The organism is uncultured Campylobacter sp. (assembly GCF_937921625.1).
Lineage (GTDB): Bacteria > Campylobacterota > Campylobacteria > Campylobacterales > Campylobacteraceae > Campylobacter_B.
Window position 1 is genome coordinate 1 of the sequence record NZ_CAKZTI010000027.1, and the last position, 57671, is coordinate 57671.

The following is a 57671-nucleotide window of genomic DNA, read 5'->3' on the forward strand; positions in this document are numbered from 1 at the left end:
GCGTCACGGGATTTTGCCCTGCTTGCTACTTTTTAAACCGCTGTTCGCTAAAGCGTTAAATTTAGCCGCGGTATGCGGTTTGCTGCGCGCCGAGGCAAGAAGCGCGATAAATTTAGCGGCGAAGCGAGCTTCAAATTTTAAATTCTCCACGCCTTGCTGCGGAACGTTAAATTTAAACAAGCGCTTAAGGCTTAAAATTTTATCGCGCGATGCAAGGCGGTAAATTTAATGTGGTAAATTTAATCTCGTGCTGCCGTCAATCGGCATGTTGCTATCTGCGTAAAATTTTAGTGCGTGCCGCTTTCGACGCTCTTGTTATGGCTGGCTTGCGCTCCGCGTCAGCTATAGCCAAACTTTATGATTAATCGCACCTCGCCTCTTAAAATTCATCTTAAATTTGCTAAAATTGCAGCTAAATTTAAAATTTAAAGGAGCCAAAATGTCAAATATCTTAATCATAGGCGCGGGCGGCGTGAGCCAAGTCGCGACCGTAAAATGTGCGATGAACGCGGACGTTTTTACAAAAATCACCCTTGCAAGCCGCACCAAAAGCAAGTGCGACGCGATCGCTAAATTTATAAAAGACCGCCTAGGCGTGCAGATCGACACTGCCCAGATCGATGCGGACGACACTGATGCGGTCGTAAATTTAATCAAAAAAACGGGCGCCGAGCTACTGCTAAACGTCGCGCTGCCGTATCAGGACCTAACGCTCATGGATGCGTGCTCTCGCGCCGGCATACCTTACATCGACACCGCAAACTACGAGCACCCCGACACCGCAAAATTTGAATACAAGCTGCAGTGGGCAAAGGACGGCGAGTTTAAAGCCGCAAACACGATGGCGCTGCTGGGAAGCGGCTTTGACCCGGGCGTGACCAACGTATTTTGCGCCTACGCACAGCAAAATCTCTTTGACGAGATCCACGAGATCGACATTCTAGACTGCAACGCGGGCGATCACGGATATCCGTTTGCGACGAATTTCAACCCTGAAATCAACCTGCGCGAAGTAAGTGCAAAGGGTCGTTACTGGGAGCGCGGCGAGTGGAAAGAAACGGGGCCGATGCAGATCATGTTTAAATGGGACTACCCAAAAGTCGGCGTCAAAGATAGCTACTTGCTCTATCACGAGGAGTTGGAAAGCCTTGTTAAAAACATCAAAGGATTAAAGCGAATTCGCTTTTTCATGACATTTGGGCAGAGCTACCTCACTCACATGAAATGCCTAGAAAACGTCGGCATGCTGCGTATCGACGAGGTCGAGCACAATGGCGTAAAGATCGTGCCGATCCAGTTTCTAAAGACGCTTTTGCCTGATCCTGCGAGCCTCGGCCCGCGCACGAAGGGCAAAACTAATATCGGCTGCGTGATCCGAGGCTTAAAAGATAGCAAAGAGCGCCAAGTCTATATCTACAACGTCTGCGATCACGAGGATTGCTACGCCGAGACGGGCGCGCAGGCCGTGAGCTACACGACTGGCGTGCCTGCGATGATCGGCTCGATGATGGTTGCAAAGGGCATCTGGAGCGGCAAGGGCGTCTTTAATATGGAAAATTTCGATGCCAAGCCTTTTATGGACGAGCTAAATAAACAGGGCTTGCCGTGGGAGATAATCGAAATGAAGCCTGGCGAGAGGTATGAAGTTTAGCTAGCGGCTTGTCTTTTTCTACTTATACTTCGTTGGTTTTAAATTTTGCTCGGTCATTACCCACTCGGTAACTCCCATCACAAAATTTAAAACCGCCTCGTCTAAGCGAAAAAATACTGCGCCTTATTTTGGTGGGTATATTTAAATAGATTTGAAATTTTCGCTCTACGACATATTGTATGTCTAGTCTTGGGACGAAATTACTTCTTCTATTCAGCTACGAGCATAGCGACGTAGAAAACATTTAAATTCATCTCACGATCTTCGCCCTATCTTTAATCGCATTCAAATTTAATTCAGCTAAGCAGTTTAGCTGCCTAGCCTACTTTTAAAAATCAAATTTCATCTCAGCTAGGCAAAAAATACTGCGCCTTATTCTGCTGCGTTTAAATTCTAATTAAATTCGCTCAGTCATGTATTTCATATACGCTCTCGTCTTCAAATTTTAATTCGTCTCAATCGGGGACAATACCGTGCGTCGAATGCTGCTTTAAATTTAGCTATAATCGCATAAAATTTTATCGGAGTAGATATGAAACGAATTTTAAAAGCGCTGATTTTTAGCATGGCATTTTCATTTCTCATTGTGGGTTGTGCTAGTAAAACCGCGCCCGTAGAGCTTGAAGGCAAGGAGCAAATTCGCGCGATCCAAAAAGAGGCAAACCGTACGGTAATGATCGATGATGCTTACGACTACGAATTTGGCAGCGATTATCGCGCGGCAAAAGCGGAATTTGAGCACCTAAAATCGCTCTATTCACATGCAGTGGAGGTAAATAGAATTTCGATCGCTACGGATGCATTTAATGAACCTCACGCAAGCGCGCTACTTTTTGAGCTGTGGCTTGACCGCGAGAGCCTGCCGCTAGCAGATCAGCTTGTGCTTTACAAGCATCCAAATTTTACGGGCTTTAAAGATCGCGAAATTTTACAATTTAGCTTCAAAATTTTAGGCGTTTCTACGCGCGTAAAAGATCGCGATCGGATCCTAAAAAAATATGCGCTTGCTAAGCCGTTAAGTTTAAACGCGATAGTATTTGTTGATAGCGGCAGGCTGAGCGAGGAAAGTGTGCGTAAAAACGGTGAGACGCAAGACGCGGTTTTAACTATGTTTAGCCCCGTCTGGATGCCAGTCGCTGCCGTAATGCAAAGTCTCGGCGCGCTATTTGATAACGAGTAAATTCTGTCAGTAAAAATTTTGATGCTCACTTGCTCTTACGTTGCAATATGAGGGCTGCGTTTTGGGCGAGTATGCCGCGAGTGATGTCTTGGATCATAGCGCTGTTTGTTTGACTGAGCGCGCTCGCGGCGTATTTTAATAAGTAAATTTTAAATTGCGGCGAAATTTTATAATTTGCCATCGAGTCCGGCTCTGTTTTAAACAGACGGGCGATTTCTTAAATTTAAACTCTAGCTAAATTTAGACCGAAATTTTTAAGTAAACTTTGCTATAATCGCCGAAATTTTGAAAAAACCGAGGAGAAAATATGAAATTGATTTACGCTGCTTGCGTGCTGGTCGCGTTTGCTTCGGCTCAGACCGAAACTGTGCAGGTGCCGGACTTTGCCAAAAGCTCGATGAAGACGCATGAGCAGGCCGAGGAAAAACTAATCGCAAATGCCCTAAAAGGCGATCTAAGCCCGCTTGCAAGCGATCTGAAGATCGATAAAACGCTAAAAGACGGCGATTCGCTTATCATTAACGGTGCGCATTATAGGACCATCGAGGGCGACAGCACGCAGTGGAAAGAGGGCGATGCCGTGCGCCTACTAAGCGGCAACAAGGACGGCAGATGCCTAAGCTCGATCATGCTTAATCTGCGCACGAAAACCGTCTGTAAATTTATGTGTGACGCGTATTAAGACGCGTAAATTTCATACCTTATAGCGCGAGCGAGATGGATTAAATTTCGGTTTGCTCGCGCCATCCGCAGTAATTTGTCGTATAAATTTCTACATCTCGCATCGCAAATCAGGTAAATTCTGCTATAATAAACGGAAATTAAACAATGTCGTTAAAGACGTAGCGCGGGCGTGATAAAACGAGTAAAATTTGTAGAGGCAAATTTTGCCTGCCGCTCGGTACTTCAAACGGCAAATCAAGGAAAAAGATGCAAAAATTTAGAATTACAAACGGCGAATGCTCGTGCATGGATATTTTTTTGATCATGACGCTGGTTTATATATTCGGCGTGGCGTGCAGGTTTTTTTGGATATATTGGGCTAGCGGGATCGAGCAGTTTTCTTTCGATGGCGAGCTCATCATGACCACAAACGACGCCTTTGCGAATGCCGAGGGCGCGCGCGATATGATAGCGGGCTTTCACCAGCCGGGCGATCTTAGCCCGTACGGCGCGTCGATCCCAACTCTGGCATTTTTACTTAGCAAAATTTTACCCGTCAGCCTAAATAGCATTACGATCTATATGAGCGTGTTTTTAGCGCCGCTGGTGGCCGTGCCGATTATTTTGATAGCAAGAGAGTATAAGATCCTGAGCGCCGGCATCATCGCGGCGCTACTTGCCACCATATTGCCGGGATATTATATGAGGACTTTAGGCGGGTATTTTGATAGCGATATGTTAAATGTTACTCTGCCGCTGCTAACGCTATGGGCTTTGATCAGGCTCATAGGGCGAAGCGAGCAGAGTAGCTTTGCTTTGCCTGCCGTTTTTACGGTGATTTATGATTGGTGGTATCCTAGCTCGTATTCTTTAAATATGGCGATTATAGTGATATTTTTAATCTATACTTTGATTTTTAATAGACGCAATGAGGCAAATTACAAAGCGATTATTCTTATGGCTGCAGCGGTCATAAAATTTGGCGCGTATTACGAAGGTGAGACAATAATCGTAAACTATATTTTATTACTTAAGATTGCACTAATTGCGTTTTTGTATTTTTTAATGATTAAAATTCCAAGCCATAAAAGCAAAAAAGCTCTTTGGATTTTGGGTACGATCGCCGTAATTACGTTCGTCATATTCGGCGGACTTACGCCCATAGCAGTGCAGCTTAAAGCATACATCTTAAAGGATGTAAGCAAAGAAGAAATTTTCTACTTCTATGGCGTTAGAAGTACGGTTAATGAGGTAGAAAACGCTAATTTCATGAAATTTGTGCTTGAATCTAGTGGGCATCTATTTATATTTATATGCGCCGTAGGAGGGCTGGCTCTACTGCTGATAAAATTCCGTTCGTTTATATTAACCTTGCCGATGATAGCGCTTGGAGTTTTAGCACTTTTCGGCGGAACTCGCTTTACAATGTACGCTACGCCGATTATAGCGCTTGGATTTGCTTATTTTATATATTTCACGCTGAATTACTTTGAAATACGCACTTGGCTTAGAAGTACTTTGTTGGCTATTTTAACCTGTTTAGCGCTAATGCCTAGCATAGATTTTATTTATAAATTCCGAGTTGCGCCTACGCTTACGAAAGACTCCATAACGCCTCTTGCAGAGCTAAAAAATAAAGCTAACAGAGAGGATTATGTGCTATCGTGGTGGGATTACGGATATTTAATCAGATATTACTCAGATGTAAAAGTAGTAGCTGATCCTGGAGGTAGACAGGCGGGAGAATACACTTTTATGAGTGCGTTTTCCTTTAATAAAGATGAGGTAAGCTCTGCTAATATGGCAAGGCTTAATGTCGAATATATACAAAAGTTGCAAGGTAAAAAATTCGATCCTAAACTGGAAGATAAATTTAAACTAAATCTATATCAAATTCAAAAAGATTATGGTAAAGTCAATATCAATAAATTCTTAAGTTCTTTAAGCGATAAGAATTTCAAGCTTCCACAGAAAACTAGGGATATATATTATTATTTTGTACCGCACATGATAGATATATTGCCCAATATTTTAAAATTTTCTACTGTAGATATAGAAACAGGTAAAGAGTCTTGGACGCCATTTATTCATGTGGGTTATGATATTAGAATGGGTAAAGATGGAGAGAGCATCATAATAAATGATGAATGCACGCTGCCTAGCGTCGATCCTGAATACCTAATCTATGACGGTAAAAGAATGCCTATTAATTCATATTATCAAGTGGGCGAAGTAAACGGCAAACTCGTAAAATTATCTAAGCAGATAGATAAAAATTCCAATCTTTACGTGATATTTTTACCGGATTATCAAAGAATTTTAATCTTAGATAAAAAGGTCTTTGAATCAGCCTTTATCCAACTTTTTGTGCTGGAAAACTATGATAAAGATCTGTTTGAGCCCGTTTATTTAAGTAATTCTGCGCGGATTTACAAGTTATTAAGATAAATTTATATCCAGAGGAATACCGCGTAAATTCTTATTACGCTATACTTTTACAAAGCATATGTCACTAAGCGATAAAAAATTTATAATGTAAATTATATACTGAGATTTAGAATTTATACTAGTTATAAATAAATTACAAAAATACTTTAAAATTTTGTCACTAAAAATCGTAAATGTTATGTATTTACTTTAAATTTAGCCTAGGTTTCGAAGCGTGTCGCTATCATTAAGATGAAATTTCACCGAAAGGAGTAAAGATGAGAAATTTAGTTGCAAAAGTGGTGTTTCTTAGCTCTTTAGCTGCAGTAAGCGCGATGGCGGAGGGACTTTTCATAGGTGGCGAGGGCGGATACAATTTCAAAAACCAAGCTGCAGGTTTTGATGACGGACAGCCGCAAATCGGCGTTAAAGCCGGATATGACTTCGGCACGTTTAGAGCTTACGGCGGGTATTTTTACGGATTTAAGGGCGAGGATTCTAGCTCGAATGCTAATTCGAAAAGAAAGGTTAAATGGAGCACGCACGATTTCGTAGCCGGTGCGGATTTTACGCCGGAGCTTTTCGGTAGATTTAAGCTCGTCCTAGGCGCTTACGCTGGGCTTTCGGTGTTAGATACTGAAGTTAAAATAGACTATAGCAATGGCGGCTGGGTTAGAGCGGACGATACGCTGGGTGGCTTCATTTTGGGCGGCAAGATAGGTACTGCGTATGAGTTTGGCTCCAATAGCGAGATTGAAATGGGCTTTAAAGCAAGCAAGGCGTGGTATAAAGACGGCGATTATATCGAAGATAACGACGGTAAAAAATACGGCGTTTACGCAGGATATAATTATAAATTCTAAGAATTTTCATATTTGAGGCATTGCGTTGCTTTCATAGAGCCTTGATGCTCAGTGGCTTTGCGGTGTGTCAGGTAAGGCTAGCTTCGTCGCAAGGCTTTACTAAGTTTTAGTAGAATCTTGCGATGAGGTTTAAATTATGATGAATTTAACGTCTTCAAATTCCATCATCAAATTTTAACTCATAGAATTTCGTCGATAAAAATTCCATTTCAGATTTTATTGGCTAAATTCCACCCCTGCGCTTTTGGATAAAATTTCGTTCATTTTCGAGATTAGATTAAAATTTTAATGACGGCAAAAGAAATTTTAGATAAAATCAACACTTTCATACCAAAATTTTACTTAAAGGATAGAGATGAAGAGTTACGTTACGGGCTTTCCGCGTATCGGAGAGCAGCGCGAGCTAAAGAAGGCTTTGGAGAGCTATTGGGCGGGCAAGTGCGATTATGACGCGCTAGAGCGGGTTGCTGCAGAGCTAAAAGATCGTCACATCAAATATCAGCTGGATGCTTGGAGCGGCCTAATTAGCGTAAACGACTTTTCATACTACGATCTGATGCTCGATACCAGCGTGCTTTTCGGCGTGATCCCACAGCGCTTTGTGGCTCTTTCGGCGCATGAGCAGTATTTTGCGATGGCGCGCGGCAGTAAAGACGCAGTCGCGATGGAGATGACGAAGTGGTTTAACACAAACTACCACTATATCGTGCCCGAGATCTCTGCATATACGGAATTTAACCTAAATCCTAGTAAAATTTTAAGCGAGTACAAGGCCGCGAAAAATAATGATTTTAAGGATTCCTGCGCGCTAAAGATAAATTTAATCGGACCTATTACCTATCTTGCGCTTAGCAAATCAAGCGACAAAAGCTATCCACTCGCGCATTTAGATGCCCTTGCCGCGAAATACGAGGAGCTGCTAAAGCTTCTTAGCGAGCTTGATAGCGAGGTTATAGTTCAGATCGACGAGCCGATTTTCGTAACGGATCGCGCGGCTGAGCTAGCGCCAAAGATCGCGCCGATCTATCAGCGCCTAAGCAAGGTCGCAAGCAACGTAAAAATCATCTTTATGACCTATTTCGAGCATGCGACCGAGGCCGTACGCGAGATAGTAAAGACCGATGTTTGGGCGATCGGGCTTGATTTTGTTTACGCAAGCGAAGAGAATATCAAAAAAGAGCTTCAAGCTTTAAAAGACGCTAAGACCGTGCTTTTCGCAGGCGTGATCGATGGGCGTAATATCTGGAAGAGCGACATCGACAAAAAGCTCGCTCAGCTCAAAGCCATCGAAGCTTACGTGCCTAAGGAGCGCATCTATGTGGGCACCTCCTGCTCGCTTTTGCACGTGCCTTTCACGCTAAAATATGAGGACAAGCTAAGCGCTGAGATTAGATCCTGGCTAAGTTTCGCGGTCGAAAAACTAAGCGAAATTTCGATTTTAACCCATCTTTTCTTTGAAATTCCGATGTGCGAGCACGGCATGAAAGCTTACGAGGAAAATCAAAAATCCGCCAAAACTCGCGAGAGCTCGCCGCTCATCCACGACGAGAAGGTCTCTGCTCGCGTGAACTCGTTAAGTAAGCTTGAGCGCACCGATCGCTACGAGGATCGCATCAAGGTGCAGAAAAAAGAGCTTGGATATGGAATTTTACCTACCACTACGATCGGCTCCTTTCCGCAGACTGCTAAGCTTCGACAAGTCCGAAATGCCTATAAAAAGGGCTTAATTGGCCGCGAAGCCTACGAGCGTGACATCAAAGCCTATATCGACGATTGCGTCAAATTCCAAGATGAGATCGGCCTAGACGTGCTGGTTCACGGCGAGCCGGAGCGTAACGATATGGTCGAGTATTTCGGCGAGCAGATGAGCGGATACGCGTTTAGTGCCAACGGCTGGGTGCAGAGCTACGGCAGCCGTTGCGTGAAGCCGCCGCTACTTTTCGGCGATGTGAGCCGCCCGAATCCGATGACGGTAGAGTGGATCAAATACGCCCAAAGCCGCACTAAAAAGATTATGAAAGGTATGCTAACGGGACCTGTTACGATGATGAACTGGAGCTTCGTGCGCGACGATAAGCCTCGTGATCAGATAGTAAAACAGCTCGCACTTGCGATTTTTGATGAAATTTCGGATCTGCAAGACGCGGGTATCAAGATCGTTCAGGTGGATGAAGCTGCGTTTAAAGAGGGCTATCCGCTTAGATCCGAAAATATCCCTGCGTATGAAAAATTTGCCGTCAGCGCCTTTAAGCTCGCCGTCAGCGCCGCAAGCGCTCACACGCAGATCCATACACATATGTGCTATTCGGAGTTTAACGACATAATCAAAACGATAGAGGCGATGGATGCCGACGTCATAAGCATCGAGACCGCTCGCAGCGGCAACGAGCTGCTTCGAGTTTTCAAATCGGTCGGCTATAAGCAAGAGGTCGGTCCGGGCGTTTACGACATCCATAGCCCGCGAATTCCTAGTGTGCAGGAGCTCGTAAGCCAGATCCGCGCGCTGCTTGAGGTGCTTCCGAAAGAGCAGCTGTGGATCAACCCGGACTGCGGTCTAAAAACCCGCAAATGGGAGGAGGTCCGCCCTAGCCTAAAAAATATGGTTGAGGCGGTAAAAATTATCCGCACGGAAGCATAAATCTAGCGCAAAAAAGACTTTGTTGCCGGGTGAAATTCCACCCGACAGCCGTTTTGCGATAGAATTATGTGGAGCGTTTATTTCGAGTATGGACCGCCAAAACAGCTGCGTGAAATTTCGCTTCGAGCGAGTATTAAAAGGGTAGTATGAAATTTCACCGCGTCTGCTTGGCAAGCATATTTGATAGCTGCTAAGTAATACGGCGATGTGAAATTTTGCGCGAGATTTACGGATTTCTCAGTTGGGCATGCGCGGGATCTTTTTAAAATGCGACGTAAAATTTCATCTCGACTGCTAGCTTGGAATTTCATCGCAACTGCTTGCTTGAGACGCAGAGCGTAAATTTCATTGCAATTGCCCTGAAAGTAGGCTGGGGCAAGTGATAAATTTTAAAATTTTAGCAATCAGCTCTTGCGCGCACAAACCTCGCCAGCCGAATAAAAAACGCTGAAATTTGCAATTTTACGCGGCGTTTCATGAACTGTTCGCGCCGCTAAATTAGAATTTCAAAACGCGAGCCCAAGCCGGTATCTTTGCGCTAGAAATTTTAAATTGCAAATTAAAATTTACATTATCTCGTTAGAATGGCTGGATTGCGAAGCAAGATTCGGCTCTGCTAGGTTAAATTTCGGCTCAAACTCAAATCTATGTAGCCGTATTGAAATTTACGGCTAATTTTGCCTAACGAGCTCGAATTTACACTGCGCTAAAACCAAGTCTAGAGCCAAAATTTTACGATGCGAAGCTTATTGATTTTACTTGCGTTTTGCGTGAAAGAGCGAAGCTGGCGCAAGGCGCATTTACGCTGCCACAAAATTAAAAGGGACTTTATGGTAGCGTAAGTTTGCAATTTGCAGTAAAAATTTAAAGCCATGATTTTGGCTTATAAGGCGCAGGCGCAGCTTTTAGATGGTTTCTATCACGCCTTAAAGTGAGATTTTACTTAGTAATTTTGCGCGGCAGATTTTAACAGGCGGAATTTTATCATCGCTGCAAAATTTAGGTTTTTAGATTTTATTTTGTAGAATTTTAGCCTCATAATTACGATGAAGTGCGGCTCATTTTATTTTGTAGGATTTTAGCGGCGTCGCGCGCTTAATTCATATGGCATGATTCCAAGGCGCTTATTTTTAAACCCTGCGGGTAGAATCTGCGAGACTGCGTTTGCGAGCTTTTGTAAGAATTTGATGGCAAACCGCTCAGCGTGTTTAAAAATTTTATTCGTGCGTCGAGCCCTCATTTGCGTTTCAAATTTTGCCATTGTGGCGGAATTTTGCTCACGTGGCAAGAGCTTGCATGCAAGCTGTCCATGAAATCTAAGGATTTGGACGCTAAATTTATTGGCGTGTTTAGCGACGCAACGCCGTGACTACCGCCATGTCTGCGCATAAAATCTCGCGTTGCAAGCGATTTAAAAAAGCTTTTTCGCTTCGTATAAATCTCACGCCGCAAGCGTCTAAAAGCCCGCAAGAGCTTTAAAAATTTAAATTGGAAAGATTGAATGACATTTTTTTCGCCCGAGTTTGTCCTTGCTTTTTTAGCGTTTTTAATCGTTTATTGGACGCTCAAAAATCATATTTTCGCGCAAAAAATCCTGATCCTGTTAGCAAGCTACGGCTTTATGTGCTCCGTAAATCCGCGCTTTGCGCTAGTGCTTGCAGCCTATAGTGCTTTCGTATATTTTGCAGGTGCGTGTATTGCGCGCGCCAATCGCGTAGTCGCGAAAGCCATACCGCCCGCAAAGCAGTCCTCGCACAAGAAAAAGCTCTCGCGTAAAGCGGCAGCCAAGCAGATGAGCGCAGCAAAACAAGCTGGCATAGCAAAGCAGGTGCAAAAAGCGGGGTTAGCGAAGCAGATTCCGTTACCAACTGCGAAGGCGCGCGCAGTGATGCTTGCGGCAGTTGCTGGCGGCTTATTTTTTCTCGTATTTTTTAAATATTACGGCTACGTCAGGGAGTTTTTCAATGCCGCGCTTGCCGCGCTGCACTTAGGTGCCGTCGATAGCGTGGCGTTTCCGCTTGGAATTTCATATTATGTTTTTATGTCAATCACCTATTTCGTCTCGGTTTATAGGCGCGAATGCGGCGAGCAGGGCTTTTTGAGCCTGGCGTGCTTTTTGGCGTTTTTCCCTAGCGTCGTGATGGGTCCTATCGGGCGCGCTAGCGCTGCCAAGGGCGTAGAGCCAGTACTGCCGCAGTTTGATCGCTTCAAGCACTTTGGCAATGCCGATGAAATTTATGTGCTTATAATTTTTGCCTTAGTTAAGATGTTGCTTATTAGCGGCTATTTGGGCGCGTATTATAGCGATGTGATTTCAGGCGTTTACGGCGACGAGCCAGAGTCTTCCGCGGCGCAAATTCTAGCTGCACTGCTACTTTATGGCGTGGTGCTTTATACGAATTTTAGCGGTTTTATCGATATGGCGCGTGCGCTTGGGCTTGCGATGGGCTTTAAGCTGCCGCAGAATTTTAATATGCCCTATGCGGCTAAGAATTTAGGCGAGTTTTGGGATCGCTGGCATATCAGTTTATCCACGTTTATACGCGATTATATTTATATCCCGCTTGGTGGCTCGCGCAAGGGTTTTACGCGCACCTGCGTAAATTTACTAATCGCGTTTGCGCTCTCGGGCATTTGGCACGGTGCGGGATTAAATTTTTTGATTTGGGGGCTTTTGCACGGAGTGGCGCTTGTATTTTTAAAATGTCTTGCCAAAGTGGGCGTAAAGCCGCTAAATCCGCATTTGGCGCTTTTTTGTACCTATATTTTTGTAAGTTTCGCTTGGATTTTTTTCGCCAATTCCCTGCCGGATGCGGCGGCAATTTTGGGTGCTTTTGCCCGCGCACGAGCTTTCGGAGATATTAGCGAGCTAGCGGTGCTTGCGGTGATTTTAGCGGGGATTTTTGTTTATCCTAAAATCTCAGCTTTTAAGGATACTTTGATCGCGCTTTTTGCCGAGCTGCCGTTTTTGCCTAAAGCTCTTGCGCTCGGCGTGATTTTCACGCTGATTTTCGCGCTGATGCCAAGCGGAATTCCAAATTTCATCTACGCAGGATTTTAGATGCTTAGGTTTGTTTCGACTCTGCTTTTTGCGTTGCTTTTCTCAGCATTTTTTATGCAAGGCTCGCTGCTTTATTATTTGGAGCAGCGATTTCACGATGACTTTGGGCTAGAAGAATGGCTGCGCCGCTCGCCGTTTCGCGTAGGCGGAGAGATCTACGAAAAGATTGCAAATGGCGCAGATAAGCTTGAGCAGCGTATCAAAGGCGAGGATATTAGCAAGGATGAGGACGCAAGTCCGCATGGCGGAAGCGAAAATTTTAAAAAGTCTACGCAAGATCGCATGGCGGAAAATCAAGCTTTGCAAAGCACGAGGGTGCGAGATCACGATGCTTCGCAAAGCGTTAAGCCGCAAGGTAGCAAGCCGCAAGCCCATGCTGCAAAGAATTCAGCTTTAAATAATTCTACGCATCATTTAAAGACGCGCGATTCTGCGCAGGAGCCTTACGCACAAAATTTCATCCCTCAAAATTCTACTTCGCAAAATTCCGTGTCACAAAGCCAGACTACAACAAGCTCTGTGCCGCACAGCTCCTCTGCGTCGCAAAATCCCGTCACGGCAAGTGCAACCTTGCAAAGCGGCGAAAATTCCGATTCTCAACTCCCTGCTTCGCAGGCTTTGGAGCAGAATTTAACGACGCAAAGCTCCGTGGAGATTGATGCTAAAATTTCGCTTAGCGACGATGGCAAAATCCGCCTAAATGCAGGCGATGAGGTACTTTTTATGGGCGATAGTCTGATGCAATACGTGGGGATGAATGCTAAGAAATTTTTCCCGAAGCGAAGCCTGAGGGTGATCGATCTTAGCAAGCAATCGACGGGGCTTGCGAGCAAGAAATCTTTCGACTGGCAAAAGACGCTCGATACTGCGCTTAGAGATAATGGCGGCGTTAAGCTCGTAGTCGTGCTTCTGGGCGCCAACGACGTCTGGGAGTACCGCGCAGGGGGTAAAACTTATGGCATTAAAACGCCGCGCTGGCGAGAGTTTTACGCCTCAAGAGTGCGCGAGATCTACGATACGGCGCACTCGCACGGCGCGGGAGTGCTGTGGCTAGCGATGCCGTGTATGCAAAAGCCGGATTTTGAGGAGAAAACGCAGCTGCTAAATCAAATATATGCCGACGCTAGTATGGCGCTTGGCGGGTATTTTATGCAAACAACCCCGCTGGTGTGCGAAAAAGGCGTCTATAAAACCTATCTGCAAAGCGGCTCCAAGCTCGTGCGCGTGCGCCAAGACGACGGCATTCATATGAGCAAAGAGGGTTGCGAAGCGGTAGCGAAAGAAATTTTATCAAGGATTGAAGTTGAGTAAATTTATAGTGATTTTATTTGCTGCATTATTAGGCGGATGCGCGGCAAACGCAGGCGTTCGCGGCATAAATTCCGCAAACGTAAAAAGCTCTGCGGGCTTTGGAGTGAAATTTTTTGGCGATTCGCATTTAGGAAGCGACGCGCTGATAGATGCTTTCAGACATGGTTTTTTCGTGCAAAACAGCGTCGGCTTCGTGCCTGCAATGATGCCTAAATATCACAAAAGCGAAAATATAGAATTTAAGCAAAGTGGCTTTAATGTGATCTCGTCTCGCACCGAGCAAGACCCCGATTTTCCACTATGCGGAGTGATTGCTACCGGCAAAAAGGGCGCTAATGTGCGACTGGAGCTAAAGCAGCTTAGCGGCGATTTTTACGTCGAAATTTTACATAAATCGGATCAGGGCGGCGAGATTTTTCGCGTGCGCGATGCAAGTGGGCTAAGCGCGTATATTTCGCAAGAAGTGCCGCAGAAATGGGAGTATTCTAAGCTGCGACTTAGATTTCCGATCGAAATTCGATCGCTGCGTGACGGAGCAGAGCTTGGAGGATATAAAATTTACCGTAAAAACGCGCGCTTTGCAGACTCTTGCGCGAGCAATGGCGCGTTTAGCAACCTCTACGAAAAATGGGGCGCAGATGCCTTTGGTAGGGATTTTTCAGGACTTAGATACAATCTCGTAGTCATCGCTTACGGCACAAACGACGCGATGGATCCGAAATTTGACGAGCAAAAATTCTACCAAAGCGTCCGTGGGCTGCTTCGCTCCGTTCGCTCCGCAGCTCCCGGTGCGAAAATCCTGCTCGTAGCGCCGCCGCGAAGCCCTAAAGTGCCAAACGCCTCACGCGCTGCGGAGGCGCTAGCGCATCTAGCGCGAGATGAAGGGGCGATGTTTTACGACATAGCCGGTCTTATGGATGAGGATGGCGGCTGGCGCGGCTGGCGCGAGCGTGGGCTGATCCGCCCTGACGAAATCCACTTGCAAAAAGAGGGCTACGAAAAAATCGGCGCAGCGCTGGCGACGAAATTGCGCGGCAGGCTTTAAAATTAATCTTTAAATTTAGGCGGCTCGCCGTAAAATTTACAAAGTTCGTCGCTAAATTTAAAATTTAGCGGTAGTAAGCAAAGCTGCGCCTACTTGGATTTCGCCGCTTAAATCTGCGCCGCGGAATTTAAATCAGAAGCTGCGGCTTTAAATTTACGCGTCGATAGGCTTGATGCCTGTGCTTTTAAAATATGTCGCCCAAATTTACGCTTTTAATTTGGATTAAATTTATGTGGTTACGGCTAGGGGCGAAAGGTCTGTGCGGTGTGCGCTGCGTAAAATTTAGCGCTTAAAATTTCATTCGCATGGGTTGCGACAAAGCGCGGCGAGCTAAATTTAAAGGGAAGCAAAAAAGGAAGCAGATGATATATCTTTGCGGCGATACGCACGGCATAAACGAGATCGGCAAAATCACGGGCAGAGCCTTTACTAGCGGGCTTAGCGCCGATGATTTCGTCATCGTGCTCGGAGATTTCGGGCTATTTTGGAGCGAGCGGATAGATGAGTTTATGGCGCGCAAAAATATAGAAAGATATTTCCCCGCTACGCTTCTTTTTATCGACGGCAATCACGAAAATTTCGATATGTTGGATCAGCTGCCACGCGAGCGAAAATTCGGCGGCACCGTGGGCGTGGGCGGCGAGAATATTTTTTGGCTACGGCGCGGCGAAATTTACGAGATTGCAGGGCGACATTTTTTGTGCTTCGGTGGCGCTTAGCGTTGATAAGGTGCATCGGATACCGGGGCTTAGCTGGTGGGCGCGCGAGATTCCGAGCGAGGAGGAGTTTGCTTGCGCGATGCAAAATGCGCGCGATTTCATCGCTGCGGGCGGACGGATCGATGCGGTGCTAAGCCACACGGCGCCGTGGTTTGCAATGAAATTTTTAAAAGAATACCTTTGGTGCGGCAAAAGCACTCCCGATAAAACGTCTGAGTATTTAGAGCGGATATTTGAGCTTGTAATGCCTGCACGGTGGTATTTCGGACACTTTCACGGCGATAAGAAATTCCATGCGCACGGCTGCGATTTTTATCTCTGCTACGATGAAATTTTAAAATTTAAGGACTAGCCTTGGGCTCACAGCAGCGAAATTTAGGGCTTTGCAAACGGCGAAATTTCGCCCAAAAATTTTAAATGCTGAGGCGCGCGAAATTGAGCCTTTATATTAAAATTTAAGCTAGATCTGCTACAATGTAGCACTTTTTTAGAAAGGAATAAAGATGAAGGTTGTAATTACTTATTGTAATTCTTGATCTTATAGACCGCAAGCTCTCCGTGTGAGAGATGAAATAACAGGCGTCTATAAGGATGCAGTTGTCGAGTTGGTCCCTGGTGGTAGCGGAGACTTTCTAGTAGAAGTTGACGGCAGAAAGCTTTTCTTTAATAAAGATTTTGCTAAGCCTCGTTTCCCAAGTGAAGGTGAAATTTTAAATCTAATTAAAGTTGCAGCCTAGCTCAAAGCCCGAAAGTGGGTCGCAAGATTTGCTTTCGGGCGTTTTTTATACTCAAATTTCATATCCGTAAATTTAATCGTAAAACCATTCTGAATTTTGCCAAAATCAGTGCTGCGTAAAGCTTAGACTAAATTATCCCGCATTTCAGTCAATTTGAAAAGTTATTTTAATCAAAATTTACGCGACGATCGCGGTTTAAATTTTAAAAGAAAGAGGAATTTTTGCGAAATCAAAATTTCGCAAAAACAGGGGGAGGATTATTTATTTGCGCGCTCGATATACTCGCCGCGGACGGTGTCAACGCGGATGACCTCACCTTCGAGCACGTGAAATGGGATCTGTACCACGGCGCCGGTCTCAAGCGTGGCGGGCTTTTTGTTGCTGCCCTGCGTATCGCCGCGGAAATTTGGCGCAGTTTCTACGATCTTAAGCTCCACCACCTGCGGAACCTCGACGCCGATCGCTTTGCCGTTGTAAAACATTATATTTACCATCATGCCATCTAGCATCCATTTTTTCGCCTCGCCCACGTCCTCGTCGCTGATCGCGATCTGTTCGTAGCTATCGGTATCCATGAACTGACACGCCTCGCCGTCGTCGTAGAGATACTGCATCTCTTTTTCCTCAAGATTCGGCGCTTCGCATTTATCGCCTGCGTGGAAGGTCTTTTCAAGCACTTTGCCGTCGATGAAAGATTTTATTTTAACGCGCACGAAAGCTGGCCCTTTGCCCGGTTTTACGTGTTGGTATTCTATGATTTTAAACGGAATTCCGTCCACCTCGATTTTTAGACCTTTTTTTAGATCGCCCATTGAATAAGCCATAAATTTCTCCTTAAATTGATAGGGCGCGATTATAACAAATTTTATTTTAAATTGATATAATTGGCGAAATTTTAAGGGGAGGGAAACTATGAAAAAAATCATCTACGTTTTGGCTGCATGTGCGGCTTTTGCGCTTGGCGCGAATGCGAACGAAGCGGAATTCGTGAAAAACCTAAAGCAAAGTCTAAATGATAAAAACGCTCAGCTCATCTCGATCGACAAACTAAACTCTCTAAACGGGCTAAATTTGCTGATCGTCCGCTCGGGCGACAAAAAAGAGGCATTTTTGGCTAGCGACGACGGCAAAAGCCTAGTGGCGGTAACGGAGGATCCTAAGCTTGCAGACGCGGCGGATGCGGCGCTGTTTAAGATGAGAACTCAAATTTTAAAGGACGCCAGGGACGCCGCCGCGCTTGAGCTGCTAAAGAGCATAGATCCCGCGAGATTTGCCTATATCGAGTCGTTTGATAAAAATAATCCCTACGTGACCTACATCGTGGGCGATCCGGAGTGTCCGTATTGCGCCGAGGAGATGAAAAGGATCACAAAGCACCTTCGCAATAGCAACGTAAAATTGATCTTTGCGCCGGTGCACGGCAAGAGCGCGTTTATCAAATCGGCGCTGATTTTAAAGCACCTGAAGGCCCTCTCGCCGAGCGATCAAAAGGGCGCGATCGACGTGATCGAGAAATACTATAACAAGGACGTGCAGGTAAGCGATGCAGACGTCTCAAAAGCCGAGCTTGACGCCGTATATGCGGACACCAAGACGCTCTTTTCCAAAGGCGTGATCAAATTGGTGCCATACGTGATCAAGGTGAAAAAATAGTCTAAATTTGAGGAATTTATGGCGCGGGGTTTGTGCGCGGACAGCGCGAGTTTGCTCGCGGTAGCGCAAGTCGCGCGCAGCACAGCCGCCCGCGCAAGCTGAAATTTCACAAAATTCCACCGCTTGAAATTTTAAAGCGGCGGAATTTTATATTGATTGTAGCCCGGCAATTCTAAATTTAAAACGATGCATCCTCTAAAAGCATGCCTAAGTGATTTGTTTGGGCTCATAATTATATGTGCTGCCATCGGGCTTTTTTTAACGCGCAATTCAAAGTAAAATTTTAAAATCCTCGAGCGAAAAGAGTAAAATTTTATCGCTTTTTAGGTTACGTAGTTCGCCGCTAAAGCCGCTTTTGGAAAACAGCGCGAGCAGATCGGGCGCGAGGTGCGCTTTTTCGCATTTGAGCATTAGCTCGTTTAGCACGTTTTTTGAAATTTTTCGCTCCTTGTATTTGCACTCGCCCGCGACGCAAAAGCTCTCAAATTTCGCGTAGATGTCGATCTCGACCTCTTTGTTCCAGAAGCTTGAAATTTGCGAAATCTCTAAATTTAGATACTTCGCGAGTAGCTCTTTGCTTAAAATTTCAAACTCGAGCCCCGCGTAGGCGTTGAAATCCGCTTTGATTAGGCTTAGCACGCGCTCTATCTCGCCGCGCCGCAGCGCGGGCAGGTTCGGCTCGATAAATCTAAACCAAAACCTCGCAAAGTTGCTGCTGAAATGGACTTTGTCGGTGATATGGTAGCGGCGCAGTGCGCGCGGGAGGCGGTCGTTTTTGCGCTCTTTTTGCGCCCTTTGCTCGCTTGATTTTTCGGTGATTAAAAACTTCGCGTTTATGAGATCTGCGGTGATTTTTTGTGCCGTAAACCGCGGTAAGATTTTTGAAATTCCGATCTTTTTGCGGTCGCTTCTAGCGAATTTCATCAGCGCCTTTTTGATCTGCTCTTCGCACTCGCCGCCGAATTTAAAACGCTCGCCGAGATGTTCAAAGCAGAGCAAAATTTCATTTTCGATCGCTTCGAAAACGTCCGCGTAGCCGCTTATACAGCCTATCTCGTCAAATACGAAATGAAACTGCAAAATCGCGTCGATACCAACATCGCCTAAATTTCGCGCAGTGTCTTTTAACTCGTAAATTTCGCCCTCCTTGCGGGCATAATTTTAGCGAGTTTGGATATAATTTGCAAAAATTTTGGAGTCGCGCTTTGGATTTTCAAACGATCAAAGAAAATATCATCTTAAAAGAGGGGGTTAAATACTTCGATTTCGCCGCCTCGGGGCTCGCGTATCGCCCTATAGAAGCGGAGATCGAGCGCGTGCTTGCAACATATGCCAACGTCCACTCCGCAGGCGGAGCCAACGCCGAGATTACGAGCGATTACTACGAAAATGCAAGAGCCAAAATCAAAAAGCTTCTGGGCTGCGAGGAGCGCTACTATCTTATCTCGTGCGGTTTTGGCGCAACTGTGGCGATTAAGAAGCTTTGGGAAATTCTAGGCATCTACCTGCCGCCCGCGACGCGAGATAGGCTTGGCTTACGGCGCGAGAGCCTAAAAGATCTGCCGCTTTTCATCATCTCGCCTTTTGAGCATCATTCCGTGGAGATCAGCCTAAGGCAGGGGCTTTGCGAGGTCGTGCGCGTGCCGCTGGATCCAAGTGGGCTGATGGATTTTGCGCGCTTGGGCGAAATCCTATCCGCGAACAAAGGGCGCGAAATTTACGGCGTGCTTACCGCGGCATCAAACGTGACGGGGCTTAAGCTTGATTACAAGCGCGCTTACTTGATGCTCAAGGCGCACGGCGGGCGGCTATTTGTGGACGCTAGCGCGCTCATCGCGCACGAAAACGTAGATACCAGCTTTTGCGACGGAGTGTTTTTCGGCGCGCACAAGCTTTTGGGCGGCGTGGGCGCCAGTGGGATTTTAGCGGTGCGAAAGGAGCTTTTGCGCGGCGAGGAGCCGACGTTCGCGGGAGGCGGCACAATCAAATACGCAGATGCCCTAACGCAGCGCTTTATAATCGATAAGGAGCGCTTGGAGGAGGCGGGCACGCCCGGCATCATCGCGCTGGTGCGGACCTATCTTGCCCTAAAGCTTCGCAAAAGCGCGGGGCTAGAGGCGATCAAGTCGCGCGAAGAGGCGATCTGCAGGCGCTTCATAAGCGAAATTTCAAAAATCCCCGAGATTGAAATTTACGGCAATCTGACCGCGCCGCGCGTGCCGATCTTTGCTTTTAATATGCGAGGACTCGGCGCAGACGCGCTAGCCGGGGTGCTCGGGCAGAAATTTGAGATCCAGACTCGCGCAGGATGCGACTGCGCCGCGCCTTACGGCTTTGATCTGCTCGGTTTGCAACCCGATACCGAAATGTCGCGCAAACCCGCTTGGGTGCGGGCTAGCTTCTCGTTCATCCACGACGAAAGCGACGTAGATTTCTTGGCGGAGGCGCTAAGACAGATCGCTCAAATCCGCGATAAAATCACCTTCGTAGCAGGCAAATACCGCTGCGGCAGCGTAAATTAAGCTCGTGAAATTTTATAGCAAGAGCCGCTTTTAAATTTCACGGCGCAGGATTTTGCGACATAAAATTTTGTCGGTGAAATTTCGTAGCGTAAAATTTTATGGCTTGGAATTTTAAAGCGTAGAATTTTATGTGCGGCTCGGGCAGCAGATACTCCGTGCCGATTGGGACGCGAAATTCTTCGGCATAAAATTTCGCGGCTTGGATTTTGAAATTTTAAATTGCGAGCTGAATTCTGGCGGTAAATTTTGTGCTGCGGAATTTTGCGCCGTGAAATTTGAGCGGTAAAATTCTGTGCTGCGCGAATAAATTTTTTGGCATCGCCAAATTTTAAAATTTTGGAATTTCAAAATTTTGAGCGGTAAAATTTGAAATTCCGCAAAACCGAATTTTGCTCGGCAGAATTTCACGGCGAGAAATTTTACCGCAGAGCCCGCGGCGGCAAAAATTGGCGCGGTCGCGCCCGTGCGAAAGCTAAATTAGAGCGCAAGCCGCTTGTAAATAAGAGCACAAATTTTAAGAAGCGAAATCTGCACTGCTAAAAGGCGCAAAATTTCACCGAATTTACTCGCCGAATTCCTTCTGCAGTTTATAAACCTTATCGTAATCGACCCCCTCGATGATGCGCGGACGCGAGGCGTTGAAATCCGCGTTTATCACCGAGCGAGCGGGGTCAAACTCGGGCAGCTCGGTCATCTCTAAAATTTCTGCGATCGCGTGGATGAGATCGTCGTTTAAAAACGGCCTGTCTTTGGCTGCCGCGATGCGCGCCCAAATATCAGCGTTTTGCTCTTTGAACTTATCCGACGCCATGAAAATCAGCGGGATTTCGAGCGTGAAGCGGTTGATGCCGCCGTGGATCAGCTTGCCGCGGTATTGATAAAGGCTCTGGGCGTGGTCGCTGAAATAGACTATCAGCGTGTTGTCGCTCGCAAAAATTTTATAAATTTCGCTTACTATAAAATCGTTGTAAGCCACGGTGTTTAGGTAGTGTGCGAGCTCTTTTTTCTGCCCTCCATCAAGCGGCTCGCGCGAGATATCCGCGGCGCTAAATTTAGCAAAGCTTTTCGGATAGCGAAACTCGTAGCTCGGGTGCGAGCCCATCAGATGAAGGATGAAAAATTTATCCTTCATCTGCGCGTTGCCCACCTCTGCGGCGGAGCTTTCGTCCTTGTGCGCAAGAGGCGATCTTTTCGCGCCCGATTTGAAATTTTTTATACTCGGAAGCATGACCTCGTCGAGCGAGTAGGCGTATTTGTAAACCGGGATTTGATTCGTAAAGTCCGAATGATCCGTCATCTGTGCACTCGCGCCGCTTGCTACCGCCCACTGCCCGTAGCGCTCCTGGTTGCTGATCCAAAAGGTCTCGTAGTTTGCCAGCCGTGCGAGATTTACGATGTCGAGGTTGGCGCTCCACGGGCGCTGCTTTTCGCTCTCGTAATTTCCGAAATTTAGCACGTATTTTAACACGTCGTTAGTCTTAGCTCCAGGCGAGACGACATCGCTAAAAGCGATTAAATTTCCGCTTTGCTCAAGCGCTTGCAGATTCGGCGTGGTGGGCAGATAGTAGCCGTATAGGCTCATAAAATTTCGCTGCAGGCTCTCTCCGATAATAAAAATGACGTTTGAGATGCGGTTTGGCGCGGTTTTATGCGAATGCGAGGCGTAAATGCTTTGGTATCCCGCTTGCAGCTCGCGCACGCTTTTAAAATCGGCGCCGAAATAATCCTTCGTAACGAAAGCAAAGTTGTAAATCGGAATTTTATTTAGCGCGATTATGATGCTGGCGCGCATTTTCGAGCTTTTGGCTACGTAGCTTTTAAACGCCGCATGCGCGATAAAAACAAGCAAGCTAAGCAAAAAGGCTAGCTTTATCGCGCGACATAGCTTCATCCGTGCTCGCTGGCTCACTCTAAGCCTAAGAGCGGCGAAGACGAAGATCAAAAGCGCCAAAAAAGCCGCGATAAGCTTAAAATTTAAAAACGCATGCGCGAACTCGAAGGCCTCCTTGGGCGTCGTTTGCACTAGCGCGTCCAGCGTGCCGTGCGAGTAGGTAAGCTCCAGGCTAAAGATCAAAAAAATCTGAGCGATCGCAAAGGCTACGTTTATCGCCAGAAGCGCAAAGGAGAGAATTTTATATAGCCTGGCGCTGTAAAAGCTGAGCACGTAAAGCGCGAAAAAAAGTATCGTCACGCCGCAGATCGCAGACGCCACGAAAAACAGCGCCTGAGAGGAGAACAGCTCGCCGCTGCGCGCGATAAGAAGCAGCCCGAGCGCTAAATTTAATACTAAAACTAGCGCGTATGTGTTTAGTACCGCGCCATCAAATACCGATAGGAGGCTAAATCTGTCTTTTAAAAATGCGCCGATATTTTTTGCTAGGCTCATGAAATTCCTTTGATGATTGCGTTTAAAAAACGAAGATAAAAAATACGACGCCGATTAGAATTCTATAAATTCCAAACGGGATGAAATCAAACTTCGAAACGAAGCTTAGAAATAGCTTGATCGCCGCAAGCGCCACGACGAACGCTACTGCGCCGCCTATGAGAAAGGTCGTGATGTTGTCAGAGTTTTGCGCGAAGGTGTCTAAATTTTTATAGGTGTCGTAAAAAGTCGCCGTAAACATCGTAGGGATCGCGAGTAGGAAGCTAAAGCGCGCGGCTAGGTTTCTGCTTAGCCCGCACAAAAGCCCTGCGATGATGGTAGCGCCGCTGCGCGAAGTGCCCGGCACCATCGCAAAACATTGCGAAAGCCCGATGATGAAGGCCTGAACGTATGAAATTTGATCCAGATGCTCTAGCTCGCTTTCTCTCGGGCGCGCCTTACGAAAGAGCTCGACCGCGATAAAAATAACGCCCCAGCCGATCAGCGCGTAGGCGACGGTCTGCGGCGCGAATAGAGATTTGATGCTTTTATAGAGCAAAAATCCGATCGTGGCGGTGGGGATGAAACCCACGACGAGCTTGCACCAGAGCTTAAAATCAACCAAAAGCCGCTTGTAAAACATCGCGACGACCGCTAAAATCGAGCCTAGCTGGATAACGACTTCGAAGCATTTAAGCGTATCGGTTTGCTGCAGGCCCATCAGTTTTGCAGCTAGGATCATGTGCCCGGTCGAGCTTACGGGTAGAAACTCAGTCAGCCCCTCGACGATGCCTAAAATCACGGCGTCAAATATATTCATCCATTTTTTCCTTTAAATTTGCTAAATTTTGCGTGATCGAAGCGGGCCTGTAGATCGCCTCTACCATCGCGATATAATCGGGCTTAAGAATTAAAATTTCATTTAAATTTTCTAAGCTTATGCCGCCGATTACGGCGATTGGGAGGTTTAAAGATTTTCGCGCCTCTTGCACAAGCGCATCGGGGCAAAGCGGCGCATCAGGCTTTGTCTTGCCGCGCCTGAGCGAGCCGAAGGCTACATAGCTAGCGCCCTGCGCCTCGGCCCTTTGCGCGCGAGCAAGATCAGCATAGCAGCTAACGCCGATGATCTTATCCGCGCCTAAAAACTCACGCACCTGCGCCGTCTCGCCGTCGTCCTTTCCGATATGCACGCCATGCGCACCAAGCTTTTTAGCAAGCGCTGCATCGTCGTTTATGATGAGTTTGGCGCCGTAATCCTCGCAAAGACCGATGAGAGAGCGGATTAAAGCTTCATTCCGCGCGGCGAGCTTGCTGCGATACTGCACGAGCTTTACGCCGCAGCGTAAAATTTCATCTATCTGCGAAAAGATAGTTTGCGGCGGCGTTAAGCTATCGTCGCTAAGTGCGTAAATTTCACTCATCTATCTTTTTCGGCATCGGCGCGCCGTTTAGAATGCAGTTGGTGACATCCCAAAATTTTTCAGAATACATTCCGCGCTTAGCCTCTTTGGCCTCCTCGGCGGCTTTTAAAAGAAGTTCGCTATCGTCGGTTATCGGCACGGCAAATCCCGCCGCTACCAGATCTAATCGCAGATTACTTTTAGGATCGCTTACGTCGCAAACATAGGCGTCATTGCCGCGATCGATTAAATTTACGTAGTAGCGCTTGCCGGGTTTTATCACAGACTCGAGAGCTTTTTTATATTCTTTGTCGAATTTCCTTAGCTCTTTGGCGTCCGTTATGCACCTAGAAGCGCCCGCGGCGATTATGTTTAAATTTTTTAAGTCGCAGGGAAAGAAACGATCTTTTTGAGCTTTTCTAAAGGTAAAAACGAAGGTTCTGCCGTCATCGCCAAGACCTGCAAATGCGGCGATGCCGTATCTGTCTTTTTGCTCCGCAAAGCTCTGCGTGCAGAGCAAAATCGCAAGTGCTAAAAATATCTTTTTCATAGGATTCCTCTTGGGCGGCGCAAATTCTGTGAGAGGAATTTGCGCCTAAATTTTGCGGATTATTTTAAATTATACTTTTCCAAAAGTTTTTCGTAGCTTCCGTCCTTTTTCATCTCCTCAAGCGCCGCATTAAATTTAGCGACCAGCTCGGGATACTTGCCCTTATCGAATGCGATCGAAAAGCCCTCGCTGCCGTCGGATTCTTTAAAAAATGCGGTTAGATCGTCATTTTTCTTAAGATACTCGTAGCCCACGGATGAATCCACGCAAAGCGCGTCGATCTTTTTGTTTTTAAGCGACATGACGGCTACAAAAACGTTTTCCGTAGCGCTAACTTCGGCGCCTTTGATATCTCTGATCGCAAGCTCCTGAATGGTGCCTAGCTGCGCGGCAAGACGCTTACCCTGTAGATCCGCCTTGGAATTTAACGAGCTATCGTCCTTACGCTTGACATATAAATTTTCGACCTTGTAGTAAGGATTTGTGAAATCGATAGCCTTTTTACGAGCCGGCGTCGCGCTCATGCCCGAGGCGATCATATCGATCTTGCCGCTTTTAATCGCAGGGATTAGCCCGTCAAAGCTCATATTTAAAATTTCATATTTAACCCCCGCGCGCTTGGCAAGCTCGGCTACCAGATCCATATCAAAGCCGGTAACCTTCGAGTTTTCATCCACGAACTCAAACGGCGGATACTCGGCGTTTGTACCTACGATGAGCGTATCTTTGGTGATGTCTTTAGCGATTAGCGAACCGCAAAGCAAAGCGCCCGCAACTAAAAATCTCATAAATTTTTTCATTTCCCTCTCCTTTAGTGGTTTAAAATTTTATTTAGAAATTCTTTCAATCTCGGATTTTGCGGATTTTCAAATACGTTTTTAGGCGTATCGTCCACAGCGATATTGCCGCCCTCCATAAAAAAAATCCTATTTGCGACATTGCGTGCAAAGCCCATCTCGTGCGTTACCACAAGCATCGTAATGCCCTCTTTGGCGACCTCTTTCATTATACCTAACACCTCGCCGATCATCTCGGGATCTAACGCCGAGGTAGGCTCGTCGAATAAAATCACATCCGGATTTACCGCCAAACTTCTAGCGATTGCGATGCGTTGCTTTTGTCCGCCGCTAAGCTTGTGCGGATAAGTATAGGCCTTATCGCTAAGACCGACCTTTTGTAGCAGCTCCTCGGCTTTTGCGTAGGCTTGTTCTTTAGTATAAATGCCCGCTTTTATGGGCGCTAGAGTTAAATTTTCCAGCACGTTTTTATTTGCAAAGAGGTTGAAATGCTGAAACACCATACTAACTTTGCGGCGAATTTTATTAATATCAGTGTGCTTATCAGTAATATCCTCGCCGTCTATTTTAATAGTGCCGCCGCTTGGAATTTCAAGCAGATTTAAGCAACGCAAAAAGGTCGATTTACCACCGCCGCTTGGACCGATAATAGCTACGATATCGCCTTTATTTATGGTCTTTGAAATTCCTTTTAGCACCGATAAATTGCCGTAGGATTTGGTTAAATTTGATATTTCAATCATTGCGGTTTAACCTACTTTCTAGCATTTTTACTAAAAACGAGAAAAATTTCACGCTTGCATAGTAAAGCACTGCGGCAAAAAGTATCGGCTGGACGGTATAAAGCGCAGCCTGCATGCTTTTTGAAAAAAACGTAAGGTCGGTAATTGCGACCAAACCTACGACCGAGGTCTCTTTAAATAGGCTAATAAACTCATTCGCAAGCGCAGGCAAAATGTTTTTTATCGCCTGCGGAAAGACGATCTCTTTCATCGCCGTGCCGTAGCCTAGCCCCATCGCGCGCGCAGCTTCCATCTGGCCGCGATCGACGCTATTTATGCCGCCGCGCACGATCTCCGCGACGTAAGCTGAGCTATTAAGCCCCAGCGCAAAGATCGCAGCTGCGATATTATTGCTCCACGTAGCAAAGACAATAAACACAAACACCATCAGCTGGATAACGATTGGAGTTCCGCGGATGATATCCACGTATTCGTCGATAATGAAGCTTAAAAATTTATTGTTTAGAAATTTTAAAAATGCCAGCATAAATCCTAATGCGATACCGATCACGATGCCGCCGGAGGTCAAAATAAGAGTGATGCCGTAGCTTTTGGCGTATGAAATTTTTTGCGCTTCGCTCAGTTCGGGATAGGTGAAATAAAGTCCCACGGCGATTACAGTCAAAACAAATACGACCTTTAAAATTTTTTCGTTCAACCAAGGCACCTTTTTCTTAAAATTTAAACGGCAAGAATACTAAAATTTCGTTAAAATCTGGCTAAATTCCGAAAGTAAAATTTTATTTGAAATAGAGTAAAATTAGCTTTTTTAAAAGGAGGCAACGATGAGCTTTTGGACCTATTGCGCAATCGCGATATATTTCGGCGCGCTTATTTTTATAGGTAGGTATTATTATGACAAGAATGCGAGCTTAAGTGAGTATCTGCTCGATAATCGCCGCCTGGGCCCATTCGTAACGGCACTTAGCGCGGGCGCTAGCGATATGAGCGGCTGGATGCTTTTGGGAGTGCCGGGCGCGATGTTCGCAACGGGGATTTGCAATATCTGGATAGCTCTAGGACTTTGCGTGGGCGCGTGGTGCAACTATAAATTTCTTGCAAAAAGGCTTAGAATTTACACCGAGGTAGCAAGCGACAGCGTCACGATCCCAGATTTTTTAGAAAACCGCTTTAAAGACCGCACCAAGACGCTTCGCATCATCTCAGGACTTTTGATCATCATATTTTTTACGCTCTATGTTAGCAGCGGCATAATCGCGGGCGGCAAGACCTTTGAGAGCTTTTTCGGGCTAAATTTTACATACGGCGCGGTCGCTACGATCTTAATCGTAGTGTTTTATACCTTTTTCGGCGGATTTAAGGCCGTCGCGATCACGGACGCGTTTCAGGGCGCGCTGATGTTTGCGGTGCTTATTTTGATCCCTCTGTTTTCTTATCGCGCGCTGCAGATCCCTGCGGACAGTTCCTTTTTGGCACAGGTGCGGCTCTACGGCGCGAGCCACCTAGATCTATTTTATAATCAAAGCTTCTTGGGCGTTTTAGGCTTGCTTGCTTGGGGGCTCGGATACTTCGGTCAGCCGCATATCATCGTGCGCTTTATGGCGATTAGAAGCTCGCGCGAGCTTGATAGCGCTCGCCGCATCGGAATTTCGTGGATGGTGCTAGGTCTAGTAGGCGCCATGCTTAGCGGCCTGATCGGCTTTGTCTATTTTTCGCAAAAGGGCCTTAGCATAGACGATCCCGAAAAAATTTTCCTTGAGCTCGGTAAAATTTTCTTTCATCCATTTATCTTAGGCGTGATAATCTCTGCTGTGCTGGCGGCGATTATGAGCACCATCTCAAGCCAGCTTTTGGTAAGCGCTAGCGCGGTTACGAAGGATTTTATCTTCGCGTTTTATAAAAAAGAGGTGAGCGAGCGCACGCAGACGCTAAGCAGCCGTATCGCCGTCGTGATCATCGCCGCAGTCGCCGCGATCTTGGCGTTTGGCTCAAACGATACGGTGCTAAACGTCGTCGGAAACGCTTGGGCGGGATTTGGCGCGAGTTTCGGCGCAGTGCTGCTTTTTAGCCTGTATTCTAAAAAGATGAGTGCGCTCTCGGCTTTGGTGGGTATGCTCGTAGGCGGTATCACGGTCATTTGCTGGATCTTATCGGGGCTTTCGGCGGTCGTTTATGAGCTGCTGCCGGGCTTTTGCTTTTCGGCGCTTGTGATACTGCTCGTAAATCGCTACAACTCCGTGCTCGATAAGATGGCGGATGAGCCTAATGCCGCGCAAATTTCGCAGGAATTCGAAAAGATGAAAGAGCAGAGTTTGGGAAGTAAAAATGGCTAACGTAAAGTGCCCGCACTGCGGCTCGCAGGTCGATATAGACGAGGCGCTGCAGCGCGATATCAAAGCTAAATTTGAAGATGAAATTTTGCAGCAGAAGCGAAAGTGGCAGCAGCAGCAAAACGAAGCCACGCTTAAATTTGAAGCCGAGATCGCCGCTAAGCGCGAGGAGTACGCGAAGCATCTGGCGCAACTGCAAGCGAAGGAAAACGCATTCGAGCAGCGCGTAAAAGCGGCGACCGATTCCGCGCTAAACAGCGAGCGGGAGAAAATTTTAGCTTTTGCAAAATCTCAGATCGAGAGCGAAACCGCGGCGAAATTTGAAATTTTACAAAAGGAGCTGCAAGAAAAATCGCAAAGAATTTCTGAGCTAAATTTAATAAAGGCCGAAATGGAAGCGCAAAAGCGTAAATTTAGCGAGCTTGAAGCCGAAAACAAAGCCAAATCCGAGATCGAGCTAACCAACCGCATGAACATGGAGCGTGAGCGGCTTTCGAAACAAATTTCGCAGGAAAACGAGCTGAAATTCCGCCAAAAAGATGAGCAGATCCAAAGCTTAATCGGCCAAATAAACGAGCTCAAGCGCCGCTCAGAGGTGGGCTCGCAGCAGCTTCAGGGCGAGGTGCAGGAGCTCGCGCTACAGGAGTATCTGCGGCTAAATTTTCCTTTGGACGAGATAGATGAGGTCAAAAAGGGCGCGCGCGGCGCAGACTGCGTGCAGATGGTGCATACGAGGGAGTTTGCTGGCTGCGGTAAAATTTTATATGAGAGCAAGCGCACGAAAAGCTTCGAGCCCAAATGGATCGACAAACTCAAAGATGATATGATAGGCGAGGGCGCGCAGATCGGCGTTATCGTCACCGAGCAGATGCCGCCTCACAGCCCTAGGCTGCACCAAGCGCCGAGCGATGCTAGCATCTGGATCTGCTCGTTTGAGGAATTTAAGGGGCTTTGCGCCGTCTTGCGCGAACATGTCGTGGCGCTTGCGTTTGCCAAAAGATCGGGTCAAAATCAAGATAGCAAAACGGCGATGCTCTACGACTATCTGACCTCGCCCGAGTTTGCAAACCAGATAAAGACGATCGTATCGGCATTCGTCGGCATGCAGGAGAGCCTAAACAAGGAGCGCAACGCGATGGAGCGTATTTGGAAACAGCGTGAAAAACAGATCGCCCGCGCGCGAGACGGCGCGATCGCGATGCACGCAAGTATCAGAAGTATCGCAGGAAGCGGCGTAGCGCAGCTGGAGGATGTCGATGAAATTTTAAGCCTCGAGGCGATTGCGGCGGAGGGCGAAGCGGAGGATTAGGCTAACATCGGCTCAGATAGGCTCGGCTCTGCGCGCTGCGAAGCTAGAATTTGCATAGTAGCATAACGCTCAGCTTGAGACGGCGTGAGATTAAAATTTTGTAAAATAATTCAGTATCTGTCTATGATAGAGCGGCACTAAAATTTTGTGAAATATCAAGTAACAGTTTTGGCGCTAAAAATTTTGTCTATAAATTTTACCCCGATAGCGGCATTGCTTACGTGGCGACGAAATTTTGTTTTGAAATTTCATCTCAGCAAATACACTTGCGGTGGCGCAAAAATCGTTTGCTAAATTTATATTTCGATAAAACTTAGTTACTGCCGCGATAAGAATGCTATTTGCGTAAAATTTATTGACTAGATATGCCCGAGGCCATAAAATTCGTTTAAAAATTTATGACGAGCGTTTTCGAAAATGTTCGCATCAAAGCTCTTGTAAGGTTCTTGCTAAAATTTGTCGCAAAGACTTTACACAAAAATCCTAGGCAAAGCATTATGCTGGATTTACATTAAATTCGCAGTAAGTCTGCGCGTCAAATTTGTATTAAAATCAGTGGCGAAAGTTTTTGCTAAAGCTCGCGCTAAAATTCGTGGCAGAATTTTAAAATTTCGCTTTACCGCGCCGTGAAAATTCTAAAATTTTGGTTCGCAAAATTCATAAAAATTTATAAAATTTTTCAAAATCCTAGCGTTAAAATTTTAAAATTCCTAACTTTTTCAAAATAAATTTTAAATTTCGCAAACTCCCTTGCCATAGCCATTTGCGTGGCAAAATTTTATCGCGCAAAAGCGCTTGTTACCAATCGTTAACCCCCCCCCCCCCCCCCCTATCATTCCGCAGTTGTTTTGCGTACGGTGGTTTGCATGCATAAGACTCGTTTTGTACGCCGTAGCCGCAGGCGTGGGCGCGTCGCACTAAAGGGGGTGCGCTTTAGTATCTCTTAGCGTTTCGGCACGTTTTAGCGTTTTGCTGCGCCATAGCGCTTCGGCGCGCCTTTTCGCGCGAGCTGCGAAAACACCCATAAAACGAATGAGAGGCTGTGCTAGCCGCTCGAGGCAGGCGGCTCGCTTGATTTGCATAATTTATAAAGAGGTAAAATATGCGTATCTTAGGTAACATTATTTGGTTTTTTATGGCTGGTTGGATCCTTGCTATCTTGACCTATTTGTCGGGTTTGATCCTTACCATTTTAGTCGGACTGCTCCCGCAGGATTAGGTCTTATGGAATACGGCAAATTTCTATCTTTGCCCTTCACCAACGACATGGCGCACAAAAATAAAAGCTCGCTTGCCGTCGCTGCAGTGCCGCTACAAAACTGTGAATATGACGTAACGCCCCAAAAAGTATCCGTAGCGACGATAATAGCTACAGTTTGTATCGTAGCGATTGCCTTGCCTGCAGTAGCGATTGCGGAACCGGGGCTGACTACTAGAGATGATGCGGAGATCTCTAAGTTGGCGACAAATTTAATGACCGTTAAATACGATCTGGACGCCTACTATATCTCTCAAGGCAAATTCGCATCCGATTTTTCGGTTATGACGAATGTTCCGTTAGAGCCTAACGGAGCGAATTCTGCTTATCTGAAAAGCTTGAAGGGAGATAAATGTTTCCTAATCAGCGTGGACGGCGAAAATAAAACGATCACCATCGCAAAAGGTCCCGATGCCGAAAATAATATCTGCCGGGGAGCGTATGAATTACCGGGCGTCCCTAAAATGCTATCGGAGCTTATTAGCGTAAAAAAGAGTTATTAATTCACGCGATTTAAGCGTAGATTAGATTTATCGCAGCGGATTTAAGAGCCCTGAAATTTTATATAAAATTTCGTCTTAAATTTTATGCCGCCTTATGCGCATGAAAGTGATCTACTCGAAAATCAGATAAAGTTGCGCGCTTTGGTGTGAAATTTAGCCACGATTTGAGTGAGCCTAAGTTCCATAAAATTACGCGGTTAGAATTTTAACGCCGTTTTAAGATTATTTTTGTAAAATCACATTTCTTTTTCACCGCTGGCGGGCTCATAGCTCAGTTGGTTAGAGCATCCGGCTCATAACCGGATGGTCCTAGGTTCAAGTCCTAGTGAGCCCACCACCACAAAATTTCGGCTTTTCACCACACCAAAATTCCATAAAATTTTATGCGTCGTTTTTCCTTTGAAATTCTGTTTCATAACTTCAAAAAACAAAGCCTGCCGCAGAATTTCAGCTTTAAAATGCGGCAAGCTCGCGATTGAATTTTCAAATTTAACTTTCATTTGGCGACCGATTAAATTTTATTTTATGGCAAGTTGCGGTAGAATTCCGTTAAAATTCTTAGTGCAGGGAGATGTCCATGTCAGAAAATCAAATGAAAAAAGGCGGAATTTTAGCCTTTTATTTTAACTCAAGCTTGCTTTGGCGCATCATTATCGCTTTAGTGTTGGGCTCTGCGATCGGTATGTTACTACCTAAAAATATGCCGGTGGGCGATACAACGTGGGTGGCGATTTTAACACCTTTGGGAGATCTTTTCGTGCGGCTTTTAAAGATGATCATGGTGCCGATCATCATCTGCTCGCTCATCGTGGGCACTAGCAGCATCTCGCCCGCGCACCTGGGTAAAGTAGGCGTTAAGGCGATCATATTTTACGCTATAACGACGCTTTTTGCGATCGTCATCGGCCTAGCGTGTGCGTTTGTATTTTCTCCGGGTAGCGGGCTTGATCTAAGCGATGCGTCCAAGGCTGTCGAAAAGGCAGCGAACGCGCCTAGTATGAGTAAAATTTTGCTTAATATAATTCCTACGAATCCTTTTGATTCCATAGCCAAGGGCGAAATTTTGCCGATAATCGCGTTTTGCTTATTTCTTGGCGTAGGGCTTGCGTTTTGTCGCGACAGTAGTGATGCTCGTATTAAAAGCTCCGCTGATACGGTTTATAATTTTTTCGACGGAATGAGCGAGATTATGTTTAAGGTCGTGCATTGGGTGATGCAATACGCACCAATCGGCGTTTTTGCGCTAATGTTTGTAGTGTTTAATAAAAGCGGTATCGAGGCTTTCAGCTCGCTATTAAATGTCACGATTACCCTATACGTGGGACTTGCAATTCAAGTATTTGCGGTTTATTGCGTTATTTGTATGCTTATCGGAGTTAGCCCGATTAAATTCCTTAAAAAAGTGCGTCCGCCGATGCTTACGGCTTTTGTTACCCGCAGCTCCAACGGCACGCTTCCGATTACGATGCAAACCGCCGAAGATATGGGAATTCCAAAGGCGATCTACGGCTTTGTTTTGCCCGTGGGTGCTACGGTGAATATGAACGGCACGACCGTGTATTTGGGCGTGTGCACGCTCTTTATCGCTAATGCTTGCGGTATCGATCTAAACAGCAGCCACTACCTCACGATCATCATCACTTCGATGCTTGCGGCGATCGGAACTGCTGGAGTTCCGGGAGCTGGTGCGCTGATGCTGCTTTTAGTGCTCGAATCTATCGGCGTCAAGGTAAGCGGTAATGTAGCGATCGCTTACGGAATGATTTTAGGCATTGATGCGATTTTGGATATGGGGCGAACCTCGATGAACGTAACGGGCGATGTTGTGGCGTCGATCTACGTCGCAAAGAGCGAAAACGAAATGGATATGAGTAAGTGGGAAAATTAGCCCAAGTAAAATTTAGAAAGGACGAGCTATGAAAAGAGTTGGAATTATCGGTGGAATGGGACCTTTGGCGAGTGCGGATCTGTATATGAAGATCATAGAAGAGACTGCGGCGAGCAGCGATCAAGAAAATATTCCGCTTGTAATCGATAGCTATCCGCAGATCGAAGATCGCACGGCGTTTATCTTAGGCAAAGGTGAAAATCCGCTTCCGCGCCTAAGCGAGAGCGCTGTTAGGCTCAAAAATGCAGGCTGCAAGGCGTTTGCGATGGCGTGCAACACGGCGCATTTTTTCGCAGACGATGTAGAAGCTGCGGCGGAAATCCCGCTAATTCATATCGCTGAGGTCACCGTAAAAGCGATCCGCAAAAATTATCCAAACGCCCATAAAATCGCTGTGCTAGCCACTATCGGTACAAAAAAAGCTAAAATTTACGACGATCCGCTCAAAGAAGCGGGGCTAATCAGCGTGGAGCTTGGTGAAGAAAATCAAGCGGTTTTGATGGATTGCATCTACAAAGGCGTTAAGGCGGGCAAGACTGCCGAATACGTGGGGGCTTTTGAGAATTTGCTAGGCAAAATCGATGCTGATATTTACGTCGTTGCCTGCACCGAGCTGCCGCTATTTTTGCCGTTAATCAAAAGCGATAAAATTTTCGTTGATCCTACTAGAGAGCTTGCCAAAGCGATCGTGGAATTCTCAAGATCGTAGAGCCGCAAGGCTTTGCAAGCGCGAATTTTAAACCGCAAAATTTTACGATGATTTAAGTCGTGAAATTTTACGGAACTATATTGAACCAAAATTCCATCGAGGCGGAATTTTACGATAGCAAAATTTCATCACAGTATTTTAAGCTTAAAATTTTGTCAAAATTTAATCCGCAAAACCCAGAATGTAAAACCTCCGAAATAAAATTCCGTAACAAAATTTGCTCGTAAAATTTCGCACCCAAATTTAAGCTAAAATTCCATTAAATTTGACCGTTTCTAAAGCCCGAATTTAATATAATCGCTTCAACCGAAAAAAGGATCAAAATGAGCGACTATACCCACCTGCACCTTCACACCGAGTATTCGCTGCTAGACGGCGCGAATAAAGTAAGCGAGCTCGCCGAGCTTTTACAGAGCCGCGGTACCAAGGCGTGCGCGATCACTGACCACGGCAATATGTTCGGCGCGATAGACTTTTATCAGACGATGAAAAAGCACGGTATCAAGCCGATCATCGGCATCGAGACCTACCTGCACAACCATGATGACATCGGCGATAAAAGCGACCGCCAGCGCTACCACTTGATACTGCTTGCCAAAAACGAGACGGGCTACAAAAATTTAATGTATCTTAGCTCGCGCGCGTTTCTGGACGGCTTCTATTACTACCCGAGGATCAACAAAAAAATTTTAAAAGAGCACAGCGAGGGGCTCATCTGCTCCTCGGCGTGCCTAGCGGGCGAGGTGGAATTTCATCTAAATAGAAGCGAGCGAAATTTAAAGCGCGGTGCGGGCGGCTACGAAGCGGCGAAAAAAGCGGCGCTTGAGTATAAGGAAATTTTCGGCGAGGATTTTTACCTCGAGATCATGCGACACGGCATCGGCGAGCAGTTAAACGTCGATAAAGACCTCATCCGCCTCTCGCGCGAAATCGGCGTCAAGATCATCGCTACCAACGACGCTCACTATGCGCGCAAGGACCGTGCCAAGGCCCACGACGTCTATCAGTGCATCTCGATGGGCAAGACGATCAACGACGGCGACCGCCTAAAACACGTCGTTTCGGAATTTTACGTAAAAAGCGACGAGGAGATGAGGCGGCTTTTCGCGGACATCCCCGAAGTGATCGAAAATACCGCCGAGATCGTAGATAAGTGCAATCTCAAATTTGCCTTCGACGAGAAGGACTATGCGCCCACACCGCCGAATTTTAAATTTACGATCGAATACGCCGATAGGCTCGGGCTTTCGCTGCCGCAGCCCTCGGAGCGCTATAGCTTTGCAAACGACGATTTTTTATTCGATCATCTCTGCCGCGAAGGGCTTAAAGAGCGTCTTAAATTTATCGATCCGCAGAATCATGAAATTTATCGCGAGCGCCTGGAAAAGGAGCTTGCCATTATCAAAAATATGCATTTTTCTGGCTATATGGTCATCGTGCAGGATTTCATCAACTGGGCGAAGGATCACGATATCCCCGTAGGCCCCGGTCGCGGCTCTGCGGCAGGCAGCATCTGCGCGTATGCACTTCGCATTACCGACCTCGATCCGATCCCGTACAATCTGCTTTTCGAGCGATTTTTAAATCCGTCGCGTATCTCGATGCCCGATATCGACGTGGATTTTTGCCAGGCGCGCAGAGGCGAGGTGATCGACTACGTCATCGATCAGTACGGCAAATTTAACGTCGCGCAGGTTGCGACCTTCGGTAAGCTGCTCGCGCGCGGCGTCATCCGCGACGTGGCTCGCGTCTGCGACATGCCGCTTTCACAAGCCGATAAGATGGCAAAGCTGATCCCCGATAAGCTCGGCATCACGCTCAAGCAGGCTTACGACGCCGAGCCGAAGCTGAAGGAATTTATCGACGCAGATCCGATCGCACAGCAGGTTTGGGAATTTGCGCTAGATCTCGAAGGGCTCAATCGCAACGCAGGCATGCATGCCGCGGGAGTGGTGATCTCAAATGAGCCGCTGTGGAACAAAGCGCCGCTATTTAAGCAGGATAAGGGCGAGGATGCGCGCCTAGTAACGCAATACACCAAAAACTATCTCGAGGACATCGATCTGATAAAATTTGACTTCCTTGGCCTTAAAAACCTCGATGTGATCGATAACGCCATCAAGCTCGTCAAGCGCCGCTATAATCGCGACATAGTTTGGGAGGAGATAGACTTTAACGATCCACGCACTTACAAAACGATTCAAAGCGGTAACACGCTAGGGATTTTCCAAATCGAGGGCGCGGGCATGCAGGATCTGGCGATGAACCTGCGCCCCGACCGCTTCGAGGATATCATCGCGATGATCTCACTCTACCGCCCGGGACCGATGGATCTAATCCCCGATTTTATCAGGATCAAACACGGCGAGCTAAAAGCTAGCTATATCTTCCCTGAGCTAAAAGAAATTTTAGAGCCAACATACGGCATCATCGTCTATCAAGAGCAGGTCATGCAGATCGTGCAGAAGGTGGGCGGCTTTAGCTTGGGCGATGCCGATCTGGTGCGCCGCGCGATGGGTAAAAAGGATGAAAAGAAGCTCGCTCACATGCGCGAGCAGTATCTAAGCGGCGCCAAAGAGCTGGGCTTTGACGTAGCTAAGGCGGATGAGTTATTTGATCTGATTATGAAATTTGCCTCCTACGGCTTTAACAAATCTCACGCCGCGGCGTATTCGATGATCACTTTTCAAACGGCCTATCTTAAGACCTACTATCCGGCGGAGTTTATGGCGGCGTTGCTTACTTCGGAGGAGGGCAACACCGATAAAATTTCAAAATATATCGACGAGGCGAGCCGCCTAGGTATCGGGCTTTTGCCGCCGTCGATCAATCAAAGTTTAAGAGGCTTTAGCGTCGTGGACGACGAAAATTCCAAATCGGGCACCTCGATCATCTACGGCCTAGGCGCGATCAAGGGGGTGGGCGGTGCCGCGATCGAGAATATCTTAGAGCTTCAAAGCGAGGCTAAATTTCAAAGCATCGACGATTTTGCTTCGCGCGTGGATAATTTCCGCGTCAATAAAAAGGTCATCGAGTCGCTGATCTATGCAGGCGCGATGGATTGTCTGGGTAAGAGTCGCCTGGCGATGATTCAAAATATGGAAAATATCCTAGACGTGATGAAAAAGATCACCGAGATTAAAAAGGACGCCGCAAGCTCGCTTTTTGGCGAGGATGAGGATATGACGAGCGGCATGAGCGTAAGCTTCGTAGATACCGATAAGGAATTTCCGCAGGGCGAAATTTTAAAATTTGAGCAGCAGACCGTGGGCGTGTATCTCTCGGGGCATCCGCTAGATGATTACAAAGGGGAGATGGAAGGCATCGACTACACGCTATCCTCGGCGTTTAGCGAGATTGAGGGCGATAGCGCCGAGGTACTTAGCGTGGGGCGGATCGAGGATCTGTCCACGCGCATGACGAAAACGGGCAAAAAAATGGGGATTTTAAACGTGCTTGATCTGCACGGCAGCTTCGAGCTCGCGGTGTTCGATAACGCGCTAAAGGCGATCGAAAACTTAAGCTCGCAGGAGCGGGAGCGCCCGTACGCCTTTATGATCAAAATTTCAAAAAGCGCAGTCGGCGGCGCGGCGTATCAGCTGTCGTTTCTTTCGATGATGAGCCTGCAAAACGCCCGCGATGCGAGCTTCCGTCCGCGCGCGGGAGTATTTTTGAGCGAGAATCCACTCAAGGCCTATGCCGCGCAGCTTGGAGCGATTACACATACTAAATCGAACGAATTCGACGAACTGGTGGGCGACGAGGATGCGAGCGTTAAAATTTTGTGCGTCGGCAAGATCGAAAACGTCTTTGCGCGCACGACTAAATCGGGCAAGCAGATGGCAAATCTCACGGTGCTTGATCTTGCGGGCAGCTTCGAGATGAGCGCATTCGGCGATATTTGTGATGCGGTCACTGCGCTAACGGACGCGGAGTTGGAGCGCCCGATGGCGTTTTGGGCGCGGCTTAGCAAAAATACATCCCCTTACGGCGGGAAATTTCAAATTTATCTGGATGAAATTTTAACTCTAGATGCCGCGCAAAACATCGACGGCTACGCGCCTAGCAAGGTACGAGGCTTTGGCGGTAGGGAGCGCGGAGGCTTTAACGGCAGTCATTCCGGCTCCGGCGGCGAACGAAGTGGCAGCTTTGGCGGAGGAAATTTCGCGGAGCGAAGGGGAGGGTTTGCTGCGGAGGACCCCGCCCTTAAGGCGCGCAAAGAGCGCGAGACGCAGCGCAAAAACGCGCAGGATTTCGAGTTTGAGCTAAGCTTAGGCGAGCTAAGTCGCGAGAAAATTTATAAAATTTACCATCTCGCCTTTTGCGATACGGCGCTAAAAAACACCAAGCGGCTGATTCTGCGGATCCGCAACGGTAGCGAGGTGCTAGTTTATCCGACCGAATACATCGTGAGCGATAGCTTTACCGAAAAGGTACGTGAAATCATAGCGGCGTAGGTGCGGCTCTTTCGTCGCGCCAGGTTGGTAAAATTTTATTCTTGTTCGCTTTGCACGTAAGTAGCTTTTGGCGTCGCAAACAGTCATGGTTTTTTGGCGCGACCGCGATAAGAGACGACAATATTTTCGGCTCAAAGCTTGCCACGCGCAAAATTTACGATGCGACACATAAGAATCGTAATTACGCAGATCATCCGTAATATCTAAATTTATTGTGTTTATCGCGGTGGAATTTTATCTGCCACAAATTTCATACACATAGACCGCTTCCTGCTTTATTGCGTCGGTAAGGCTTGGTAGCATGCCGTTTGAGTTGCCGCAATAACAGCTCGCCGTTCTCGGTAGAGTATGAATTTTGTATTGTTACGCTAGCCTACCTGTTGCATGATAAACGGCATGAGCGTTTTTAAATTTTGAGCTAAATTTTTGCGAAGCCTTACTTCGGCGAATCTCCGCGCAGCTTTAAAATTTTAAACTTTAGCGGATTTGAAATTTTAGGCATAGTTTTACTACGTAAAATTTTATCGCGGTAAAATTTCGCCGAGCAAATTTAGTAAAGCACACAAAAACTGACTTAAGACGCGCAGAAAAAATCCGAAACAAAGCTGGCGAGCAAACGGTGCCCGAAAAAATCAGGCTAGCGCGGACTGGGCTCGAGCCGAGCCAGGCGCCGGGATGCAACCTGTCTTAAATCCAAAATTTATCAAAATTGTTAAACGGCTGTATTTGAAATTTTTCGAGCTGTATATATTGCTCGCGCTAAGCGTGTTTGTCCTGCCCGAAAATATAGGTGATAATGCTGCTTGTGCGGGCTTTGTAAGCCTTATGAAGTAGTTTTTCAAATGTCGCTGCAGCCAGGGATCGTCTTGCACGCGGGGCTTGTGGAGTTCTACGTCGCTGCGATGCGGACGGCTAGCATCTTAATTTTTGCGCAAGCTGCTTCCTATGCTTAAAGAGTAGCGCCGATTAAATTTTGCACGATTTTGAGCGGTGAAATTTAGCGAGTTGAAATTCAGAAATTCTGCCGTTTCCAAGCCGCTGGAATTTGAGCTCAAATTTAGAGTTCGCGAGAATTTTAAATTTTACGACGTGAAATTGTGAAGCGGGATTTTAGAATTTTGAAATTCTGCGCCGTGGAGTTTTGTATTTTGAAATTTCGCGAGCTGTAAATTTAGGGCTAAATTTAGAATTTCATAGCGATAAATTTTAAAATTTCATGCTGTGCGGCTAGGCAAAATACCCTACCTCTTGATAAATCAAATTTACAAGCTCGTTTAAATTTAAGCGGTGTGGTTGCTGCCAAAAAATTCTATCTGCAACGGCAGTTTTTAAACGACAGCGCCGAAACGGGCAATAATGATTTGCGGGAGTGCGCCGCGCCTACCGTAAGCACTGCGTGGCGGGGCAAGCAAGCATTTACGCGATCGTGCGGGCTAGTTTATCTCTTAAATTTAAAATTTCATCGCGTTTTAGCACGAAACTGTTTTTGTTGGCGATAAGGTGCGCGGAGCTTTGCATTATGGTTTCTGCGGGCTGTAGCCCGTTTTGTTTCATCGTAGCGCCGGTCTCTACGACATCGACGATAGCGTCGGCAAGCCCTATGAGCGGGGCTAGCTCGATAGAGCCGTAGAGTTTGATGATATTTACGGCGACGGCCTTGGAGGCGAAGTACTCGCGAGTGATGTTAGGCATTTTCGTAGCGATTTTTAGGCTCGGAGCGCCGTAGTTTAGCTGGGTGCCCGCATGCACGCCCACACAGACGCGGCATTTTCCGATTTTAAGATCGAGCAGTGTAAGCACGTCCGGGCGATGCTCCTCAAGCACGTCAAGCCCCACTACGCCGATATCCGCCGCGCCTCCCATAACGTAAGTAGGGATATCTTGGTTGCGGACGTAGAGGAATTTAAAATCCCCCTCTTGCATTATGAGTTTGCGATCCTCGAAGGCAAAATCAAGCCCGAAGATGGTTTTGAAAATTTTGAGCGTATCGTCGGCTATGCGGCCTTTTGGTAGCGCTATGGTTATCATGCGAGCCCCTTTTTTGCGATCAGGCTTACCATCGATTTAAAGATCAGATCCTTTTCATAGATCGAGTTGCGAAAATACCGCATCAGATAGGCTCCGTCGCCGCCCGTGAAGTAAATTTTATTATTTCCCGCGATATTTTCGATCGCAAGCACTATCGGCTTTAAAATCCCGTAGTTTACGGCGCTTACGGTCTTTTGCGGCAGCGGATCCAGATCGATATTGGTTGAAAGCGTCACGTCCAGCACCGGCGCGATGCTTGCGAACGACTTTAAAAGCGTGCCGATACCAGGCATTATAAATCCGCCTAGGTGTGAGCTTCTAAACATCAAATCCACGGTGATCGCGCTGCCAGCGTCGACGACTACGCCCGTCGTCACCGCCGAGCACGCCGCTATGCGGTCGATCCCAAGCCCGCGGTAGGCGGTTTTTAGCTCAAAGTGCGGTGCCAGATCGACAAACAGAGGGTTTTTCAGCTTTTTTTTCACGCTATCATTGACGCTAATGAAAAAAATTCGCTCCTTGGGCTCGTACCTCATAAACTCCGCTACGGGCATACTTTGCGTTACGCCGCCTTTATAAAATTTAACCCTGGAATTTCCTACGTCACACAAAAGCATAGAGGCTAAATCCATTTTCTTTTAAAAATTTCGCGCTTTTGGAGCACATTTGCGAGTTGTAAAACAGCACGCGCTTTTTGACGACCTTGCCTAGGCTTGCGCTAATGTCGCTTGCGAGCGAGAGTAGAAATTCCGCGTCGCGCATCACAAAGCGGGATTTTGCGTCGCGCATAAATAAAAGCACGTTGTAGCTTTTTAGATCCACGCCGAAATACGCGCCGTATGAGCGCGAACGCGTGAAGCTAGCGATATCCAGCGTTTGAAATTTTTGAAGCAGAAGCCCTTCGCGAACGCAGAGTTTTGAAATTTTATCTAGCATCAAAATTTAAAATTTTATCGTCGTAGTAAAACGAGCTGCCTGCGATAAAAGACTTATCCTCGAACTCGCCATTTAGCTCGTAGATCGCCTGGCCTTCTAAATTTTCGTCGGTGCGGATCACGTAGCCGTTACGCTCGATGATATACAGATAACCGCCGCTAAGCAGCGCACCGCTAAACTGCGCGAAGGTAAATTTGCGCGATTTGAGTAAATTTAGCCCGCGATCCAGTAGCTCGACTTTGCCGTCTTTTAAGAAAAGATAAATTCTATCGCCGCTAAAAATCACGTCTTTGATGTCTACGTTATGATTTTTATTGCCCGCAGGACTTACCAGCATTAGCCTAGTGGCGGTCACAGCATAAAGGTTATCGCCCTTGTTTTCTAAGGCGATAATGTTGTTAAAAAACGGCTGATTGCTTACGACGAAATCACGTGCCGAGCGCCCGCCTACGTTTTCTGCGATGCTGACTAGTCCGTCTAACGCAGGATAAGCGATAAGTTGGTTGATAAATAGCGGTGACGCTACGCGCGAATCGATTGCGAATGCATCGCCTACTTTATGATCGAGTACCACTGCGCCCGAGCTTAGCTTGATAAGCATAATCGAATCATCACTCATCACTAAAGCCAAATCATCGCCGCGTATATTTGCACTGAGCGCTTGTCTGCCGAGGGCTTTTTCAAATTTTACGGCACCTGTGCTACCAACTACTTTAAGCGTGCCATTGATGTCGGTTACGACGAAATTTCCGTCATATTCGCCTAAAAATTTCTCACTTTTTAAGACTTTGAAATTTTTCACCAACCCGTTTTTAGAGATGACTTCGCCGTCTTTTAGCGTAGCACCATCTTTACTAACCGCTACGATTTCCGACGGCAGCGAGCCGTTAAATTTCATATCGCCTGTGATGTTTTCGTCGCTAGGTTCGAAATACTGGCGCTTCGTCGAGCAGCCTAAAAATAAAAACGATAGTAAAAGCGTAAATATCAGCGTTTTTTTCATTATTTATTGCCTCCATAGTGTTTCAAAGCAAGTGCGATTTGACGAACTGGCGAGTTGAGTGGAATTTTATCTAGCTCTGCGTGAGCTTGTTCGATTTTGCCCTCTTTTAGTAGGTCGTAGCCTTTGAGCAAAGAATCGTAATCGGTGAGTAGCACTCCGCCTTGCTTGCCGTTTTGTAGATTTATTATCTCTTTTAGCATAACATCGATGCCTTGGGCATTTTCTAGCGCCGCTCGCTCGTCTGCAGAGCCGTTTTGCAAAATATAAAGAGCGTATAGATTTATATCTTTTTGCTTAAGCTCGGCTAGCTTAGCGTCATCGCGCTTGTTAAGCAGCTCGTCATAGATCGCATTAGCACTTGCTATGCGGCGATCGCTTAGAAATTCATTTGCGTAATATCCGATAAATGCTACGATCAAAACCGCAGCCAAAAATATCAGCGGCTTTTTGTATTTTTTTACGAAAATTTCACTTTTTATGACGCTTTCTAGAAACTGCTCTTCTGTGCCGATCTCTTTTTTCACGCCTTCGATGTCGTCTTTTAAAGCCAAAATTCAGTCCTTTATTTGAGAAAATCGGCGTAATTGTAGCATAAAAAATTTTAAATACCGCCTAAGATAAAGAATTTTTATGATATAATGTCGCATTTATCAGAAAAAGGAAAGTTATGATAATAGACGACGTCTTGCTAAGTAAGCTGGAAAGGCTATCTGCTCTTAAAATTCCAGATGCTAAGCGAGAAGAATTTAAAGGGCAATTAAATAATATTGTAGATTTTGTAGAAATTCTAAATGAGCTGGATTTACAAAGTGGCGAGGCGGCTATCACTACGCTAAAAGGCGGTACTCCGTTTCGCAAAGATATCCCACGCAAAAGCGACGTCGCAGAAAGCGTCTTAAAGCATGCTCCGCAGTCCGAAGGCGGCTACTTCGTAGTACCGAAAATCATAGATTGAAAGGAATTTTATGGAAGAAGTTCAAAGAAATTTAGTAGATATCGAAACCCTACTAAAAACCGTCGTTTTTAACAAAGCGAGCGACCTTCACTTAGTTTCGCGCTCGGCGCCTCAAATACGTATCGACGGAACATTGCGCCCACTTGCCATGGATCCGCTTAAGGGCACGGATATCGAGTATATCTGCTACGCGCTCATTACCGATGCGCAAAAAAGTGCGCTCGAGGAAAATAAAGAGCTTGACTTTGCGATCGAGCTTCCTAATATCGGACGCTTCCGTGGTAATTACTACTACACTATGAACGGCGATTTGGCTGCCGCATTTCGTATTATTCCTATCGATATTCCTAGCCTGGACGATTTAAAAGCCCCTACGATTTTTAAAGAGGTAGTTAAGCACGAAAAAGGCATGATTTTGGTTACCGGACCTACGGGTAGCGGTAAATCAACTACTCTTGCCGCGATGCTAAACGAGATCAACGAAAAAGAGCGCAAGCACATCATCACCGTTGAAGATCCGGTCGAGTTCGTCCATACCAATAAAAAAGCGCTTTTCTCTCACAGAAATATCGGCACCGATACCCATTCCTACGCTAATGCGTTAAAATTTGCCTTGCGTGAGGACCCGGACATTATCCTAGTTGGTGAGATGCGCGATAGAGAGACTATCTCGATTGCCATTACCGCTGCAGAGACCGGTCACTTGGTATTTGGTACGCTACACACCAACTCCGCGATGCAGACGATCAACCGTATTATTGATAGCTTTGATGGCGGCGAGCAGCTCCAAGTGCGAAATATGCTCTCCGTATCACTTACCGCGGTCATTTCGCAATCGCTTTTGCCGAAGCTTGGCGGTGGACGTATCGCGATCCATGAAATTTTGCTAAATAACAATGCCGTAGCGAATCTAATCCGAGAAAACAAGGTACATCAGATTTACTCTCAAATGCAGCTAAATCAGCAATCTACCGGTATGATAACTCAAACTCAAGCGATGGTTAAAGCGATCCGTGCAAATCAAATTTCAAAAGACACGGCGTTTAGGTACTCGACTAACCTACAAGAGCTAATAGGTGTGGTGGGTGCTTGATGGAAGGTATTAATTGGTTCGACGTCGGCTGTTTAGTACTCGTAGTGCTCTTCGGATTGCGCGGCATCACTAATGGCATTGTAAAAGAAATTTTTGGAATTTTGGGTCTCATCGGCGGTCTTTTTGCCGCGATGCGTTATAAAACTATGGCAGGCGAGTGGATTGCAGCAAAAATTCCAGCTTTACAGAATGCAAACGGCGTGCTTTCAGGCGATACGACGCAGGTTCTCATCGGCTTTATCGCTGTGCTTTTTGGCGTATGGATCTCGTGTCTGATTATAGGCGAAATCATTTCAAAATTCTTTAAATGGAGCGGACTCGGATTTGTCGATAAGATCGGCGGGTTCGTGTTTAGCGTAAGTAAAATTTTCTTGATTTTTGCAGTTATCGTTACGCTTGCAAGCGGTCCTATGTCGATGAATGAACAGACCAAAAAGTATTTTGAAAGCAGCAAAACTGCGCCGATTTTTTTAAAAATAGGAAATTGGATTTTAAATCTCAAAGACGATCCGAAGATCAAACAAAGCTTGGATTCTATCGGTTCTAAGATGGATGATAAGCTCTTAAAAGATCAAAATTCTACTGCTCGTATGAACTCGGATCAAAATCAAAGCACTGAACCTAGCGATTTTAACGCCAGTTCAGAAGTAAATTCTACAGAAAGGACAAAATTATGAATGCAAAAATCGAAAATTTAGAGTTTGACGCTCTAATTGTTGAGTTTAAAAAGGCGCTTGCCGCTAGCGGTCTAAAATATACCAAGCAGCGCGAGGTTTTGCTCCGCACGCTTTATAACAATAACAAACACTTTACACCTGAGGCGCTTCACAACGAGATCAAAGCGAAATTTCCGGAACTAAACGTAGGCATAGCGACGGTGTATCGCACCTTAAATTTGCTTGAGGATTCGGGCATGGCGACGTCGATCTCATTTGGCGCACAGGGCAAGAAATTTGAGCTTGCCAACAAGCCTCACCACGACCATCTAATCTGCAAAAGCTGCAATAAGATCATAGAATTTCAAGACGCCACTATCGAGCGCAAACAGCTTGCCGTCGCTAAAGAGCACGGATTTACGCTTACGGGGCACATGATGCAGCTGTATGGAATTTGCCCTGAATGCGCGGCAAAAAGGAAGTAGATTGTTTGATAGCCAGTTAGAAATCCAAAGGATAGACAAGGCGTCGGAACTTCGGAATTTGGGGGCTAATCCCTATCCGCACTTTCTAAAAAAAGATATGAGCATAGCCGAGTTTAAAGAGAAATTCGGCTACATCAAAGATACCGAGGATAAAAAAGCGAGCGAGGAGGTAAGCCTCGCCGGGCGGCTAAAGCTAAAGCGCGTCGCGGGCAAATCCACCTTCGCAAACATAGAAGATCAAAGCGGCAATATTCAAATTTATTACTCTCGCGATAGCATCGGCGAGGAGGATTACGCTAAATTTAAGAAAAATCTCGAAGTAGGCGATATAATTTTGGTGCGCGGATATGCTTTCGTCACCCAAACGGGCGAGTTTTCGATCCATGCCAGCAAAATAATGCTCGCGTCTAAGGCGATTTCGCCGCTTCCGGAGAAATTTCACGGTCTTGTCGATATCGAGATGCGCTACCGCCAAAGATACCTCGATATGATAATGAACCCAGAGATTCGCGAGGATTTTATCAAGCGCTCGGTCGTCGTTAGCGAGATCCGCAGCTTTTTTGAAAAACACGGATTTTTAGAGGTCGAAACGCCGATGATGCACCCTATCGCGGGCGGCGCGAACGCTAAGCCCTTCATCACGCACCACAACGCCCTAGACGTCGATCGCTACTTGCGTATCGCGCCGGAGCTGTATCTCAAGCGCCTCGTAGTAGGTGGCATGGAGGCGGTCTTTGAGATCAATCGAAACTTCCGCAACGAAGGTATGGATCTGACGCACAATCCGGAATTTACTAGCATAGAATTCTACTGGGCGTGGCATGATTATAACGACGCGATGAACCTAACCGAGGAGCTATTTAAAGCGCTATTTAAGAGGCTCGGGCTGGGCGAAATTTTAACTTACGATGAGCGCGAGATCGATTTTTCAAAGCCTTTTGCGCGCATAAAGTATCTCGACGCGCTTACTCAGATAGGCGGCATCGAGCCTCAGATCGTAAATGATCGCGAAAAGATCATCGCCAAACTCAAAGCCGATAAATTTGAAGTCAATGAAAAGCTCGATCTAGGCCATCTGCAGAGCGAACTTTTTGATAATTACGTAGAAGCTAAGCTCATAAATCCGACCTTCATCGTGGATTTTCCGATCTCGATCAGCCCGCTTTCGCGCAGAAGCGACGAAAATCCGCAGATAGCCGAGAGATTTGAGCTCTATATCGCAGGTAAAGAGCTAGCCAATGCCTTTAATGAGCTGAACGATCCGCTCGATCAATACACCAGATTTAAGGCGCAAATCGACGCCAAAAACGCGGGCGACGACGAAGCTCACGAGATGGACGAGGATTACGTCCGCGCGCTTAGCTACGCGATGCCGCCGACTACCGGCTGGGGGCTTGGAATCGATCGCTTGGCGATGATTTTGCTGAATAAAAAATCGATCCGCGACGTGATTTTATTCCCCGCGATGAGGCCGCTAAATTTAGAGAAGGAGTGAACGTGTCAAATTTAGAAAAATTCGATAATGAAATTTTTAGTTTAACCAACAAAGAGCTTGCCCGTCAGTGCGATTATTTGGAGATGATCGCGAGCGAAAATTTTACCTATCCCGAGGTGATGGAGGCGATGGGCTCGGTGCTAACGAACAAATACGCCGAGGGCTATCCCGGCAAGCGCTACTACGGCGGCTGCGAGTTTGTAGATGAGATCGAGCAGATCGCGATCGATCGCTGCAAAAAGCTCTTCGGCTGTGAGTTTGCAAACGTCCAGCCAAACAGCGGCAGCCAAGCCAACCAAGGCGTCTATGCCGCATTTTTGAAACCTGGCGATAAAATTTTAGGTATGTCGCTTAGCCACGGCGGCCATTTGACGCACGGTGCGAAGGTCTCAAGCAGCGGAAAGATGTATGAGAGCTTCGAGTACGGCGTGGAGCTCGACGGCCGCATAAACTACGATAAGGTGCTTGAGATCGCTCAGATCGTAAAACCAAAGATGATCGTTTGCGGTGCGAGCGCCTATACGCGCGAGATAGATTTCGCCAAATTTAGGCAGATCGCTGATAGCGTGGGTGCGTTTCTTTTCGCCGACGTAGCGCATGTCGCTGGGCTCGTCGTTGCGGGCGAACATACTAATCCGTTTCCGCACTGCCACGTCGTAAGCTCGACAACGCATAAAACGCTTCGTGGTCCGCGCGGTGGCATTATAATGACCAACGACGAAGAATTTGCTAAAAAGATCAACTCAGCGATCTTCCCAGGTATTCAAGGTGGCCCGCTAATGCACGTCATCGCCGCTAAAGCGGTGGGCTTTAAACACAATCTAAGCCCCGAGTGGAAGCTCTATGCCAAGCAGGTCAAGGCAAACGCTAGAGTTTTGGGCGAAACGCTGGTTAAGCGCGGCTTTGATCTCGTTAGCGGCGGCACTGATAACCATCTGATTTTAATGAGCTTTTTAAATAGAGATTTTAGCGGCAAGGACGCTAGCGCCGCGCTTGAAAATGCAGGCATTACGACGAATAAAAATACCGTGCCGGGCGAGACGCGCAGCCCGTTCGTCACCAGCGGTATCCGCGTCGGCAGTCCCGCACTTACGGCACGTGGCATGAAGGAGAAAGAATTTGAGTTTATCGGAAATAAAATCGCCGACGTGCTAAGCGACATCTCAAATTCCAAGCTTCAGGCGCAAGTTAAGGAGGAAGTGCGGGATTTGGCGCACCGCTTTATCATCTACGATCGCGCGATGTATTAAATTTAATAAATTCGGGTAAGCTTACCCGAATTATTTATTTCGTAAATTTTGCGTGGTAGAATTTACAAAGTAAATAATAATCTTAGGAGAGAGTATGAACGACAAAAATTTCGATATGAGCAGCATAGACGATATAGTGATAAATAGCGGCAATGTCGATAAGAACGCAAATTTTAAAAAGGGTCTTACCGTTGCAGCCGGCGTCGTAGTTTTATTCTTAATCATTTTAATCATAATGAAGGCTATTAATAAAGACGATATTGACACCAATGCAGGTCTTACTATGCCTAGTGAAGAAGATCTTGCCAAAGCGGAGCAAAAGCCTGCCGTGCAAGTTCAAAAACCCGAGCCTTCGCAGCCTGAGCCTGTAGAAGTGAAATCAGAACCCAATGCAGCATCTGCAGCTCCAACCAAAGTAGAGATAAAAACCCAAGAGCCTAATTCCGAAAGTAAGGTTGTTGCAAGCGCTCAGCCTGAAGCACAGAAAGTAGAAATCCAAAAGCCCGAAATCAAAGAAGAGCCAAAAAAATCTGAAGTTAAAATAGAAAGTAAAAAGGTTGAGCCCAAAGACGAAGCTAAAAAACTTGAAAAAACGGACCTAAAAAAGCCAGAGCCTAAAAAAGAGCCTGCAAAAGACGAGGTGAAAAAAGAGCCTTCTAAAACCGAAATTAGAAAAGTCGAGCAAAAAGTAGAGCCTAAAAAAGAACCTGAAAAACAAGCAAAAATAGAAGTTAAAAAAGAGTCTTCAAAAACGGAAGCTAAAAAGGAACATGTTAAAGCTGAGACCAAGAAAGAGCCTGCTAAGTCCGAGCCTAAAAAAGAAGCTAGCAAGCCGGAGTCTAAAAGCGAGAGCGTAAAAGCCGGCGTTGCAGCAAAGAGCACCAGCACCAGCGTGGCAAACGGCAGTTATGTGCAGGTTTTCGCATCAAATGCCTACGATCCAAACGGGTCTGACACTAAAAAAATCACTAAAAAAGGCTATAATCCGATCGCTCTGCAAACTCACGTCGGCAGCAAGAGCGTAACTAAAATTTTAGTTGGACCTTTTGAGGGCGAGGCGCTACAAAAGGCACTTAGCGATATGCGCAGCATCAATAGCGGAGCGTATATCTACCGAGTGAAATAGTGGACAGATTTGCGGTTTTCGGTAACCCGATCGCCCACTCTCTCTCGCCGCTACTTCATAATTACGCCATAAAATTTTTGGAGCTGGACGCCTACTATGGGCGAGTTTTGCTGCGGCACGGCGAGGAGCTGCGAGCTAAATTTGAAGCTTTAAGGCTTACGGGTGCGAACGTAACCGTGCCTTTTAAGCTCGACGCGCTCAAAGCCTGCGACGTCCTAAGCGAGGCGGCGCAGAAGATCGGCTCGGTAAACACGCTGGTGCTAAAAGGCAGCGCACTGCACGGCTTTAACACCGATGCGCAAGGCTTTTTCTGCGCGATTTTGGGCTTTGGTGAGATTCGCAATGCGCTTATTTTAGGTGCGGGCGGCACGACGCGAGCGATCGGCTACGCGCTAGGCAAAAACGGCGTGAAATTTGACATCCTAAACCGCAGCGTAAAAGATTTTGACTTCGGCTGCGAGGAATTTTTTACCTATGAAAATTTCAAATTTAAAGATTACGATCTGATCGTCAATGCCACCGGCGCAGGTCTCAAAGATGACGCGCTACCAGCGCCCGAGGGGGTAATAGATGAAATTTTATCCCGCGCAAAATTCGCCTTTGATGCGATCTACGGCAAACAGACTCCGTTTTTACAAGCCGCGCGCGCAAAAAATTTGCCTGCAAAAGACGGCAAGGAGATGCTGATAAATCAGGGCGCGCTTGCTTTCAATCTCTTTTTCAGCGGCAAATTCGACTTAGCAGAGATTGTATCGCTGATGAGCCATGCTGCAAATTTACGCTAAATCGGCTCTTAGGCTTTTAATTATACGTCCAGTTTAACGAAATGCTTTAGATTTTGCGCCGAGTTAATTATACGTTCTTAAATTTTATATCGTGTAATTCGGGCGTTTAGCCTCAAAATTTTTACGTTTGCTTTCAGCCGAGCCTAATTTGTCTACAAAAAATTCTGTTTAAAATTGCTACGAATTAGGCATAAAGATGCTTGGTAAAGTCTCGCGCATTTTTCTGCTCGTTTCTTGGATGTTCTATTCTAAAATTTTACGACGAATCTAAACTAAAATTTTGTGCAGTTTAAGTAAAATGCGATCGGTTGCGAATTATGCGGTATAAACTTTATTTAAGTGTGGTGGCGCAAAAACTCATTTATTAAAAAGATAAAATTGCTACCAAAATTTCAAAATTTAAAGCTAAATTTTAATTAATTGTTATACAATAAAAAATATAAACTAATAATTGCTAAAGGTTAAAATTTGATGTTTTTCGGCAAAATTTTAAAATTTTACGCGCACGGATTTGCTTCGATGAAGCTTGGCAAAACGCTATGGGCGGTGATTTTGATCAAGCTATTTATAATTTTTGTGCTACTTAAATTTTTCATTTTCAACGAAAACTTGGATTCTAAATTTAAAACCGATCAAGAAAAAATCGATTTCATCTATAAAAATTTGACTAAGGAGTAGGAATGCAAGAGCTTGCTAGCGTGGATTGGTCGAGGGCGCAGTTCGCACTCACGGCACTTTATCACTTTCTTTTCGTGCCCCTAACGCTGGGGCTTAGCTTTATCGTGGCGTTTATGGAGAGCCTATATGTCGCGACCGGTAAGCAGGAGTGGCTCAAGATCACTAAATTTTGGCTGCGCCTTTTCGGTATAAATTTCGCCATCGGCGTCGCGACCGGCATCATAATGGAGTTTGAGTTCGGCACCAACTGGGCGAATTATAGCTGGTTCGTGGGCGACATCTTCGGCGCGCCGCTTGCGATCGAGGGCTTGCTGGCGTTTTTCTTGGAGGCTACCTTTTTTGCGGTAATGTTCTTCGGCTGGGACCGCGTAAGCAAGAAATTTCATCTTCTTTCAACCTGGCTCGTGGCGATCGGATCAAATTTAAGCGCGTATTGGATCTTAATCGCGAATGCTTGGATGCAAAACCCAGTGGGTACGAGCTTTAATCCTGATACGATGCGCAACGAGATGAGTAATTTTTTAGATATCGCGCTGTCTCACTTCGGAGTGGCTAAATTTTTGCATACCGTCGGCGGCGGCTATATTACCGCGGCGCTTTTCGTGCTTGGAATTTCGGCGTTTTATATGCTAAAAAACAAAGACTTCGCGATTGCTAAAAAAAGCTTCATCGTAGCGGCAAGCTTCGGTATGCTAAGCTCGCTTTTCGTGCTATTTAGCGGCGACGAGAGCGCCTATCAGGTCGCGCAAAAGCAGCCGATGAAGCTTGCGGCGATGGAGGGTCTGTATAAGGGCGAAGTAAATGCAGGCATCGTCGCGGCGGGAGTTTTAAATCCGAGCAAAACCGCGGGAGACGATAAGGAGCCGTTTTTGTTTGAGATTAAAGCACCTTACGCGCTAGGGCTGATGGCTACGAGAGGGCTTGATAATTTCACGCCGGGCATCGATGATTTGGTATTCGGAAATGAAAAAATCGGCATCGAAGGCGCGGATAAAAAGATAGAAAAAGGCAAAATCGCCCTGCAAGCGCTAAAGGATTACAAGCTCGCCAAAGACGCCAATGATACTGCGGCGATGCAGCAGGCGCGCGAAATTTTACTCGGCAACCAAAATATGCAAAATTTAGGCTACGGCTACTTTGACGACGCGAAGCAGATCGTCCCTCCCGTGACGCTTACCTTTTACAGCTTCCACGTGATGGTGGCTTTGGGAAGCTATTTTATCTTGCTATTTTTCGTGACGCTATTTTTGGCGATGCGAAAGAATCTCGCCGAATACAAGAAAATTCTATGGCTTTGCGTCTTTAGCATTCCTCTGGGATACGTCGCGTGCGAGGCGGGCTGGATCGTGGCCGAAGTAGGGCGCCAGCCGTGGGCGATACAAGATCTTATGCCGGTGGGCGTCGCGGCTACGAGCCTAGCGGGAACGAACATAATGATCTCGTTTGCGCTCTTTGCGGTTTTATTTACGGTTTTATTCATAGCCGAGATAAAGATCATGCTAAAACAGATAAAGATAGGATTTTAAGATGCACGAAATTTTTCAAATTTATTGGTGGTGCGTGGTTTCGCTTCTGGGCGGAATTTTGGTTTTTATGCTCTTCGTGCAGGGCGGTCAGACGCTGCTTTTTACGCTGGCAAAGAATGAGACCGAGAAGGATTTTATAATAAATTCCATCGGCAAGAAATGGGAGCTTACCTTTACTACGCTCGTGATGTTCGGCGGGGCGTGCTTTGCGGCGTTTCCTCTATTTTATGCGACCAGCTTCGGCGGAGCGTATTGGGCGTGGATGGCTCTGCTTTTTTGCTTCATAATCCAAGCCGTCGCTTACGAATACAGAAAAAAGCCCGATAATTTCTTGGGTGCTAAAACTTATGAAGCCTTTCTTTTCATAAACGGCTCTCTGGGCACGATCCTGCTTGGTATCATCGTCTCGACGCTTTTTAGCGGCAGCGAGTTTGCGCTGGGTGATAATAATTTCGTGCAGTGGAAAAACCCGGCTCGCGGACTTGAGGCGCTAGCAAATCCGTTTAATTACATCTTGGGAGTTGCATTATTTTTCTGCGCTAGGACGGGAGCGAGCTTATATTTGATGAATAATATCGCCGAGCCCGAAATGATCGCTAAGCTCAAAGCTTCGCTTAAATTTAACGCTAGCGCGTTTTTGGTTTTTTTCATCGCGTTTTTGGCGTGGGTCTTGCTAAAGCAGGGCTATGCAGTAGGCGCCGGCGGCGTCGTAAGTCTCGAGAGCTTTAAGTATCTGCACAATTACCTAAGCCTGCCTGCGGCACTAATCTTGCTGCTGCTGGGCGTAGTGCTGGTGCTGGTGGGGATATTCAAAGGCGCATTTACAAGCAGCGTGCGCGGAGTATTTTTCTACGGCGTGGGCGTCGTATGCGCGGTAACGAGCGTATTTTTGATCCTAGGACTAAATCAAACGGCGTTTTATCCGTCAAATTTTGATTTGCAAAGCTCTCTTACTTTGGCAAATGCAAGCTCAAGCCTCTATACGCTTAAGACGATGTTTTACGTGTCGTTTCTGGTGCCTTTCGTACTCAGTTATATAAGCTATGTTTGGCGCGCAATGGATGCTAAGAAGCTCGATAAAGAGGGGCTTTCAAACGAGCATTATTAGGCACCCGCTCCAGTGCGGCTTCCCGCGCGCCGTGTGGCGGCGAGAAGCTGCTTGCGTGCGCGGCACTGCGTGCTTTTGCGCTTGGTTAAATTTCATACCGGCGGCGCTTTTTATGCGCCGCATTATAAAAATTTTAAGGATTAAAAATGATCAAATCTTTAGTTTTCATCGCGATTTGGATGATCTTGCTCGTAGGAAGTTATAAATTTATAAAGCTAAACATCGCTCATCACGAAAAAAGCGAGCAGTAAAAGGGTAGAAATTTTAAAAGCTAGCGGCTCGGGATTTTGTTTTAAATTTAGAAAGCGAGGTCTAGAGCCGCAAGATACGGGCGAAATTTTATCTAGCCCTTGTAATCGATATTTTTTTCAAACTCTTTAAGTCGCATATGGATTGAGCGAAGCTCCGTGATCGTCGTCCAGTTATCGATAAAAACGCTAAAGCTACCGCGTACTTGGCTAAAAGCATTACCTACTTGAATCATCACTCCAAGCGTAATCGCCTTAGTAAAAAGTCCTGGTCCCATTATGAGATAGGGCACGATAACTAGGATTTGCGAGAAAGAATTTAGCCATAAATCAAAGTAGCAGTAGTGCAAAAATAGCCTGTAATAGTTGTGCTTTAGTTTGCCAAATAGCGTCTTTGTAGTCTCTTCGCTCGCATATTCCGCCTTATTCTCCTCGGCATAAACCAGCTCTTTGCGAAACGCAGCTTCCGCCTTTTGATTGTTGTATTCAAGCCTAGGCAGAAACCAACCTACTAGCCAAGAAATTATCAGTCCGCCGATGCTTACTGCAAGTGCGATCCACACGAGAGAGCCGGGAATTTTTTTGAGCGCCTCAAAAGGTACTTTCTCGCTAAGGCTCCACAAAACGGGAATAAATGCAAAAAGAGTCATCGCCGCCGAAAGTACGCGCGTGCCGATATCTTCGATGATTTTTGAGAAGCGGTAGATGTCTTCTTGGATACGCTGCGAGCTTCCTTCGATATCTTTACTTACCTTTTTCCAGTATGAAAAATAGGAAAAGGTCATCGCTTCTCGCCATTTAAATGCCCAAATTCGCGCCACGTATCGCTCCGAAATCGCCGCCGCTACGGCAGGCATCGCTATCCATAAAAAGACCCTCATCTGCACGTAAAAATCGTTTAACGTATGACGATCTACGTTTTGACATAAATCATAAAATACGCGATACCATTCGTTGAAACGCACGCTCAGCGTAGTTTGGTACCAATTGATAGCGATCAAAAATACTAGCCCTGTATATGCTAAAAGTGCCCATTTTTTGCTTTTAAAAAATGAAACGAACATTAGCGTTTCTCGGAGCTTTTTGGATTTAAAATCGCCGTAAATAGCCTATCGCTTAGCATCTGCGCGGCTTCTTGCACATCCGCGCTTTTTACCGCATTTATGCTTGCCGCGTAGCTTTTTTCGTCATAGAGCGGATAGCCGTAAAGCTCGTGCGCAGTGATATTAGCAAGCCAAAAATCATTCGTCTGTGCAGCTCTTTTGGTCGATAGAATTTGAGCTTTTTTGAAATTTGCCAGCTCGCTATCTTTTGCGCCCGAGCTTTCGATCTGCTTTAAAATTTCACTCACGCTTGCTGCAACCGCACTGGCGTCTTTCGGCTCGGTAGAAAACGATACGTTCAAGCTCGCTGCGATTTGTGGCTCACGCACATAGGCGCTATGCACCATCGCTGAGTAAATTTGTCCGCGCGCCTCGCGGATCTGCTCAACGATACGATTGCTTAGCACGCTTTTTAACGCTTGAAATTTATAAGTGTCTGCAAAGTCGAAATTTTGCAGCTCATAGTTTGAAAAAATCATCCGAACTTCGCTTTTATCACTATCGCCGTAGTCTTGCACAATCTCGCCGCTAGAAGTATTTAGCATCAAAGTTTTAGGCGTAGCGCTGCTTGTGCCGGGCTTTAGATTGCCGATATATTTGGCTAGAATTTGTTTTGCGCGCGCAGGCTCAAAATCGCCGCTAAGCACAAAGATAAAATCTCCAACACCTGAAAAAATTTCATCCGTATCGCGCTGTAAATCGGCAAGATTTGCGCTCTTTACGTCATCTACGCTAAGCGGCTGCTTGCGAGCCGTATCTCCTGAATATAGAGATTTTAAAATTTGCTCGCCGAATTTAAATTCCGCCGTCTCGTCTCGTAGCGCGATCGCCGAAAGCGCGTCGGTTTTGTATTTTGTAAGCGAGCTTGCATGAATTAGTGGCTCGCTAAATCTAGCGTAAAGCTCGTGTGCCATCGCCTCCAGATCCGCCCCTGCGCCTCTAAAACCGCAGTCTGCGTCATCCATCCTAAATCTTAGCTTATAATCAAATTTTGAGGTCAAGCGTCCCGCCTCGTATTCGTTTAGCTCGCCTATGGTGCCCGAGTTTAGCAGCGCGGTTAGAATTTCGCCACGAGCCTTGCCGAAATGCGCGTAGCCACCTTTTTTAACGGCTGCGAGGGTGATTTTATTTTTCTCGCTTTTAAGGGGTTTTAAAATTACGCGAGCGCCGTTTTTAAACACCAAAATTTCAGTGCCGCTAGCGCCTTTTTGCGTTTTAAATTCCGTCTCTTTTAAATCTGCTCCCGCAAGCTGCTTGGAAGCAAGCTTCGAAGCAGCGAAATTAAACGGCAGCGCTTTTTCGTAGAGCAGCTTCGCGTCTTTTTGGCTAATGCCCAAATCCTTTGCCGAGATAATCTCCGTAAATCTCGCTCCATCCGTTATCTTTGAGAAAAATTTATTAACATCTGCTAGCGTTATTTCTTCTAACGCCTTGAGGCTTAGATCGTGCTCGTCTTGCTTACTAAGCTTTACATTGCCGTTTTGTACGAAATCAAGTAGTGCCCCTATTTGCGCACTTTGTGTATCGTTTTTAAGCAGATCGGCTTGCACTTGATGTTTAAATTCCGCCTTAACGCTATCAAAATCGTCATTGTTAAATCCGTGTTCGCGTACCCCTTTGATCGCGCTAAAAAGACTATTTAATGTGGCGTTGGCGTCGAAATTAAAAATATTCGCGCTTATGCTGTATAGTCTGCGGTTTTTAAACAGATCGTCCGAGCCGAAATAGGCTTTAAGCGGAATTTTGGCATTTACATTCATCGCGTCGTATCCAAGCTCCATCAGCCTCGATACGTAGGCTTGCAGCCACTCATTTTTAAGTGCGCCGTAGCTATTTAGCGGCTCATATTTGCCTGCGTAAAGCACGCTAGCGACATTAGCGCCGAGCTCGGGCTCTACGGTGCTTGCTAGCCCGCCTTCAAATGGGCGTAGACTAAGATCGCGCGGGATTTTTTTGCCGTGCGCAGAAAGAGAGCTAAAATTTTGCTTGATTAGGTTTTTAATCTGCTCAATGTTTACGTCGCCCACGACTATGATGCTAATGGCGCTAGGAAGGTAGTTGCGCGCGTAGAATTTTTTTAGTTGCTCGCCAGTGGCGCCTTTGATGATTTCATTTTGTCCGATCGGAAAGCGTCTTGAAAATATGGAATTAGGGTATAAATATGTAGCGCGCTTTTCGTAAAAGCGCCTCTCAAAGCCTTTTTTTGCTTCTTCTAATATGACGCCCTTTTCCTTTTGCGTTTCGTTCTCGTCAAATTTTACGCCGCCTGCATAATCGCGCAGTACCAAAAATACGTCCTTTAGCGTCTCGTCGCTCACTTGGGCTTGGATGTTGTATGTGGTGTTTTCAAAGCCAGTCTGTGCATTGAGATCGGCGCCGAATTTCACCCCTAGGCGCTGCAGAGTGTGGACTAGTTC

51 protein-coding genes and 1 tRNA gene (1 of these 52 running past the window's edge) are annotated in these 57671 nt (G+C 46.4%); 36 read left to right on the forward strand and 16 right to left on the reverse strand.

Going from position 1 to position 57671, the window contains the following annotated elements:
* The 13 genes from Q0101_RS03805 to Q0101_RS03865 all read left to right on the forward strand — a co-directional run.
* The coding region (locus tag Q0101_RS03805) for a hypothetical protein (RefSeq protein ID WP_297942494.1) at positions 1-223 on the forward strand (223 nt) is incomplete at its 5' end.
* A gap of 216 nt (positions 224-439) precedes the next feature.
* Positions 440-1651 carry a saccharopine dehydrogenase family protein gene (locus tag Q0101_RS03810; protein WP_297942497.1) on the forward strand — a complete coding sequence of 404 codons (1212 nt, stop codon included), beginning with the start codon at positions 440-442 and terminating at the stop codon, positions 1649-1651.
* Between the two features lie 532 nt (positions 1652-2183).
* Positions 2184-2831: a hypothetical protein gene (locus Q0101_RS03815; protein ID WP_297942499.1), complete on the forward strand. Its 648-nt coding sequence runs from the start codon at positions 2184-2186 to the stop codon at positions 2829-2831.
* 307 nt (positions 2832-3138) lie between these two features.
* Entirely contained in the window at positions 3139-3513 is a 375-nt protein-coding gene (locus tag Q0101_RS03820; protein WP_297942501.1) for a hypothetical protein, read from the forward strand.
* A gap of 248 nt (positions 3514-3761) precedes the next feature.
* Positions 3762-5942 carry an STT3 domain-containing protein gene (locus Q0101_RS03825; RefSeq protein WP_297942505.1) on the forward strand — a complete coding sequence of 727 codons (2181 nt, stop codon included), beginning with the start codon at positions 3762-3764 and terminating at the stop codon, positions 5940-5942.
* Positions 5943-6199: 257 nt separating this feature from the next.
* Positions 6200-6784, forward strand: coding sequence for a hypothetical protein (locus tag Q0101_RS03830; RefSeq protein WP_297942507.1), 585 nt, complete (start codon positions 6200-6202; stop codon positions 6782-6784).
* 355 nt (positions 6785-7139) lie between these two features.
* Positions 7140-9422: a 5-methyltetrahydropteroyltriglutamate--homocysteine S-methyltransferase gene (gene metE, locus Q0101_RS03835; protein WP_297942510.1), complete on the forward strand. Its 2283-nt coding sequence runs from the start codon at positions 7140-7142 to the stop codon at positions 9420-9422.
* A 1501-nt stretch (positions 9423-10923) separates the two neighbouring features.
* Positions 10924-12483: an MBOAT family O-acyltransferase gene (locus Q0101_RS03840; RefSeq protein ID WP_297942513.1), complete on the forward strand. Its 1560-nt coding sequence runs from the start codon at positions 10924-10926 to the stop codon at positions 12481-12483.
* The gene (locus Q0101_RS03845) at positions 12484-13794 is read left to right on the forward strand and encodes a DUF459 domain-containing protein (RefSeq protein WP_297942516.1); all 1311 of its coding nucleotides are present in this window, start codon (positions 12484-12486) and stop codon (positions 13792-13794) included.
* On the forward strand, positions 13787-14839 hold the full coding sequence (locus Q0101_RS03850; protein WP_297942519.1) for a GDSL-type esterase/lipase family protein: 1053 nt from the start codon (positions 13787-13789) through the stop codon (positions 14837-14839). The genes Q0101_RS03845 and Q0101_RS03850 overlap by 8 nt, the downstream gene beginning before the upstream one ends.
* Before the next feature lie 362 nt (positions 14840-15201).
* On the forward strand, positions 15202-15558 hold the full coding sequence (locus Q0101_RS03855) for a metallophosphoesterase (protein WP_297942522.1): 357 nt from the start codon (positions 15202-15204) through the stop codon (positions 15556-15558).
* On the forward strand, positions 15521-15910 hold the full coding sequence (locus Q0101_RS03860; protein ID WP_297942524.1) for a hypothetical protein: 390 nt from the start codon (positions 15521-15523) through the stop codon (positions 15908-15910). The genes Q0101_RS03855 and Q0101_RS03860 overlap by 38 nt, the downstream gene beginning before the upstream one ends.
* A gap of 151 nt (positions 15911-16061) precedes the next feature.
* Entirely contained in the window at positions 16062-16295 is a 234-nt protein-coding gene (locus Q0101_RS03865; protein WP_255349569.1) for a SelT/SelW/SelH family (seleno)protein, read from the forward strand.
* 257 nt (positions 16296-16552) lie between these two features.
* On the opposite strand, the gene efp is transcribed toward Q0101_RS03865, so the two are convergent.
* A complete protein-coding gene (efp, locus tag Q0101_RS03870) occupies positions 16553-17119 on the reverse strand; it encodes an elongation factor P (protein ID WP_297942527.1) in 567 nt (188 codons plus the stop codon).
* Positions 17120-17207: 88 nt separating this feature from the next.
* Between efp and Q0101_RS03875 the strand changes: the two genes are divergently transcribed.
* Positions 17208-17948, forward strand: a complete 741-nt coding sequence (locus Q0101_RS03875) for a hypothetical protein (RefSeq protein WP_297942530.1) — start codon at positions 17208-17210, stop codon at positions 17946-17948.
* Between the two features lie 270 nt (positions 17949-18218).
* Here the strand turns inward: Q0101_RS03875 and Q0101_RS03880 are convergent, their stop codons facing one another.
* Positions 18219-19028, reverse strand: a complete 810-nt coding sequence (locus tag Q0101_RS03880) for a DUF234 domain-containing protein (protein WP_297942532.1) — start codon at positions 19026-19028, stop codon at positions 18219-18221.
* 125 nt (positions 19029-19153) lie between these two features.
* On the opposite strand from Q0101_RS03880, the gene Q0101_RS03885 reads away from it, so the two are divergent.
* Positions 19154-20470, forward strand: coding sequence for an aminotransferase class V-fold PLP-dependent enzyme (locus Q0101_RS03885; protein WP_297942535.1), 1317 nt, complete (start codon positions 19154-19156; stop codon positions 20468-20470).
* A 562-nt stretch (positions 20471-21032) separates the two neighbouring features.
* Here Q0101_RS03885 and Q0101_RS03890 read toward each other — a convergent pair.
* From Q0101_RS03890 to Q0101_RS03920, 7 genes are read right to left on the reverse strand one after another with little or no spacing between them, the layout of a single operon-like run.
* Positions 21033-22856, reverse strand: coding sequence for a phosphoethanolamine transferase (locus tag Q0101_RS03890; protein WP_297942538.1), 1824 nt, complete (start codon positions 22854-22856; stop codon positions 21033-21035).
* Between the two features lie 22 nt (positions 22857-22878).
* Complete coding sequence (locus Q0101_RS03895; protein WP_297942540.1) at positions 22879-23655, reverse strand: undecaprenyl-diphosphate phosphatase; 777 nt, start codon at positions 23653-23655, stop codon at positions 22879-22881.
* Entirely contained in the window at positions 23642-24256 is a 615-nt protein-coding gene (gene thiE, locus Q0101_RS03900; protein WP_297942543.1) for a thiamine phosphate synthase, read from the reverse strand. Before thiE ends, Q0101_RS03895 begins: the two co-directional genes overlap by 14 nt.
* Positions 24249-24785, reverse strand: coding sequence for a hypothetical protein (locus Q0101_RS03905; protein ID WP_297942546.1), 537 nt, complete (start codon positions 24783-24785; stop codon positions 24249-24251). The genes thiE and Q0101_RS03905 overlap by 8 nt, the downstream gene beginning before the upstream one ends.
* Before the next feature lie 59 nt (positions 24786-24844).
* On the reverse strand, positions 24845-25585 hold the full coding sequence (locus tag Q0101_RS03910; protein WP_297942549.1) for a basic amino acid ABC transporter substrate-binding protein: 741 nt from the start codon (positions 25583-25585) through the stop codon (positions 24845-24847).
* A gap of 11 nt (positions 25586-25596) precedes the next feature.
* Positions 25597-26325 carry an amino acid ABC transporter ATP-binding protein gene (locus tag Q0101_RS03915; protein ID WP_297942552.1) on the reverse strand — a complete coding sequence of 243 codons (729 nt, stop codon included), beginning with the start codon at positions 26323-26325 and terminating at the stop codon, positions 25597-25599.
* Positions 26318-26980: an amino acid ABC transporter permease gene (locus Q0101_RS03920; protein WP_297942662.1), complete on the reverse strand. Its 663-nt coding sequence runs from the start codon at positions 26978-26980 to the stop codon at positions 26318-26320. The genes Q0101_RS03915 and Q0101_RS03920 overlap by 8 nt, the downstream gene beginning before the upstream one ends.
* Positions 26981-27149: 169 nt before the next feature.
* On the opposite strand from Q0101_RS03920, the gene putP reads away from it, so the two are divergent.
* The 10 genes from putP (at position 27150) to Q0101_RS03965 (ending at position 39613) form a co-directional block, all read left to right on the forward strand.
* Positions 27150-28658, forward strand: coding sequence for a sodium/proline symporter PutP (gene putP / locus Q0101_RS03925; RefSeq protein ID WP_297942555.1), 1509 nt, complete (start codon positions 27150-27152; stop codon positions 28656-28658).
* Positions 28651-29964, forward strand: a complete 1314-nt coding sequence (locus Q0101_RS03930) for a DUF2130 domain-containing protein (RefSeq protein WP_297942557.1) — start codon at positions 28651-28653, stop codon at positions 29962-29964. Before putP ends, Q0101_RS03930 begins: the two co-directional genes overlap by 8 nt.
* Positions 29965-31066: 1102 nt before the next feature.
* Positions 31067-31183: a YccF domain-containing protein gene (locus Q0101_RS10695; protein WP_366939396.1), complete on the forward strand. Its 117-nt coding sequence runs from the start codon at positions 31067-31069 to the stop codon at positions 31181-31183.
* Between the two features lie 5 nt (positions 31184-31188).
* On the forward strand, positions 31189-31725 hold the full coding sequence (locus Q0101_RS03935) for a hypothetical protein (protein WP_297942559.1): 537 nt from the start codon (positions 31189-31191) through the stop codon (positions 31723-31725).
* Between the two features lie 260 nt (positions 31726-31985).
* Positions 31986-32062 (forward strand) — tRNA-Ile (locus Q0101_RS03940).
* Positions 32063-32302: 240 nt separating this feature from the next.
* Complete coding sequence (locus tag Q0101_RS03945; RefSeq protein ID WP_297942561.1) at positions 32303-33613, forward strand: dicarboxylate/amino acid:cation symporter; 1311 nt, start codon at positions 32303-32305, stop codon at positions 33611-33613.
* A 28-nt stretch (positions 33614-33641) separates the two neighbouring features.
* Positions 33642-34322: an amino acid racemase gene (locus tag Q0101_RS03950; protein WP_297924247.1), complete on the forward strand. Its 681-nt coding sequence runs from the start codon at positions 33642-33644 to the stop codon at positions 34320-34322.
* A gap of 80 nt (positions 34323-34402) precedes the next feature.
* Complete coding sequence (locus Q0101_RS03955; protein ID WP_297942563.1) at positions 34403-34549, forward strand: hypothetical protein; 147 nt, start codon at positions 34403-34405, stop codon at positions 34547-34549.
* Positions 34550-34645: 96 nt separating this feature from the next.
* Positions 34646-38779: a DNA polymerase III subunit alpha gene (dnaE, locus tag Q0101_RS03960; protein ID WP_297942565.1), complete on the forward strand. Its 4134-nt coding sequence runs from the start codon at positions 34646-34648 to the stop codon at positions 38777-38779.
* Between the two features lie 675 nt (positions 38780-39454).
* A complete protein-coding gene (locus Q0101_RS03965) occupies positions 39455-39613 on the forward strand; it encodes a hypothetical protein (protein WP_297942567.1) in 159 nt (52 codons plus the stop codon).
* Positions 39614-40195: 582 nt separating this feature from the next.
* Here the strand turns inward: Q0101_RS03965 and hisG are convergent.
* From hisG to Q0101_RS03990, 5 genes are read right to left on the reverse strand one after another with little or no spacing between them, the layout of a single operon-like run.
* Positions 40196-40807, reverse strand: a complete 612-nt coding sequence (gene hisG / locus Q0101_RS03970; protein ID WP_297924251.1) for an ATP phosphoribosyltransferase — start codon at positions 40805-40807, stop codon at positions 40196-40198.
* Positions 40804-41424, reverse strand: coding sequence for a type III pantothenate kinase (locus tag Q0101_RS03975; RefSeq protein WP_297942569.1), 621 nt, complete (start codon positions 41422-41424; stop codon positions 40804-40806). Before Q0101_RS03975 ends, hisG begins: the two co-directional genes overlap by 4 nt.
* Complete coding sequence (locus Q0101_RS03980) at positions 41411-41746, reverse strand: hypothetical protein (RefSeq protein ID WP_297879852.1); 336 nt, start codon at positions 41744-41746, stop codon at positions 41411-41413. Before Q0101_RS03980 ends, Q0101_RS03975 begins: the two co-directional genes overlap by 14 nt.
* Entirely contained in the window at positions 41733-42746 is a 1014-nt protein-coding gene (locus tag Q0101_RS03985; protein ID WP_297942572.1) for an L-seryl-tRNA selenium transferase, read from the reverse strand. Before Q0101_RS03985 ends, Q0101_RS03980 begins: the two co-directional genes overlap by 14 nt.
* Positions 42746-43297, reverse strand: a complete 552-nt coding sequence (locus Q0101_RS03990) for a hypothetical protein (RefSeq protein WP_297942575.1) — start codon at positions 43295-43297, stop codon at positions 42746-42748. The genes Q0101_RS03985 and Q0101_RS03990 overlap by 1 nt, the downstream gene beginning before the upstream one ends.
* A 116-nt stretch (positions 43298-43413) precedes the next feature.
* Here Q0101_RS03990 and gatC point away from each other — a divergent pair, with 116 nt between their 5' ends.
* The 11 genes from gatC (at position 43414) to cydB (ending at position 53903) form a co-directional block, all read left to right on the forward strand.
* Positions 43414-43701: an Asp-tRNA(Asn)/Glu-tRNA(Gln) amidotransferase subunit GatC gene (gene gatC, locus Q0101_RS03995; RefSeq protein WP_297942577.1), complete on the forward strand. Its 288-nt coding sequence runs from the start codon at positions 43414-43416 to the stop codon at positions 43699-43701.
* A gap of 10 nt (positions 43702-43711) precedes the next feature.
* Positions 43712-44794 carry a type IV pilus twitching motility protein PilT gene (locus Q0101_RS04000; protein WP_005871218.1) on the forward strand — a complete coding sequence of 361 codons (1083 nt, stop codon included), beginning with the start codon at positions 43712-43714 and terminating at the stop codon, positions 44792-44794.
* Positions 44794-45471, forward strand: coding sequence for a CvpA family protein (locus Q0101_RS04005; RefSeq protein WP_100067315.1), 678 nt, complete (start codon positions 44794-44796; stop codon positions 45469-45471). The genes Q0101_RS04000 and Q0101_RS04005 overlap by 1 nt, the downstream gene beginning before the upstream one ends.
* Entirely contained in the window at positions 45468-45935 is a 468-nt protein-coding gene (locus Q0101_RS04010; protein WP_005871221.1) for a Fur family transcriptional regulator, read from the forward strand. Before Q0101_RS04005 ends, Q0101_RS04010 begins: the two co-directional genes overlap by 4 nt.
* Position 45936: 1 nt before the next feature.
* Positions 45937-47430: a lysine--tRNA ligase gene (gene lysS / locus Q0101_RS04015; protein WP_297942582.1), complete on the forward strand. Its 1494-nt coding sequence runs from the start codon at positions 45937-45939 to the stop codon at positions 47428-47430.
* A gap of 2 nt (positions 47431-47432) precedes the next feature.
* Positions 47433-48680 carry a serine hydroxymethyltransferase gene (locus tag Q0101_RS04020; RefSeq protein WP_297942584.1) on the forward strand — a complete coding sequence of 416 codons (1248 nt, stop codon included), beginning with the start codon at positions 47433-47435 and terminating at the stop codon, positions 48678-48680.
* Between the two features lie 94 nt (positions 48681-48774).
* Positions 48775-49806: a hypothetical protein gene (locus Q0101_RS04025; protein WP_297942587.1), complete on the forward strand. Its 1032-nt coding sequence runs from the start codon at positions 48775-48777 to the stop codon at positions 49804-49806.
* The gene (locus Q0101_RS04030) at positions 49806-50591 is read left to right on the forward strand and encodes a shikimate dehydrogenase (protein ID WP_297881000.1); all 786 of its coding nucleotides are present in this window, start codon (positions 49806-49808) and stop codon (positions 50589-50591) included. Before Q0101_RS04025 ends, Q0101_RS04030 begins: the two co-directional genes overlap by 1 nt.
* Before the next feature lie 471 nt (positions 50592-51062).
* The gene (locus tag Q0101_RS04035) at positions 51063-51269 is read left to right on the forward strand and encodes a DUF4492 domain-containing protein (protein ID WP_297881812.1); all 207 of its coding nucleotides are present in this window, start codon (positions 51063-51065) and stop codon (positions 51267-51269) included.
* Positions 51270-51271: 2 nt separating this feature from the next.
* Positions 51272-52795, forward strand: a complete 1524-nt coding sequence (locus Q0101_RS04040) for a cytochrome ubiquinol oxidase subunit I (RefSeq protein WP_297942589.1) — start codon at positions 51272-51274, stop codon at positions 52793-52795.
* 1 nt (position 52796) lies between these two features.
* On the forward strand, positions 52797-53903 hold the full coding sequence (cydB, locus tag Q0101_RS04045) for a cytochrome d ubiquinol oxidase subunit II (RefSeq protein WP_297942592.1): 1107 nt from the start codon (positions 52797-52799) through the stop codon (positions 53901-53903).
* A gap of 343 nt (positions 53904-54246) precedes the next feature.
* Here cydB and Q0101_RS04050 read toward each other — a convergent pair whose 3' ends face one another.
* Both Q0101_RS04050 and Q0101_RS04055 read right to left on the reverse strand, forming a co-directional pair.
* Positions 54247-55215: a putative transporter gene (locus Q0101_RS04050; RefSeq protein WP_297942594.1), complete on the reverse strand. Its 969-nt coding sequence runs from the start codon at positions 55213-55215 to the stop codon at positions 54247-54249.
* Positions 55215-57671 carry the 3' portion of a pitrilysin family protein gene (locus Q0101_RS04055; protein ID WP_297942597.1) on the reverse strand. It continues 285 nt past the right edge of the window, so 2457 of the gene's 2742 nt are visible here — the last part of the coding sequence; its start codon lies beyond the right edge, outside the window; its stop codon occupies positions 55215-55217. The genes Q0101_RS04050 and Q0101_RS04055 overlap by 1 nt, the downstream gene beginning before the upstream one ends.

Coding starts and splice junctions, on each gene's coding strand:
- Q0101_RS03810 (WP_297942497.1), top strand. CDS start 440: ATGTCAAATATCTTAATCATAGGCGCGGGCGGCGTGAGCCAAGTCGCG.
- Q0101_RS03815 (WP_297942499.1), top strand. CDS start 2,184: ATGAAACGAATTTTAAAAGCGCTGATTTTTAGCATGGCATTTTCATTT.
- Q0101_RS03820 (WP_297942501.1), top strand. CDS start 3,139: ATGAAATTGATTTACGCTGCTTGCGTGCTGGTCGCGTTTGCTTCGGCT.
- Q0101_RS03825 (WP_297942505.1), top strand. CDS start 3,762: ATGCAAAAATTTAGAATTACAAACGGCGAATGCTCGTGCATGGATATT.
- Q0101_RS03830 (WP_297942507.1), top strand. CDS start 6,200: ATGAGAAATTTAGTTGCAAAAGTGGTGTTTCTTAGCTCTTTAGCTGCA.
- metE (WP_297942510.1), top strand. CDS start 7,140: ATGAAGAGTTACGTTACGGGCTTTCCGCGTATCGGAGAGCAGCGCGAG.
- Q0101_RS03840 (WP_297942513.1), top strand. CDS start 10,924: ATGACATTTTTTTCGCCCGAGTTTGTCCTTGCTTTTTTAGCGTTTTTA.
- Q0101_RS03845 (WP_297942516.1), top strand. CDS start 12,484: ATGCTTAGGTTTGTTTCGACTCTGCTTTTTGCGTTGCTTTTCTCAGCA.
- Q0101_RS03855 (WP_297942522.1), top strand. CDS start 15,202: ATGATATATCTTTGCGGCGATACGCACGGCATAAACGAGATCGGCAAA.
- efp (WP_297942527.1), bottom strand. CDS start 17,119: ATGGCTTATTCAATGGGCGATCTAAAAAAAGGTCTAAAAATCGAGGTG.
- Q0101_RS03875 (WP_297942530.1), top strand. CDS start 17,208: ATGAAAAAAATCATCTACGTTTTGGCTGCATGTGCGGCTTTTGCGCTT.
- Q0101_RS03890 (WP_297942538.1), bottom strand. CDS start 22,856: ATGAGCCTAGCAAAAAATATCGGCGCATTTTTAAAAGACAGATTTAGC.
- Q0101_RS03895 (WP_297942540.1), bottom strand. CDS start 23,655: ATGAATATATTTGACGCCGTGATTTTAGGCATCGTCGAGGGGCTGACT.
- thiE (WP_297942543.1), bottom strand. CDS start 24,256: ATGAGTGAAATTTACGCACTTAGCGACGATAGCTTAACGCCGCCGCAA.
- Q0101_RS03905 (WP_297942546.1), bottom strand. CDS start 24,785: ATGAAAAAGATATTTTTAGCACTTGCGATTTTGCTCTGCACGCAGAGC.
- Q0101_RS03910 (WP_297942549.1), bottom strand. CDS start 25,585: ATGAAAAAATTTATGAGATTTTTAGTTGCGGGCGCTTTGCTTTGCGGT.
- Q0101_RS03915 (WP_297942552.1), bottom strand. CDS start 26,325: ATGATTGAAATATCAAATTTAACCAAATCCTACGGCAATTTATCGGTG.
- putP (WP_297942555.1), top strand. CDS start 27,150: ATGAGCTTTTGGACCTATTGCGCAATCGCGATATATTTCGGCGCGCTT.
- Q0101_RS03930 (WP_297942557.1), top strand. CDS start 28,651: ATGGCTAACGTAAAGTGCCCGCACTGCGGCTCGCAGGTCGATATAGAC.
- Q0101_RS10695 (WP_366939396.1), top strand. CDS start 31,067: ATGCGTATCTTAGGTAACATTATTTGGTTTTTTATGGCTGGTTGGATC.
- Q0101_RS03935 (WP_297942559.1), top strand. CDS start 31,189: ATGGAATACGGCAAATTTCTATCTTTGCCCTTCACCAACGACATGGCG.
- Q0101_RS03945 (WP_297942561.1), top strand. CDS start 32,303: ATGTCAGAAAATCAAATGAAAAAAGGCGGAATTTTAGCCTTTTATTTT.
- Q0101_RS03950 (WP_297924247.1), top strand. CDS start 33,642: ATGAAAAGAGTTGGAATTATCGGTGGAATGGGACCTTTGGCGAGTGCG.
- dnaE (WP_297942565.1), top strand. CDS start 34,646: ATGAGCGACTATACCCACCTGCACCTTCACACCGAGTATTCGCTGCTA.
- Q0101_RS03965 (WP_297942567.1), top strand. CDS start 39,455: ATGCAACCTGTCTTAAATCCAAAATTTATCAAAATTGTTAAACGGCTG.
- hisG (WP_297924251.1), bottom strand. CDS start 40,807: ATGATAACCATAGCGCTACCAAAAGGCCGCATAGCCGACGATACGCTC.
- Q0101_RS03975 (WP_297942569.1), bottom strand. CDS start 41,424: ATGCTTTTGTGTGACGTAGGAAATTCCAGGGTTAAATTTTATAAAGGC.
- Q0101_RS03985 (WP_297942572.1), bottom strand. CDS start 42,746: ATGAAAAAAACGCTGATATTTACGCTTTTACTATCGTTTTTATTTTTA.
- gatC (WP_297942577.1), top strand. CDS start 43,414: ATGATAATAGACGACGTCTTGCTAAGTAAGCTGGAAAGGCTATCTGCT.
- Q0101_RS04000 (WP_005871218.1), top strand. CDS start 43,712: ATGGAAGAAGTTCAAAGAAATTTAGTAGATATCGAAACCCTACTAAAA.
- Q0101_RS04005 (WP_100067315.1), top strand. CDS start 44,794: ATGGAAGGTATTAATTGGTTCGACGTCGGCTGTTTAGTACTCGTAGTG.
- Q0101_RS04010 (WP_005871221.1), top strand. CDS start 45,468: ATGAATGCAAAAATCGAAAATTTAGAGTTTGACGCTCTAATTGTTGAG.
- Q0101_RS04025 (WP_297942587.1), top strand. CDS start 48,775: ATGAACGACAAAAATTTCGATATGAGCAGCATAGACGATATAGTGATA.
- Q0101_RS04035 (WP_297881812.1), top strand. CDS start 51,063: ATGTTTTTCGGCAAAATTTTAAAATTTTACGCGCACGGATTTGCTTCG.
- Q0101_RS04040 (WP_297942589.1), top strand. CDS start 51,272: ATGCAAGAGCTTGCTAGCGTGGATTGGTCGAGGGCGCAGTTCGCACTC.
- cydB (WP_297942592.1), top strand. CDS start 52,797: ATGCACGAAATTTTTCAAATTTATTGGTGGTGCGTGGTTTCGCTTCTG.
- Q0101_RS04050 (WP_297942594.1), bottom strand. CDS start 55,215: ATGTTCGTTTCATTTTTTAAAAGCAAAAAATGGGCACTTTTAGCATAT.